General features: G+C 66.8%; 35 protein-coding genes and 1 pseudogene. 12 read left to right on the top strand and 24 right to left on the bottom strand.

Annotation, left to right across the window (positions count from 1 at the left end; translation table 11 throughout):
* Positions 1 to 224, top strand: a pseudogene (locus tag P3W85_RS26950) (ABC transporter); the annotation flags it as partial.
* A gap of 18 nt (positions 225 to 242) precedes the next feature.
* On the opposite strand, the gene pgi reads toward P3W85_RS26950, so the two are convergent.
* The 3 genes from pgi to P3W85_RS26935 all read right to left on the bottom strand — a co-directional run bounded on the left by pgi (position 243) and on the right by P3W85_RS26935 (position 5,438).
* Complete coding sequence (gene pgi / locus P3W85_RS26945) at positions 243 to 1,877, bottom strand: glucose-6-phosphate isomerase (protein WP_276266989.1); 1,635 nt, start codon at positions 1,875 to 1,877, stop codon at positions 243 to 245.
* A gap of 479 nt (positions 1,878 to 2,356) precedes the next feature.
* Positions 2,357 to 3,973: an NAD(P)H-hydrate dehydratase gene (locus tag P3W85_RS26940; RefSeq protein WP_430869627.1), complete on the bottom strand. Its 1,617-nt coding sequence runs from the start codon at positions 3,971 to 3,973 to the stop codon at positions 2,357 to 2,359.
* A 121-nt stretch (positions 3,974 to 4,094) separates the two neighbouring features.
* Positions 4,095 to 5,438, bottom strand: coding sequence for an amidase (locus P3W85_RS26935; protein WP_276266988.1), 1,344 nt, complete (start codon positions 5,436 to 5,438; stop codon positions 4,095 to 4,097).
* Positions 5,439 to 5,747: 309 nt separating this feature from the next.
* Here P3W85_RS26935 and P3W85_RS26930 point away from each other — a divergent pair, with 309 nt between their 5' ends.
* Both P3W85_RS26930 and purL read left to right on the top strand, forming a co-directional pair.
* A complete protein-coding gene (locus tag P3W85_RS26930; protein ID WP_017229522.1) occupies positions 5,748 to 6,347 on the top strand; it encodes a winged helix DNA-binding protein in 600 nt (199 codons plus the stop codon).
* A gap of 174 nt (positions 6,348 to 6,521) precedes the next feature.
* Positions 6,522 to 10,568, top strand: coding sequence for a phosphoribosylformylglycinamidine synthase (purL, locus tag P3W85_RS26925; RefSeq protein WP_276266987.1), 4,047 nt, complete (start codon positions 6,522 to 6,524; stop codon positions 10,566 to 10,568).
* 121 nt (positions 10,569 to 10,689) lie between these two features.
* Here the strand turns inward: purL and P3W85_RS26920 are convergent, their stop codons facing one another.
* The 4 genes from P3W85_RS26920 to P3W85_RS26905 all read right to left on the bottom strand — a co-directional run bounded on the left by P3W85_RS26920 (position 10,690) and on the right by P3W85_RS26905 (position 13,378).
* Positions 10,690 to 10,971, bottom strand: coding sequence for a hypothetical protein (locus P3W85_RS26920; protein ID WP_017229524.1), 282 nt, complete (start codon positions 10,969 to 10,971; stop codon positions 10,690 to 10,692).
* A gap of 245 nt (positions 10,972 to 11,216) precedes the next feature.
* On the bottom strand, positions 11,217 to 12,050 hold the full coding sequence (locus P3W85_RS26915) for a molybdopterin-dependent oxidoreductase (protein WP_276266986.1): 834 nt from the start codon (positions 12,048 to 12,050) through the stop codon (positions 11,217 to 11,219).
* Positions 12,047 to 12,685 (bottom strand): cytochrome b/b6 domain-containing protein, encoded by a 639-nt coding sequence (locus P3W85_RS26910; protein ID WP_276266985.1) that lies wholly within the window; start codon positions 12,683 to 12,685, stop codon positions 12,047 to 12,049. The genes P3W85_RS26915 and P3W85_RS26910 overlap by 4 nt, the downstream gene beginning before the upstream one ends.
* A gap of 63 nt (positions 12,686 to 12,748) precedes the next feature.
* The gene (locus P3W85_RS26905) at positions 12,749 to 13,378 is read right to left on the bottom strand and encodes a hypothetical protein (RefSeq protein WP_276266984.1); all 630 of its coding nucleotides are present in this window, start codon (positions 13,376 to 13,378) and stop codon (positions 12,749 to 12,751) included.
* Between the two features lie 148 nt (positions 13,379 to 13,526).
* On the opposite strand from P3W85_RS26905, the gene P3W85_RS26900 reads away from it, so the two are divergent.
* Together P3W85_RS26900 and P3W85_RS26895 are read left to right on the top strand one after the other, a co-directional pair.
* The gene (locus P3W85_RS26900; RefSeq protein ID WP_035815448.1) at positions 13,527 to 14,198 is read left to right on the top strand and encodes a heavy metal response regulator transcription factor; all 672 of its coding nucleotides are present in this window, start codon (positions 13,527 to 13,529) and stop codon (positions 14,196 to 14,198) included.
* The gene (locus P3W85_RS26895; protein ID WP_276266983.1) at positions 14,195 to 15,619 is read left to right on the top strand and encodes a heavy metal sensor histidine kinase; all 1,425 of its coding nucleotides are present in this window, start codon (positions 14,195 to 14,197) and stop codon (positions 15,617 to 15,619) included. The genes P3W85_RS26900 and P3W85_RS26895 overlap by 4 nt, the downstream gene beginning before the upstream one ends.
* 181 nt (positions 15,620 to 15,800) lie before the next feature.
* On the opposite strand, the gene P3W85_RS26890 is transcribed toward P3W85_RS26895, so the two are convergent.
* The gene (locus tag P3W85_RS26890; RefSeq protein WP_276266982.1) at positions 15,801 to 17,012 is read right to left on the bottom strand and encodes a globin domain-containing protein; all 1,212 of its coding nucleotides are present in this window, start codon (positions 17,010 to 17,012) and stop codon (positions 15,801 to 15,803) included.
* A 276-nt stretch (positions 17,013 to 17,288) separates the two neighbouring features.
* Between P3W85_RS26890 and P3W85_RS26885 the strand changes: the two genes are divergently transcribed.
* On the top strand, positions 17,289 to 17,813 hold the full coding sequence (locus tag P3W85_RS26885) for an RrF2 family transcriptional regulator (protein WP_017229531.1): 525 nt from the start codon (positions 17,289 to 17,291) through the stop codon (positions 17,811 to 17,813).
* A gap of 177 nt (positions 17,814 to 17,990) precedes the next feature.
* Here the strand turns inward: P3W85_RS26885 and P3W85_RS26880 are convergent, their stop codons facing one another.
* From P3W85_RS26880 to P3W85_RS26845, 8 genes are all read right to left on the bottom strand, one after another.
* A complete protein-coding gene (locus P3W85_RS26880) occupies positions 17,991 to 18,428 on the bottom strand; it encodes a carboxymuconolactone decarboxylase family protein (RefSeq protein WP_017229532.1) in 438 nt (145 codons plus the stop codon).
* Positions 18,429 to 18,567: 139 nt separating this feature from the next.
* The gene (locus P3W85_RS26875; RefSeq protein ID WP_276266981.1) at positions 18,568 to 19,995 is read right to left on the bottom strand and encodes a PLP-dependent aminotransferase family protein; all 1,428 of its coding nucleotides are present in this window, start codon (positions 19,993 to 19,995) and stop codon (positions 18,568 to 18,570) included.
* 118 nt (positions 19,996 to 20,113) lie between these two features.
* Positions 20,114 to 21,325, bottom strand: a complete 1,212-nt coding sequence (locus P3W85_RS26870; protein ID WP_276266980.1) for an NnrS family protein — start codon at positions 21,323 to 21,325, stop codon at positions 20,114 to 20,116.
* Positions 21,326 to 21,647: 322 nt separating this feature from the next.
* A complete protein-coding gene (locus P3W85_RS26865) occupies positions 21,648 to 23,207 on the bottom strand; it encodes a DHA2 family efflux MFS transporter permease subunit (protein ID WP_276266979.1) in 1,560 nt (519 codons plus the stop codon).
* An 84-nt stretch (positions 23,208 to 23,291) separates the two neighbouring features.
* Positions 23,292 to 24,536 carry an efflux RND transporter periplasmic adaptor subunit gene (locus tag P3W85_RS26860; protein ID WP_276266978.1) on the bottom strand — a complete coding sequence of 415 codons (1,245 nt, stop codon included), beginning with the start codon at positions 24,534 to 24,536 and terminating at the stop codon, positions 23,292 to 23,294.
* A 54-nt stretch (positions 24,537 to 24,590) separates the two neighbouring features.
* On the bottom strand, positions 24,591 to 26,114 hold the full coding sequence (locus P3W85_RS26855) for an efflux transporter outer membrane subunit (RefSeq protein WP_276266977.1): 1,524 nt from the start codon (positions 26,112 to 26,114) through the stop codon (positions 24,591 to 24,593).
* A 42-nt stretch (positions 26,115 to 26,156) separates the two neighbouring features.
* Positions 26,157 to 26,594 (bottom strand): MarR family winged helix-turn-helix transcriptional regulator, encoded by a 438-nt coding sequence (locus P3W85_RS26850; protein ID WP_017228313.1) that lies wholly within the window; start codon positions 26,592 to 26,594, stop codon positions 26,157 to 26,159.
* A 134-nt stretch (positions 26,595 to 26,728) separates the two neighbouring features.
* Positions 26,729 to 27,598, bottom strand: a complete 870-nt coding sequence (locus tag P3W85_RS26845; protein WP_276266976.1) for an AraC family transcriptional regulator — start codon at positions 27,596 to 27,598, stop codon at positions 26,729 to 26,731.
* A 105-nt stretch (positions 27,599 to 27,703) separates the two neighbouring features.
* Here P3W85_RS26845 and P3W85_RS26840 point away from each other — a divergent pair, with 105 nt between their 5' ends.
* Entirely contained in the window at positions 27,704 to 28,180 is a 477-nt protein-coding gene (locus tag P3W85_RS26840; RefSeq protein WP_017228315.1) for a hypothetical protein, read from the top strand.
* 37 nt (positions 28,181 to 28,217) lie between these two features.
* A complete protein-coding gene (locus tag P3W85_RS26835) occupies positions 28,218 to 29,468 on the top strand; it encodes an FAD-dependent oxidoreductase (protein ID WP_276266975.1) in 1,251 nt (416 codons plus the stop codon).
* 112 nt (positions 29,469 to 29,580) lie between these two features.
* Here P3W85_RS26835 and P3W85_RS26830 read toward each other — a convergent pair whose 3' ends face one another.
* Positions 29,581 to 29,886: a hypothetical protein gene (locus P3W85_RS26830; RefSeq protein WP_017228317.1), complete on the bottom strand. Its 306-nt coding sequence runs from the start codon at positions 29,884 to 29,886 to the stop codon at positions 29,581 to 29,583.
* 574 nt (positions 29,887 to 30,460) lie between these two features.
* Here P3W85_RS26830 and P3W85_RS26825 point away from each other — a divergent pair.
* Positions 30,461 to 30,907, top strand: a complete 447-nt coding sequence (locus P3W85_RS26825) for a hypothetical protein (RefSeq protein ID WP_017228318.1) — start codon at positions 30,461 to 30,463, stop codon at positions 30,905 to 30,907.
* Between the two features lie 321 nt (positions 30,908 to 31,228).
* Positions 31,229 to 31,795 carry a TetR/AcrR family transcriptional regulator gene (locus P3W85_RS26820; protein WP_017228320.1) on the top strand — a complete coding sequence of 189 codons (567 nt, stop codon included), beginning with the start codon at positions 31,229 to 31,231 and terminating at the stop codon, positions 31,793 to 31,795.
* A gap of 117 nt (positions 31,796 to 31,912) precedes the next feature.
* Here the strand turns inward: P3W85_RS26820 and P3W85_RS26815 are convergent, their stop codons facing one another.
* Together P3W85_RS26815 and fliD are read right to left on the bottom strand one after the other, a co-directional pair.
* Positions 31,913 to 33,637 (bottom strand): MBL fold metallo-hydrolase, encoded by a 1,725-nt coding sequence (locus P3W85_RS26815; protein ID WP_276266974.1) that lies wholly within the window; start codon positions 33,635 to 33,637, stop codon positions 31,913 to 31,915.
* A gap of 130 nt (positions 33,638 to 33,767) precedes the next feature.
* Positions 33,768 to 35,195 (bottom strand): flagellar filament capping protein FliD, encoded by a 1,428-nt coding sequence (fliD, locus tag P3W85_RS26810; protein ID WP_276266973.1) that lies wholly within the window; start codon positions 35,193 to 35,195, stop codon positions 33,768 to 33,770.
* Between the two features lie 545 nt (positions 35,196 to 35,740).
* Between fliD and P3W85_RS26805 the strand changes: the two genes are divergently transcribed.
* Positions 35,741 to 36,004, top strand: coding sequence for a hypothetical protein (locus P3W85_RS26805; protein ID WP_276266972.1), 264 nt, complete (start codon positions 35,741 to 35,743; stop codon positions 36,002 to 36,004).
* A gap of 58 nt (positions 36,005 to 36,062) precedes the next feature.
* On the opposite strand, the gene P3W85_RS26800 is transcribed toward P3W85_RS26805, so the two are convergent.
* The 4 genes from P3W85_RS26800 to P3W85_RS26785 all read right to left on the bottom strand — a co-directional run bounded on the left by P3W85_RS26800 (position 36,063) and on the right by P3W85_RS26785 (position 38,783).
* Positions 36,063 to 36,527, bottom strand: coding sequence for a DUF4126 domain-containing protein (locus P3W85_RS26800; protein WP_276266971.1), 465 nt, complete (start codon positions 36,525 to 36,527; stop codon positions 36,063 to 36,065).
* A gap of 208 nt (positions 36,528 to 36,735) precedes the next feature.
* A complete protein-coding gene (locus P3W85_RS26795) occupies positions 36,736 to 37,170 on the bottom strand; it encodes a rubredoxin (RefSeq protein ID WP_276266970.1) in 435 nt (144 codons plus the stop codon).
* Between the two features lie 90 nt (positions 37,171 to 37,260).
* Complete coding sequence (locus P3W85_RS26790) at positions 37,261 to 37,959, bottom strand: alpha/beta hydrolase (RefSeq protein ID WP_276266969.1); 699 nt, start codon at positions 37,957 to 37,959, stop codon at positions 37,261 to 37,263.
* Positions 37,956 to 38,783, bottom strand: coding sequence for a dioxygenase family protein (locus tag P3W85_RS26785; RefSeq protein ID WP_017226998.1), 828 nt, complete (start codon positions 38,781 to 38,783; stop codon positions 37,956 to 37,958). Before P3W85_RS26785 ends, P3W85_RS26790 begins: the two co-directional genes overlap by 4 nt.
* A 213-nt stretch (positions 38,784 to 38,996) precedes the next feature.
* Between P3W85_RS26785 and P3W85_RS26780 the strand changes: the two genes are divergently transcribed.
* The gene (locus tag P3W85_RS26780) at positions 38,997 to 39,953 is read left to right on the top strand and encodes a LysR family transcriptional regulator (protein WP_276266968.1); all 957 of its coding nucleotides are present in this window, start codon (positions 38,997 to 38,999) and stop codon (positions 39,951 to 39,953) included.
* On the opposite strand, the gene P3W85_RS26775 is transcribed toward P3W85_RS26780, so the two are convergent.
* Positions 39,950 to 40,417 carry a hypothetical protein gene (locus tag P3W85_RS26775; protein WP_017227000.1) on the bottom strand — a complete coding sequence of 156 codons (468 nt, stop codon included), beginning with the start codon at positions 40,415 to 40,417 and terminating at the stop codon, positions 39,950 to 39,952. The genes P3W85_RS26780 and P3W85_RS26775 overlap by 4 nt on opposite strands.
* Between the last annotated feature and the right edge of the window lie 65 nt (positions 40,418 to 40,482).

Raw genomic sequence — 40,482 nt, 5'->3', positions numbered from 1 at the left:
TTGTGGCCCGCCCCGATATCCTGTTCGCGGACGAGCCCACTGGCAGCCTGGATACCGCCACCGGCGAAGCCGTGATTGCGCTGATGTTCGAGCTGAATCGCGATGCGGGTTCGACGCTTGTGCTGGTCACCCATGATCGCTCGGTGGCGGCACGCTGCGGGCGCATCCTCACCATCGAAGCCGGCCGCGTAGCCAGCGATGAATGGATGACAGTCCCGGTATAGCGGTATGGGGCCAGCGCTTCAGGCGCCGCCCAGCGCTGCGCGCGCCCGCGCGATCAGCGCGCCGGTGGAGGCATCGTGCCCGCTTGCCGAAGCGGCCTGTCCGCCGGTGAGTTCGCCTTCGATCGGCTTGGCCAGGATCTTGCCCAGCTCCACGCCCCATTGATCGAAGGAATTGATATTCCAGACCACGCCTTGCACGAAGGTGCGGTGTTCATACAGGGCGATAAGCGCGCCCAGCGTATGCGGCGTGACGTCATCCATCAGCAGCGTATTGCTCGGACGGTTGCCTTCGAACACCATATGGGCGATACGGATCTCGTCGCTCAGGCCGGTGGCGCGCAGCTCCTCGGCGCTGCGGCCGCGCATCAGCGCCTCGGCCTGGGCAAAGCAATTGGCCAGCAGCTTGGCGTGATGCCCGGGCAGTTCGCGGGGCGGCCGCAGCGGCGCCACGAAATCCACCGGCACGATCTGCGAGCCCTGGTGGATCAGCTGGAAATAGGCATGCTGGCCGTTGGTGCCGGCCGAGCCCCAGACCACCGGCGCGGTATGGGCGCGCACGTGGCGGCCGTCGAGCTGGACCGACTTGCCGTTGCTCTCCATTTCCAGTTGCTGCAGGAAGGCGGGGAACAGTTCGAGCGAGGTCGAATAAGGCGCCATGCAGCTGGTCGGCATGCCGAAGAAATTGCGATACCAGATGCCGAGCATCCCCAGTATCACCGGCATATTCCGCGCCAGCGGCGCGCTGCCGAAATGCTCGTCCATGGCGCGGCCGCCGGCCAGCAGGTCGTCGAACGCATCGAAGCCGACCGCGAGGGCAATGGACAACCCGACCGACGACCATAGCGAGAAGCGCCCGCCGATCCAGTCCCAGAACTCGAACATATTGGCCGGGTCGATGCCGAAGGCGCGCACTGCTTCAAGGTTGGTCGACACCGCAGCGAAATGCCTGGCCAGCTGGTGCTCCGCCACGCCCCCGGCGAGGAACCACTGGCGCGCGCTATTGGCGTTGGCCATGGTCTCGAGCGTGGTGAAGGTCTTCGAGCAGACGATCACCAGGGTCTGTTCGGGGTCGAGCCGCTCCAGCGTTTCGGCCAGTTCGGTCCCGTCCACATTGGAGACGAAATGCATGCGCGGCCCGCCGCCGGCCAGGTGGGAAAGGGCGCGGCAAACCATGCGCGGGCCCAGGTCCGAGCCACCTATGCCGATATTGATGACGTCGGTGATGCGCTTGCCGGTGGCGCCGGTCCAGCCGCCGCCGCGCACGCGTTCCGAAAAGACCCGCATACGCGCAAGCACATCGTGGATGGCCGGCATCACCGGCTTGCCGTCCACCTTGAACGATGCGCCCGGCGCGGCGCGCAGCGCAATATGCAGCACAGCGCGATCCTCGGTGGCATTGATGTGGTCGCCGGCAAACATGGCATCGCGGCGCTTCGGCACGCCGGCCTCATCGGCCAGTTGCATCAGCAGGGCGAACGTCCGGGGCGTGATGCGGTTTTTCGAGAAATCGAGATACAGGCCCGCCGCTTCCAGGGAAAACTGCTCGACGCGCTGAGCCGCGTCGCCGGCAGCGAACCATTCGCGCATAGGCGTTTCGCGAATGGCCTCATGGTGTTGCAGGAGAGAGTGCCAGGCGTGGAGATCGGTGGGCATGCGTGTGGAATTCTCTGGGGATAGTGCGGAAATACCGTTTCAAGCGAAATTTCTGGGTTGCGGCCGGCACCGGCCGCATGTGGCCCGCTGTCATTGCCAGCCGAACGCGCCGCTTCGATCGTGCGCCGGAGCCGGCGATCGGAAGCGCTTCAAGTATAACGCCCCCGCAGCGGCCTATTTTAGGAGTTGGCTGCAATGCTGTGCATTGGCGCCATTTGTAGAAACAATAGCAGGGCGCACCTGGCCCGGCTGTCGGTGGCTCTCTGACATTACGCCGTCTGTCTGAACCGGCGGGCAGCTGCGCGCACGCCGGTTCTCCCCTCGCCACGCAGACGCCGCCGGCGCAGATCACCGCCACCTCAAGCCCGGTGATCCAGTCCGGCAACTGGCCGAACGCCAGATAGCCGATGGGGGTGGCCGACAGGATCTGCAGGTAGTGGAAGGGGCTGAGGCGTGGCTGCCGCCGCCGGTGGCGTTGCTCATGCGCCGCGCGGATCCCGCAGCAGGGCATTGAGCAGGCTGCGCACGGGTGGATAGAGCTCGCTCGCGGTGAGGCCGGCGGGCCCGATGCCTTGCGCCACCAGCTGGTCGGCGGCTCGCCCGTGCAGCCAGACCGCCGCCAGCGCCGCCTGCAGCGGCGGCATGCCCTGGGCGAGCAGCGCGCCGATCATGCCGGCCAGTACGTCTCCCGTGCCGGCGGTGGCCAGCGCGGCATTGCCGGTCGGGTTGACCGAGAGGGAAATGGCGGCGGCGCCATCCGATGGCGCGGCAATCACCGTGCCGGAACCCTTGAGCACGATGACCGCCCGCCATTGCGCCGCCAGCGCCCGTGCCGCCGCCAGCCGGTCGCGCTGGATCCCGGCCACGCCGATGCCAGTCAGGCGCGCGGCCTCGAGCGGGTGCGGCGTCATCACGCGCACCAGCGGACTGTCGGTCAGCATGGCGGCGAGCGCGGTGTCCGCGGCGAGCAGGTTCAGCGCATCGGCATCCAGGACCAGGGCAGGCGGCGCGCTGGCGGCGGCGCCACTCTGCAGCAGCTGGGCGAGCTGCATGCGTGCCGCGGTGCCGGTGCCCATGCCCGGGCCGATCACCAGTGCCGACATGGCGGACAGCTCGACCTCCCCGATCGGGTGCAGCATCAGCTCCGGGTGAACCGGATCGAGCAGCGGTGCGGGTTGCGCGAGGAAGCCGATATGCACGCGTCCCGCGCCAAGATGCTGGGCCGCGCGCGCGCCCAGCAGCGGCGCCCCGGTCATGCCGATGCTGCCGCCGATCACCGCGAGCGAGCCGAACGTGCCTTTGTTGGTGGCGTGGCGGCGCCTGGGCAGCGCCGCGGAGAAGGCCGCCGGCACATTGACCGTGGCGCAGGCCTGCTGGGCGGGCGGATAGATCAGGCCGAGCGGGGCGATGTCGACCTCGCCGGCGCAGTCGCGTCCATCCAGCGTCAGCAGGCCGGGCTTGGCGCCAATGAAGGTCAGCGTGCGGCAGGCGCGCACCGCCGGTGTGCCGGCGCCTGTATCGGCGAACAGCCCGCTCGGAATGTCGAGCGCGAACACAGGCAGTCCTGCATCGGCAAGCTGCGCGATCCATTGCGCCACGAAGCCATCGGCGGCACGGTTCAGGCCGATGCCGAGCAGGCCATCGACCACGGCGCAGGTGTCTGCGGGAAACGGTGGCAGGCCGTCATGGCAGGCGGATTCCGGCACGGCGTGCAGCGGCACGCCTGCCGTGCGCGCTTCGCGCCACGCCCGGGCGGCGTCGGCGGGCAGGCGATCGGGCTCGGCCGTCAGCCACACCTGGACCGGGCGCCCGGCCTGGTGCAGCCGGGTGGCGGCCACCAGCGCATCGCCGCCGTTGTTGCCGGGCCCGGCCAGCAGCAGCAGCGGGCCCGCCGGGGCATGGTGCGCAAGCCAGGCGGCCGCGGCGGCGCCCGCCCGTGTCATCAGTGCGAAAGCGGGCAGGCTGGCCATGGCGGTTGCCTCGATGGCGCGGATGGCGGCGACGTCGTAGAGCGGGATCGGGCTGGCGCTTGCCGCGTCCAGGGGCAACCACCCGTCGACGGGCAGCGAGGATGTGATCGGGGTAGAAGTTTGCATGATCAGCGGGGGCCCAGGCCGTAGCGGGCAGGGGTCAGGCCATCCAGCGCGATGCCGGGGCGATTGCCGGCGATCGGCTCGGCGGCAATGCGGCCGGAGCCGCATGTTCTTGCCCGGCGCTTCACGCGGCCGGCTTGACGATGGATTCCAGCGCAATTGCCGTGCCCAGCAGTTGCGCGTCGCGCATCGCACCGTGCGAGAGCATCAGGCCCACCGGCAGTTCGTCCGGCTGGTGGCAGGGTAGCGAGATCGAGCAGCCGTCGAGGAAGTTGAAGGCCGAGGTATTGCGCAGCAGCAGGGCGTTGGTGCGGAAGAAAAGGGTGTCGTCGGACACCAGCGGCGCAATCGCCGGCGCCACCATCGGCACGGTGGGGCAGGCCACGGCGTCGAAGCCTTCGATACGTGCCGTTACGCGGGCGATCCAGTCGGCGCGGGCGCGCATCAGGTCCACGTAGTCGGCCGCGCCCATGCTGGCGCCGCGCTCGATGCGGGACGCCACGCGCGGGTCGTATTGTTCGCGCCGGGTGGCCAGGACGTGGCGGTGGATGGCATAGGCTTCGGCGGCGCTGAAGCCGCCGGCCGCATTGATGGCGGGCAGCTCGGCCAGTTCCGGCAGGTCGATATGCTCGATCTGCACGCCGGCGGCGGACAGCCGGCCCAGGGCGCGGTCGAAGGCATGCGCCACGGTGGCGTCGAGGTCGTCCAGCAGGTACTGGCGCGGGATGGCCAGGCGGATGCCGGCCGCGGCCTTGATGGCCGGCAGCACCGCCTGGTCGGCGATCACGCCGTCCACCAGCACGCAGTCCTGCACTGTGCGCGCCATGGCGCACGCGGTGTCGAGCGTGTAGGACAGCGGGAAGGCACCATCCAGCGGCACTCGGCGGCTGGTCGGCTTGAACCCGGTCAGCCCGCACAAGGCTGCCGGAATGCGGATGGAACCGCCGGTATCGCTGCCCAGTCCGGCCACCGCCAGGCCAAGCGCCACCGAAACCGCGGCACCGGAGGACGAGCCGCCGGGAATGCGTGCCACCTGGGCATCGGCAGGGTTCGCCGGCGTGCCGAAATGCGGGTTGATGCCGACGCCGGAGAAGGCGAACTCGGTCATATTGGTGCGCCCGACCAGCGCCGCGCCGCAGTCGCGCAGGCGGCGCACCACGGTTGCATCGGCGGTGGCCGCCACGGCGTCGCTGCGTACCGGCGAGCCGGCGCGCGTGGTTTCGCCGGCCACGTCGAACAGGTCCTTGACCGATACCGGCAGGCCCGCCAGGGGATGCAGCATCTTGCCGGCCTGGCTGGCCGCGTCGGCGGCCCTGGCTACCTGCGCGGCCGAGTCGAAGGTGGTATGCAGGAACACGGCCTGCGCCGCCGGCTGCTGCGCCAGATGCGCCGCCTGGGCAATCGCGTCGGCGCGCGAGGCCGCGCCTTCGCGCAGTCTTGTCTGCAATGTATGGATATCGGTGGGCATTGGGCTCGCGATCGGTCGCGCTCAGGGAGGGATCGGATCGAGTCTATCCAGTGCGCCTGCGCTGCGCAACCGGCTTCCTGGCGGGTATCGCCCTGTCCTCGCGGCGGTGCGCCGGCCCGCTTGTCCGCCTCTTTTTCGTGCAGGATTCACGGCGATATTCCCGATGTTTTGCTTGGATTTATTTGCTGGTTATCCTCATGAATTGCAAATAAACTATCAAGCCAAATCTGGCGGCCACAGCCTCGGGGATATACCTGGTCCGCGTGGGCGCAGGCGCGCGCCGCAATCCATCAAGATAGGAGTGAAGACATGGCTCGCAAGCCAGCATCCGGGCAGGTCCTGGCCGAGGACGATCATGGCGCACCCGACGCATCGGCCAGGGCGGCCAGCGCGCTCGCGCGCCCGCCCGGACCCAATATCGTGTCGTCTTCGCACCTGGTGTCCGAACGCAGCCCCGAGCTGTCCGAGTTCGAGTTCGGCCTGAACACGGCCTATAACGCGTACAGCCGCTGGGTGGTGCGCTGCATGGGCGCCTCCGGCGTGCGCGACCTGACCTTCCTCGACGTGCTGGTGCTGCACCACGTCAACCACCGCGCGCGCCCCAAGCGGCTGGCCGATATCTGCTTCGTGCTCAACGTCGAGGACACCCACCTGGTGACCTATGCGCTCAAGAAGCTGCAGGGCCTGGCGCTGGTGGAGGGCGAGCGGGTCGGCAAGGAAGCCACCTACATCACGACGCCTGCCGGTAGCGAAGCCTGCGCCCGCTACCGCGAGATCCGCGAGCAATGCCTGACCAGCAATTTCTCGGCGGGCAGCACCGAGAACGTCGAGATCGGCGAACTGGCACGGCTGCTGCGCGTGCTTACCGGCTTGTACGAGCAGGCCGCGCGCTCGGCGACCTCGCTGTAATCGCTGCGGCGGCGGGGGAGGCGGTGCGGCGCGCTTCCACGGGATGCGCTCTGCTGCAACGCAGGAATCCCCCTGCAACAAGGTATAATGCCGGTTTCCCGCCAGCACGGCGCCCCAACCAGCGGCGCCGGCCGGTAGCAGCCCCTACCTCCTGCCTTCCCGACCGCTCAGACCATGGCGCATTTCTCGTGCTTCCCCGGTGCATTGGCGCTTTCCGCCTTTCGCCAGCAACGCCTGCTCACCGCCCTCAAGCAGATCGACGCCGACATCGAGTCGGTGCATGGCCAGTTCCTGCATTTCGTCGACACCGATGTGCCGCTGTCGCAAGACGACAGCGCCCGCATTGGCGCGCTGCTGACCTATGGTGCGCCTTTCGAGTCACAGGCTGAAGGTGACCGCTTCGTGGTGATCCCGCGCTTCGGCACCATTTCCCCGTGGGCCAGCAAGGCGACCGATATCGCCCATAACTGCGGTTTCGAGCATGTGCACCGCGTCGAGCGTGGCGTTGAAATCACCGTGGTCTGCAAGAAGGGCCTGCTCCGTGGCCGCAAGTCGCTGGACGCGGATACGCGTGCAGCGGTGGCGGCTCACCTGTTCGACCGCATGACCGAAAGCGTGGTGGCATCCCGCGAAGACGCCGCCGGCCTGTTCCAGGAACTGCCGGCCAAGCCGCTGCGCTTTATCGACATCTCCGGTGGCCGCGCCGCGCTGGCGCAGGCCAATACCGAGATGGGCCTGGCGCTGTCGGAAGACGAGATCGACTACCTGGTCGACGCCTACGCCAAGCTGGAGCGCAACCCGACCGACGTCGAGCTGATGATGTTCGCGCAGGCCAACAGCGAACACTGCCGCCACAAGATCTTCAACGCCACCTGGACCATCGACGGCGTGCAGCAGGACAAGTCCCTGTTCGCCATGATCCGCAATACCCACCAGCTCAATCCGCAAGGCTCGGTCGTGGCGTACTCGGACAACTCCGCCGTGATGGAAGGCGACGTGGCCGAGCGCTGGTTCCCGCGCGGCACCGGGCAGAAGTACGGCCGCCACGAGGCGCTGACCCACACGCTGATGAAGGTGGAAACGCACAACCACCCGACCGCCATCTCGCCGTTCCCCGGTGCTTCCACCGGCGCCGGCGGCGAAATCCGCGACGAGGGCGCCACTGGCCGTGGCGGCAAGCCCAAGGCTGGCCTGACTGGCTTCACGGTCTCCAACCTGATGCTGCCCGATGCCGTGGAAGGCTGGGAAAACGCGCGCGACGCCGCCCAGCCGGTGGCGCACCGCAACCCGGCCGACAAGGTGAGCGTAACCGGCAAGCCGGACCGCATCGCCTCGCCGCTGCAGATCATGATCGATGGCCCGCTCGGCGGTGCCGCGTTCAACAACGAATTCGGCCGTGCCATCCTGGGTGGCTACTTCCGCGTCTACGAGCAGAACGTGGGCGGCACCGTGCGCGGCTATCACAAGCCGATCATGATTGCCGGCGGCATTGGCAACATCGACGCCGGCCATACGCACAAGAACCCGCTGCCGGCCGGCTCGCTGCTGATCCAGCTGGGCGGCCCGGGCATGCGCATCGGCATGGGCGGCAGCGCTGCCAGCTCGATGGCCACCGGCACCAACACCGCCGACCTGGACTTCGATTCGGTCCAGCGCGGCAACCCGGAAATGGAGCGGCGCGCGCAGGAAGTGATCAACGCCTGCTGGCAGCTCGGCGACGATAACCCCATCCTGTCGATCCACGACGTGGGCGCTGGCGGCATTTCCAATGCCTTCCCCGAACTGGTCGACGGCGCCGGCCGCGGCGCGCGCTTCGACCTGCGCCAGGTGCACCTGGAAGAGTCCGGCATGAGCCCGGCCGAGATCTGGTGCAACGAGTCGCAGGAACGCTATGTGATGGCCGTGGCGCCGGCGTCCTTCCCGCTGTTCCAGGCCATGTGCCAGCGCGAGCGTTCGCCGTTCGCGGTGGTCGGCATCGCCACCGAGGAGAAGCAGCTGCAGCTGGTCGACGCGCATGTCGATGCCTCGCTGAAGGAACACTATGCGGTGAACATGCCGATGGAAGTGCTGCTCGGCAAGCCGCCGCGCATGCACCGCGACGTCCGGCATGTGGAGCAAAGCCTGCCGCCGGTGGATGTGACCGGCATCGTGCTGGAGCAAGCCGTGCGCGACGTGCTGCGCCATCCGACCGTGGCCAGCAAGTCCTTCCTGATCACCATCGGCGACCGCACCGTGGGCGGCATGAACGCACGCGACCAGATGGTGGGTCCCTGGCAGGTGCCGGTAGCCGATGTTGCCGTGACCACGCTCGACTACAAGGGCCGTGCCGGTGAAGCCATGACCATGGGCGAGCGCACGCCGCTGGCCGTGATCAACGCGCCGGCATCGGGCCGCATGGCCATCGGCGAAGCGCTGACCAACCTGGCCGCCGCGCCGGTCAAGGACCTGGGCAAGGTCAAGCTGTCGGCCAACTGGATGGCGGCTTGTGGCGTGGACGGCGAAGACGCCAAACTGTACGACACCGTGCATGCGGTCGGCATGGAACTGTGCCCGGCGCTCGGCATCAGCATCCCGGTGGGCAAGGATTCGCTGTCCATGCGCACCAAGTGGCAGGACAACGGCGTCGACAAGGAAGTGGTCGCACCGGTCTCGCTGATCATCTCGGCATTTGCCGCCGTGGACGACGTCAACCGTACCCTGACCCCGCAACTGCGCACCGATGCGGGCGACAGCGTGCTGATCGCCATCGACCTCGGCCGCGGCAAGAACCGGATGGGCGGCAGCATCCTGGCCCAGGTGACGCAGCAGGTGGGCGACGCCGCGCCGGACGTGGACAGCGCCGAAGACCTGAAGAACCTCTTCAACGTGATCCAGCGCCTGAACCGCGAAGGCAAGCTGCTGGCTTACCACGACCGTTCCGACGGCGGCTTCATGGCTGCCCTGGCGGAAATGGCCTTTGCCGGCCATTGCGGCCTGTCGCTCAACGTCGACATGCTGGCGCTGGACCCGCAGCAGGAGCAGGACTTCGGCGACGCCAAGAACTGGGCCCAGCAGATCTCCGAGCGCCGCAACGACCAGACCCTGCGCGCGCTGTTCTCCGAAGAACTCGGCGCGGTCATCCAGGTCCGCCTGGAAGAGCGCGATGCCGTGTTCGGCGTGCTGCGCGAAGTCGGCCTGTCGGCCTGCAGCCATGTGGTGGGCAAGCCCAACACCACTGACCAGATCGAGATCTACCGCGACGCCAAGAAGGTGTTCGGCGCGGCGCGCAGCGAACTGCAGCGCACCTGGAGCGAAGTCAGCTGGCGCATTGCGCGCCTGCGCGACAACCCGGCCTGCGCCGACAGCGAATACGACAGCCTGCTCGACGCGGCCGACCCTGGCATCTCGCCGGTGCTGAGCTTCGACCCGGCCGAGGATATCGCCGCGCCGTTCGTTGCCACCGGTGCGCGTCCGCGCGTGGCGATCCTGCGCGAGCAGGGCGTCAACTCGCAGATCGAGATGGCCTACAGCATGGACCGCGCGGGCTTCGACACGCACGATGTCCATATGAGCGACCTGATCGCCGGCCGCGCCAGCCTGGCCGACTTCGCCGGCTTTGTCGCCTGTGGCGGCTTCAGCTACGGCGACGTGCTGGGCGCTGGCGAAGGCTGGGCCAAGACCATCCTGTTCAACGCGCAGATGGCCGAGCAGTTTGCCGCCTTCTTCAACCGCAAGGACACTTTCGCGCTGGGCGTGTGCAACGGCTGCCAGATGATGAGCAACCTTGCCCCGATCATCCCGGGCGCGGGCGCATGGCCCAAGTTCACGCGCAACCAGTCGGAGCAGTACGAAGCACGCTACGTCACCGTGGAAGTGCAATCCTCGCCGTCGATCTTCTTCGCCGGCATGGAAGGCAGCCGCATCCCCATCGTGGTGGCGCACGGCGAAGGCTTTGCCGACTTCTCGCAGCAAGGCGACAAGAGCCAGGCCCAGGTGGCGCTGCGCTTCGTGGACAACCGCGGCGCAGCGACGCAGACCTATCCGCTGAACCCGAACGGTTCGCCCGATGGCATTACCTCGGTGACGACGGTCGATGGCCGCTTCACCGTGCTGATGCCGCACCCGGAGCGCGTGTTCCGCACCGCTACCATGAGCTGGGCGCCGGATGCCTGGAAGCAGGTGGCCGACGGCGGCAGTCCGTGGATGCGCATGTTCCGCAATGCGCGCAAGTGGGTGGGGTGATTTAGCCCGCTTGCTGTTGCCATCAAGAAAAAGCCCGCGATCGCGGGCTTTTTCTGTTCCGGGGCGGGCAAGCGTGGCGGGCACGGAAAGGCGCAGGCTTTCCGCACGCCATCCATCCGCCTCAAGCCATCAACTGCGTGCTCCAGGGCTGGTACACGTAGTACAACGGCCGCTGCGGATCCGATTGCTTCGCGGATTCCGGCGCCGCGCCGCGCAGCTGCATGGTGACCAGGATCATGCGTGCCGCCTTGACCGGCGAGTAGCGGTCGCGCAACGGCAGCATCGGCAGCAACTCGCGCCACTCCGGCGGCAGGCCATCGTGGCTGAAGGTGCCTAGCGCGCAGTAGCCCCAGCCCTCGGAGGTGAGGTGCCAGAGTTGCCGGTAGGCACCGCCTGTTGCCATGGCCTCGCTCCTTCCTGCTGGCTGCGCGCTACGGTGGGGGGGCTGCGCGGATGCCCACGATCTTACTCACGTGTGGCCGTGGAGGGAATGCCCCGTCGCCCGCAGCAGGTGTCAGCAGCACTTGCGGGACCTTGCGAGTGCTTTGCACGTTCCTGGCTCGGTATCCTCTGCCTTCTCCCGGTGCGCTGGCATGCATAAATCGCGAGCGCGTGCGCTTGCCGTGGCAAACGGCGCCCACGTCGGGCCTAGAGCCCGCTGAACCAGTTGTATCCCTGGTCTTCCCAGTAGCCGCCCGGATTCTGGTTGGTGACGAAGAGCGCCGCGATGTGCTTGGGATTCTTGAAGCCAAGCTTGGTCGGCACGCGCAGCTTGAGCGGGTAGCCGTATCGGGCGGGCAGCGGCTCGCTGCCGAAATCCAGCGCCAGCATGGTCTGCGGGTGCAGCGCCGTAGCCATGTCGAGGCTCGAATAGTAGCGGTCCGCGCATTTGAAGCCGACATAGCGTGCGGTGGTGTCGGCGCCGATGCGTTCCAGGAAGATCCGCAGCGGTACGCCGCGCCACTCCCCGATCGCGCTCCAGCCCTCGATGCAGATGTGGCGCGTGATCTGCCCTGCCTGCGGCAGCGCGCGCAATTGCGCCAGGTTCCATGTGCGCTTGTCGGCGACGAGCCCGGAGACCTCGAGGCGGTAGTCGGTGCCATCGACCTCGGGCACATCGTATTCCGGGTAGAAGGCGTTGAAGGGAAAGGGCTGCGTGATCTGGCTGCGCGCATAGATGGGCGCCAGCCGGTTGCGGTTGAACAGCCAGCCCTGCACGCGATCGTTCCAGCGCGACATCGACCACAGCACCTTGTCGACGGTATCGCCATCCTGCAAGGTGCAGCCCGCCAGCATGGACAGGGCGCCGAGTGACAGCGAGGAGCGCAGGAACAGGCGCCGCTGGAGCCGGGCGAGCTGCAGTCCGATGTCTGCCGCGCTGATGCGTTGCGGGGCAGGCGCGGCTGGGGTGACGAGAGGGCTTTCGCCACGCACCTCGTCCTCGATGCGGACGATCCGCGTTGCATCGTCGGGCGTTCTCATGCTTTGGCGTCTCCATGAGCGGCGCGTCCGGTGAGCATCGGCAGCAAGGTCGACGGTACCAGGATGACCAGCGCAAGATGGACCAATACGAAGCCGACGATGCCAGCCATGGCGAAGAAATGCACGTGGCGCGCGGTATCGAAGCCGCCGAGCAGCGATGCCAGCCAGCCAAGTTGCACGGGCTTCCAGATAGCCAGGCCCGACGCCACCACCAGCACGCCAAGCGACAGGACCATCACGTACATCAGCCGTTGCACGGCGTTGTAGGCGCCTGGCCGGTGCGGCAGCCGGAGCCGGACCGCCAGAGACGCGTCGCGCAGCACGCCGCGGGCGCTCAGCGGCAGGAAACGGCGCTGAAAGTGCCGGGTGGCCATGCCATAGCCGAGATAAAGCAGGCCGTTCGCGCATAGCAGCCACATGGCCGCAAGATGCCAGGCGATCGAGCCGCCGAGCCAGCCACCCACGGTGGCCCATGCCGGAAACCTGAAAGGGAACAGCGGCGACGCGTTGTAGATCGCCCAGCCGCTCATCGCCATGCAGGCCATGGCGAAGGCATTGACCCAGTGCGTCGCGCGTATGGCCAGCGGATGCACGATGGCGCGCCGCACGGGTTCGGATAGGGTTGGCTTCTGCATGGCGGGAAAGGGCATCGGGCGGGCGAGGTGGAGCGGGAAAGCCATCCCGGCCGGGATGCGCGCTTACATCGGCGGCACTACGCCGTGCTTGCCTGCCGAGATAAAGCGCGCGCTCAACGCTCCGTCGGCGGCCTTGCTGGCAAACAGCACGACGTGCACGCCCGGCGCCAGCAGGGAGCGGTCGCCCGGCTCCAGGTTGACGATGGGCACGTCGTCGGGAATCACGATGCGCTTCTCGCCGTCCGGATACTTCACGGTGATGGTGCGGCCATTGCTGACCACCACATTGCCCACCGTGCCGTTGGTCATGCTGCTGTTCTTGCCGAGATCCCATGCGCGGTGGCCTTCGCCGCTGCCACGCATGCTGGGCGGGAACACATGCACCTCGAGCGCCTTCAGCGAGCCGTCCGCCTGCGGCACGGCAGCCGAGCCGATATAGCTGCCGGCCTTGATCTCGTCGACCTTGGCCAGCGTCACGGCGCGCACCGCGGTATCCTTGGTCAGGCTCACGTCAATCTCCTGTCCCGTACGCGTGCGGACCTTCAGGCTGTCGCCGGCGACTGCAGTCACGGTGCCGCGCACGCCGATGGGCGCGGGCTGCGCCATCGCGGCCGGGGCGGCGGCAAGCAAGGCGGCGGCAAGCAGGGCGGGCGCCACCAGGGTGCGCGTCAATCGGCTCGAAACGATCTTCATCGTGGAACTCCTCGGGAGGGGAAAGTGATTCGCAGCATAGGGCGCGGGCAAGGTCGTCCGGGTGACTTTTTAATGACAAAAATGTCATAACTCCGGCGCCGGCCCGCCGCTAGAATGGCAGCACACTCGTCGAACCGCTTTGCGCATCATGAGCATCCTCGTCATCGAAGACGATCCCAAGACCGGTGACTATCTCAGGAAAGGCCTGCGCGAAAGCGGCTATGCCGTCGATCTCGCCCGCACCGGCACCGACGGCCTGCACATGGCGCTGGAGCATCCCTACGACCTCGTCGTGCTCGATGTCATGCTGCCGGGCATCGACGGCTGGGAGATCATGCGTACGCTGCGCGCGCGGCGCGACCTGCCGGTGATCTTCCTGACCGCGCGCGACCACGTGAACGATCGCATCCATGGCCTCCAGCTGGGCGCCGACGACTATCTGGTCAAGCCGTTCTCCTTTGTCGAACTGGTGCTGCGCATCCGCACGCTGTTGCGGCGGGGCGTGGTGCGCGAGGCAGAGCTGTTCGAGTTCGCCGATCTCAAGCTCGATGTCCTGCGCCGCAAGGTGACGCGCCAGGGCGTGGACATCCCGCTGACCAACAAGGAATTCCTGCTGCTGCACCTGCTGGTCAGGCGCCAGGGCGAGGCGCTGTCGCGCACGCTGATCGCCGCCGAGGTGTGGGATATGAACTTCGACAGCGACACCAACGTCGTCGATGTCGCCATCAAGCGCCTGCGGGCCAAGGTCGACCAGCCCTTCGACAGGAAGTTGATCCATACCGTGCGCAGCATCGGCTATACCTTCGGCGAGGGCGTGTGAAACCTTGGGCCTCACGCTCCCTCACGGCACGCACCACGCTGCTGTTCGCCCTGATCGCCTGCGTGGTGATCGGCACCCTGGGCGCCTATTTCTACCAGTCCGTGAAGACGTCGATGGCAGCGCGTGCCGATCTGCAACTGATCGGGAGGGTAGTGCATTTCCGCCGGCTGGCGAGCGACGTGTACACCGTGGGCGAGCTCAAGGACCGGCCCTTGCTGTTCGAATCCATGCTGGGCGCCGAGCGCGATGTTCTGATCTTCCGCAAACCTGGCGAGACGCCGTTTATTCACGTGAATCCCGATCATTTGCCTGTGCCGGCGGAGCTCGCGCTTTCCGTGCCGCCGAATGGCGCAGCATCGGTGACGGCAGGCATACTGCGCACCCGGCGCGACAACGGCGTGCCGGTGTATTGGGCCGCGGCGGTGGCGCGGTCCAGCGAGGACGGCAGCGTGGTCGAGGTCATCGCCGCGCATCCGATGGACAATGAAGTGCGAATGCTCGCGGCCTACCGCAACCGGGTGGTGCTGGCCACGCTGGTCGGCATGCTAGCGGCTACCGCGCTGGCATTCTTCGCCATCCGGCGAGGGCTGCGGCCGGTCGGCGGCATTGCGGCGCGTGCCGCCGAGATCAGCCCGGCCAGCCTCGCAGTCCGCCTTGACGAGCAGGGCGCACCCGCAGAGTTGCGCAGCCTGGTCGTCGCCTTCAATGCCATGCTGGATCGCCTGGCCGATGGCTACGAGCGCCTTACCCAGTTCTCCGCGGACCTGGCCCATGAGATCCGCACGCCCGTGGGCGCCCTGATCGGCCAGACCCAGGTGACGCTCAGCCAGCTGCGCCAGCCCGAGGAATACCAGGAGGTGCTCGAATCGAATCTGGAGGAACTCAACCGGCTGGGCCATATCGCCGAGAATATCCTGTTCCTGGCGCAGGCGGACCACGCGGGCCTGGTCATCGAACGCGCGCGGGTGTCGCTGCCCGGCGAACTCGGCAAGATTGCGGAGTATTTCGAAGGGCTGGCGGACGAAAGGGAGATGAAGTTCGAAGTGGAGGCGGAAGGGGTGCTGACGGCCAACCCGCTGCTCTGCCGCCGCGCGGTCAACAATCTCGTTGTCAATGCCGTGCGCTACGGTGCTCCGGGGAGCGTGGTGCGTCTCTGCGGGATCGAGCGGGCCGACGGTGTCGCCATCTCGGTCGAGAACCACGGCGAGCCGATTCCGGCAGCCCAGCTCGACCGGCTCTTCGACCGTTTCTATCGGGGCGACGCCGCGCGTAGCCGGCTCACCGAATCCAGCGGGCTGGGGCTCGCCATCGTGAAGGCCATCATGGTACTGCACGGCGGTGGCGTGCAGGCCAGTTGCCCGGCACCCGGGCGGGTGCGGTTCGTGCTGCATTTTCCGCCGCCCGGCGGCACGGCGTCCTGATCGGCTCGCACGAGCCGGCGCTTCGGCTGCATTCCTGTGGCTGAACCTGTCATGCAGCGCCCGGGACCTGGCCGGGGGCTTTCGGGCACCTGAGCGGCAAAGCGGCACGCAGCGGTACCGGCAGCCTTGCGCCAGGCCTCTGCGACGAAGCGCAGGCAGGCCTGGTTGAAGCTTCAGATCCTCAAAGCAGCGTGTCCAGCAAATCCGGCCCAAACACCTCGCGATGCACCCGCTCGGCCTTCACGCCGCGTGCCTGCAGCGCAGCGCGTTGTGCCTGCATGAACGGCAGCGGGCCGCACAGGTAGAAGTCGGCGTCGGCGAGATCGCCGTCGGCCAGGATGACGTCGATGTCCATGCGGCCGGGGAGGGCCGGCTGGGCCAGGAATTCCGCCGGTTCGCCGGACTCCAGGAAGAAGTGGGTGCGCAGCCCGGATAGCTGGCGGGCGGCGCGCTTGATGTCTTTCAGGTGCGGTACATGGGACACCATGCGTGCGGCATGGCCGAACACGACCTGGCGCGACGGATTGCGGTGTGCGACGGCATTCAGGGCGGAGATCATCGGGGTGATGCCCACGCCGGCGGAGAGCAGCACGATGGGTGTGGCGGGCTCGATGCCAGGTGTGAAATCCCCAAAGGGCTGGCTGACCATCAGTACGTCGCCTTCGCGGGCGTTGTCGTGCAGCCAGTTCGACACGGCGCCGGCGGGCAGGGTGGCGCCGTCGCCGCGGTCGCGCTTGACCGAGATGCGCCAGGTGTGGCCATTCGGCGCGTCCGAGAGGCTGTATTGCCGTTGCTGGAAGGCGCCGGGCGCCAGTTCCACGACGACCGAGATGTACTGGCCAGGCAGGAAATCCGCCAACGTGGTGCCGCCGACAGCTTCGAGCGTGAAGGCGGTAATGTCGGCGCTCTGTTCTTCGCGGGCCAGGATGCGCACGGGCTGGCGGTGGTCGGGGCCGGTCTGCGCGCGTTCGTAGAGACGGCTCTCCGCGGCGATCAGCTCGGCGGCCAGCAGCCAGTATGCCTCGTCCCAAGCGGCCACCAGTTCCGGCGTGGCGGCATCGCCCAGGACTTCGCCGATGGCGCCCAGCAGGTGTCGTGCCACGATGGCGTAGTGGCTGGGCTTGATACCGACCGAGACGTGCTTGTGGACGATGCGGCTGACGACCGGGGCCAGTGCGCTGTTGTCGCCATAGTTGGCGGCATAGGCGAACACGGCGGAGGCGAGCGATTGCTGCTGCGAACCGTTGGCCTGATTGCCCATGTTGAACAGATTGGTCAGCTCGGGCCGGTCGGCGAACATGTTGCGATAGAAGGTCTGGGTAATGGTCAGGCCATGTTCACGCAGTACCGGCACGCTCGCGTCGATCAGGGGTCTCGATTTTTCAGACAGCACGACAATCTCCAAAGATATACAGAAAATGCAACATAATGGACCAAAGCGTCCGCAGTGTTGTGCGGTGGTGGCGTGCGATCTCGTTGCGACGCCCTGAAGGCCATTTTATTAAACATGCATTTTATATGCAACATAAAATTCGCGGCAGTGCAGAAAGATGTATCCGGGGGCCATGTTAGACTGCGATGGCCTTCACGATAAGGATAAGGCGCAATCCGTGCCGGAAGTTCATCCCGGCTGCCACGCACATCATGTCCGCCAGCCGGACTCCTATCCATGAGACTGACCGACTACACCGACTACAGTCTGCGGACCCTGATCTACGTTGCGGTCCATCCGGGCGAGCTGGTCACGATACAGCGTGTCGCGGATGCATTCGGCATTCCCAAGAACCACCTGATCAAGATCGTGCAGAAGCTTGGCCAGGCCGGCTTCCTGCACACCGTGCGCGGCCGCGCGGGCGGCATCGAGCTTGGCAGGCCTGCGGCCGGGATCAATGTGGGGGAGGTGATCCGGACCATGGAGTCGGATTTCCACCTGGTGGAATGCTTCCAGGGCGATGACAACCACTGCATCATCACCCGGGTGTGCGGCTTGCGCGGGGTGTTGTCGGCTGCGCTGCGGGCCTACTTCGAGGTGCTGGATGCCTATACCCTGCAAGACCTGGTGGAGAAGCCCGCGGCGCTGAACCGTGCGCTTGGGCAGGGTGAAGCAGCCTCCCTGGCAGGCATCCCCGTCAAGGGCATGGTTCGCAAGGCGCATCCTTCCCGGAAGACAGCCGGCGAGACCGGCTCACAGTAACGACGGCCAACCGGCCCGGCACCGGATCGCTGGTTCGCCTCGACAGGCGCCGGTCGCTGCGATCGATAGCCCGATAGCCTTGACCGCTTCGGTATCGCGTTCCGCCGCCCTCCGGGCTAGCCCGCCCGAAAGGGGATGGGCAGTATCGATCGGCTCATGACCGATGTCTCCCCGGGGTCAGGCCGGCGTCTTGCGGAACGAGATAGCGAAGCGGTTCCAGCTATTGATCGCCGAGATCAGCAGCGTCAGGTCGACCAGCTCGGCGTCGCTGAAGTGCGGGCGAACGGCCTCCCAGGCAGCATCGGGCACATGGTCCCGGGCCACCAGCGTGACGGCTTCCGTCCAGGCCAGCGCGGCTTGCTCGCGCGCCGAGAAGAAAGGTGTTTCGCGCCAGACCGCCAGGGTTGCCAGGCGGCGGTCGTCCTCGCCGCCCTTGCGCGCGTCGGTGGAATGCAGGTCGATGCAATAGGCGCAGCCATTGATCTGCGAGGCGCGCAGACGGACCAGTTCCACCAGCGGCTGCTCCAGGCCGCTCTTGGCGATCCGCTCTTCCAGGCCAATCAGGGCCTTGATGGCGGCGGGACTGGCTTTGTAGTAATCGAGGCGTGGTTCCATGAATTGCTCCGGTTTTGTGCCGCCGGGGTGGCGACGTGACAGGAGCAAGGTTAGGACGGCAACTGGTTATATAAAAGAGCCATTTTCCAGTAATTTCAGGTAACCAGTGGCCACGCGTGGCGAAGTCCGGACGGGGCGGCTATGGGCGTGCTGCTGCCATCGCATTGGCCAGCTTTGCCATGCCGGCATGGATATCGGCCACGCCGATGCCGCCGTAGCCGAACAGTATCCCGGGCACCGGCGCTTGCCCACCGTACATGCCCGCGATGCCATAGAGGCCGATCGATGCGGTGGCAGCGCGCGCGATCACCGCCCCTTCGTCCTGCGCTCTGTTCAGGTGGGCAACGAGGTGGATGCCCGCAGCCGGCGCGTTGGGCGCGAACCACGGCGCCAGCGGGCCGTCCAGGTGATCGAGCAAGGCCGCCCGGCGCGCGGCGTACTCCTTGTGCATGCGTCGCAGGTGCTTGGCGAAATAGCCGTCGAGCATGAACTTGGCCAGCGCCGTCTGCGTCAGGGTGCAGCTGTGCCAGTCACCGACCTGCTTGGCGCGGCGCATGGCATTGCCGAGGGGTGGCGGCGGGATGATGTAGCCGATGCGCAGTTCCGGAAAGATCGTCTTGGAAAAGGTGCCGACGTACGCCACCACGCCAGCGTTGTCCAGGCTCTTGAGCGAATCCATCGGGCGGCCCGCGAAACGGAACTCGCCGTCGTAGTCGTCTTCCAGCACCAGCGCGCCACGGCGTTGCGCCCATTCGAGCAGTGCGACGCGGCGCTCCAGGCTCATGGCCATGCCCAGCGGAAACTGGTGGGAAGGCGTGACGTAGACAAGGCGCGCGTTGTCCGGCAGCGCGTCCACCACCAGCCCCTGTGCATCCACCGGGACACAGGCGAGTTGCGCGCCGAGCGCCGAGAAGGCGATGCGCGCGGGCGGATAGCCGGGATCTTCCACCGCCACCACGTCGCCGGGACGAATCACCACGCGCGCCATCAGGTCGATCGCCTGCTGCGCACCCTGCGTGACGATAACGTCTTGCCAGTTGCTGACCACGGCGCGGCTGAACGCCAGATAGCGCGACACCGCGAGCCGCAGATCCGGCTCCCCGGCAGGGTCCCGGTAGGCGCCTTGCCCGCGCGCTTGCAGGCGCAAGGCGTGGCCGACGCAGCTGCGCCATTTGTCGAAGGGGAACAAGGTCTTGTCGGTGACGCCACTCACGAAGTCGAATGCCGGCCTGGCATCCGGCGCCGTCCTGGGCAAGACATCGGGCAACGTTTCCCAGATCGGGCCGGAACCGGGACCCGGCGGCATCGGCTGCGGCGCCAGACGGGCCAGTTCGTGCGAGACAAAGGTGCCGTCCCCGGCGCGCGCGCGCAGGTAGCCCTCTGCGATCAGCCGCTCGAACGCTTCCAGCGTGGTCTTGCGCGATACGCCCAGCTTCGTTGCAAGGTCCCGGGTCGAGGGAAGCCGCTCGCCCGGCGCCAGCCGTCCGTCGACGATACCCGCCCGCAACTGGCGGTAAAGCTGGCCGGCCAGGCCCTGCCGGCCGTGGATACTCAGATGGACGTCCATTTGCTGGTTACCTGGAACGGTAGGAATTAGGGCGATTCTACGTGCCAGTCTGGACTGTTTCCAGTCGCGTCATCGCGCCATCGCGCGCCGTTGCCCGTGCGCCATGCGTCGTGGCCGACTAGCCCTCCCGTGCGTCGGCGCGTGGCCTGGCCAGGTAGGGCGTGTACTTCGCCAGATACAGCAGGAAGGCGGCCATCCACAGCACCGCGGCTCCGGCAATCCAGAACGGCTTGTCCTGCGGCATGGCGAGCGGCCCCAGGACGCGGAAGAGGGTGGCCAGGGCGATGCATAGGTATGCCGCCTTCTCCATCGTGCCGGCCTCCAGCTTGCGGCCGGTATGGCCCAGTGCGGTGCGGGTGATCATGCCCATGATGGCGCAGCCGATCGCGCCCACGGTGAGCGCGTGCAAAGCGGTCGAACGGTCACCCTGGCCAAGCGCGGCAGCCGCCAGCAACAGCAGGCCCAGCGGCAGGCAGCCATAGGCCAGGTGCAGGATGGCGACAAGCGGCTTGCGCAAGGCATGACGCGAGCCCCAGCCGGCCAGGCGGAGCGCTTGCACCAGGGCCGCCAGCAGCGCGAGCGCGGCGGTTGCCACGCCCAGCGGCGCCACGATACTGGCGGTCATCGCGGCCAGCGTCAGCACGACGACGCTGCTCTCGATGGGCTTCGAGCGCCGGATGCGTACCCCGGCGACGGCATTGGCGGTGAACATCGGGATCACGCGGCCCCCGATCACGGTGATGAAGACCACGATCAGCCCGATCCCGGCATCGGCACTTTGCAAGGCCAGCGGCGCAGCGCCATTGGCCAGCGCAGCATGGAACAGTGCATTCAGCGCCCACAGCAGGAACAGGGCAGCGGCAAGCCCGTAATTGCGCTTGCTGCCGGCGCGAACCAGCACGCGCAGGAAGCTCGCCGCGCAGAGCAGGAGGAAAGCAAGATCCAGCACGGTAGCCGCCAACACCGGTCCGGTCCACATCAGCACGCGCGCGGCGAGCCACACGGCGGCGAGGCCGGCCAGCGGCGCGCCTTGCGGTGTCTGCAGGCCGGTCCAGTTCTTGCCGGCGGTGAACAAGAAGCCAACCACGACCGCCGCGGCGAAGCCGAACACCATCTCATGGGCATGCCACAGCATGCCGCCCATGGCCGGCTGGGTGCCGGCTTGGGGCCACCAGCCGAGATAGATGGCCGCCCAGACGCCGATGGCCACGACGGCGAAGGCCGCCGCAAGCAGGTAGAAAGGCCGGAATGCGAGCGCAAGGGCGGGGTGGCCGCGATAGCCCGTAGGGGCATGGCCGGTCGGTGGCGGGGTCTGGAGCAGCGGCAGCATGGCGCCTCGCAAATGGTGGGTTGGGACTGGTGAGGAGACATTCGCCTGCGGCCAGCCACCCGTCTCCCTGGCGCCCGTGGTGGTCGGGTACCGCTTGGTTCCCGTTTGTCGTTCCTCGGTGCGGTTGCCAACGCGATATCTGGTTTCGACGCGTTGCGTGGCAACAACCTGCAATGATTCTATTAAACAAGCATTTTTAATGCAACATAAAATACGGCCCGTGATACGGGTGGTCCCGGGCATGCCGGCGTGATGGTTGCGCGAAACGGCCTGCAGCCTGGGCGATGGCGTGAGCCGCCGGCAAGGCGGCCTGGTCCTTTCTCTAGTGCGCGGCGGCAGCGGCGGCGGCATTGCCGCCCCTGGCCGGCCTGGTGAGCCAGATCAGCGGGATGATGACGATAAAGATCACGCCCGAGATCCAGAAGATGTCATTGAGCCCGAGCATCGCGGCCTGCGCGGTGATGCTGCGCTCGAAGAACGCCATCGCCTGATCGTGGCTGAAGCCGGCCGTCGATTGCAGGGCTTCCACCGAGCGCACGAAGATCGGGTTGTGCGGGCTGGCCTGTTCGGCGAGTTGCGAGTGATGCAGGATATTGCGGTCGTTCCAGGCGGTGCTGGCGAGCGACGTGCCTACCGCTCCGGTGAACACACGCGCGAAATTCGACAAGCCGGCCGCGGCGGGGATCTTGTCCGGCGATAGCCCGGACAGGATGATGGCGGTCAGCGGTACGAAGAACAGCGCGGTGGGGATCCCCTGCAGCAGCGTGGGCAGCACCAGGGTCCAGGTATCCACGGTGGTGGTGTAGCCCGAGCGCATGAAGAACACCACCGCGAAGCCGGCGAAGGCCAGGGTGGCCAGCACCCGCGCATCGGAGCGCGGCATGATCTTGCCCAGCACCGGCGCCAGGATCACGGCGAAGATGCCCAGCGGCGCCGTCACCAGCCCGGCATTCACGGCGGGGTAGCCGAGATACTGCTGCATCCATTGCGGCAACAGGACGAGGTTGGCGAAGAACACGCCATAGGCCACCGAGATCGCCACCGTGCCGCCGAGGAAGTTGCGGCCGGCAAAGAGCCGCAGATCGATGATCGGATGCGCCTCGGTCAATTCCCAGATCACGAAGAAGGCAAAGCTGATCAGCGCCACCACGCCGAGGCCGACGATCAGCGACGAGTGGAACCAGTCGAGGTCCTTGCCCTTGTCGAGCATGATCTGCAGCGAAGCCACCCAGGTGATCAGCGCGGCCAGTCCGATGGTGTCGATCGGCAGCGCGCGGGTGGGCGTCTCACGCGAGCGGTAGATGATCCAGGTCACGGCGGCGGCAAACAGGCCCACCGGGATGTTGATGTAGAAGATCCAGGACCAGGAATAGCGGTCGGTCATCCAGCCGCCCAGCGCCGGGCCGGCGATCGGGCCCACCGTTGCCGTCATGGCCCACAGCGCCAGCGCGGTGGCGCTGCGTTGCTTGGGATAGGAGCCGAGCAGGATAGCCTGCGACAGCGGAATCAGGGGGCCGGCGACGGCGCCCTGCAGCACGCGCGCGGCCAGCAGGACCGGCAGGGTGGGGGCGACGCCGCACAGCCACGAGGACAGCACGAACAGCAGGATGGCACCGACGAACAGGCGGATCTGGCCGATGCGCTGGGTCAACCAGCCCGTAAGCGGGATCGATACCGCGTTGGCCGCGGCGAACAGCGTGATGACCCAGGTGCCTTCGTCGACCGAGACGCCGAGGTTGCCTGAGATGGTGGGAATGGCCACGTTGGCGATCGACGAGTCGAGCACGTTCATGAAGGTGGCGAGCGCCACCGCGAAGGTGGCGAGCACCAGCTTGCCGCCAGTGAGCGGCTGGGGCTGTTCGGTTGTGTTGGCGTTTTCCATGGCGGACGCGACGGGTCTCGGTTTGGTTGCGGTATGAATTTCTGATGTGACAGATAAATGGCGCAGAAAAATCGCGTCGAGGCACTACAGGGCAGCGCGCTTTTCAGCGGGTTCCGCCTGCTTCGCGGCAATGGCCGTCGATTGCGTGCCCGGGCCGGCGGTGCTGTTCAGCGCGATGATGCGAGCGATTTCCGCATCGGCCTGTTCGCCGTAGCCGCTGTAGACGCTGGTGCTGTAAGTCGTCTTCTTCACCGCGCCGAGCTGCGCGCCGCTGCGATTCCTGGTATCCACGCCGACCTGCATGGACAGGCCGATCTGCAGCGGGTGCGCGCGCAGTTCCGCCGGGTCCAGCTCGATGCGGGCGGGCAGGCGCTGCACCACCTTGATCCAGTTGCCGGTGGCGTTCTGCGCGGGTAGCGCCGAGAACGCACTGCCGGTGCCGGCCGAGAAGCCCACGACCCGGCCGTGGTAGCGCACGCTGCTGCCATACACGTCGGCGCGCAGCTCGACCGGCTGGCCGATGCGCATATGCTGGAGCTGCACTTCCTTGAAGTTCGCATCCACCCACACGCCATCGAGCGGCACGATGGCCATCAGCGGAGCGCCAGGCGCCACGCGCTGGCCGACCTGTACGGAGCGGCGCGCGACGTAGCCCGTCACCGGCGCCGGCAGCGTGTTGCGCGCGAAGGCGAGATGCGCATCGCGCAGCTTTGCCGCGGCGGCCTGTACGGCGGGGTGATCGGCAACCGTGGTCTGGTCGGTCATGGTGCGGTTGGCGGCGAGTTGCTGGCGGGCGGCTTCGAGCGCGGCTTCGGCGGTCTTGACCGCATCGCGGGCATGCGCCACGTCTTCGGCGGACACGGCGCCGCTCTCGGTGACCTGGCTGCGGCGTTGCAGGTCGTCGCGGGCTTTTGCCAGGTCGGCCTGGCGTTGCTGGATCGCGGCCTGGTAGACGTTGTTGTTGACGTACAGGGCGCTGACCTGGCGTACCGTCTGCGCCAGCTGGGCCTGGGCGTTGCCAAGCGCAACCCGGGCATCGGCGGGGTCGAGGTCGACCACGGTTTCGCCGGCCTTGACGATCTGCGTGTCGTCGGCGTTCACGCTGATCACGGTGCCGCTGACCTGCGGGGTGAGCTGGACCAGGTTGCCATTGACGTAGGCGTCGTCGGTATCTTCGTGATACGCGGCGTAGCGGAAGTAGTAGGCTGCGTAGCCGCCGGCGGCCAGCAGCGAGGCCAGGCCCAGCGCGGCGAGCATGCGCTTGCGGGTGGCCATCTTGCCGGCACGGGCGTGGTTGTCGACGGATTCGGTTTGGGTAGCTTCGGTCATTTCAACACCTCGGTATCGGTAGGGGGCGGCAAGATCTGGGAACTGGGTTGCCGGTCACTGCGGTTGTCCGGCGGCGGCGGGCGGCACCGGGGCCCGCATGGCCACGTCGGCGGGCGCTACGCGGGCGCTATCGGTGTAGCCGCCGCCGAGCGAGGCAGCCAGCGCGATCTGGCGGTCGCGCCGCGTCATGCGCAACTGGGCCACGGCCTGAGCGCGGGCCAGCGTGCTGGTCTCGGCGTTCAGCACCGTGAGCTGGGTCGTCAGGCCCTGGCGATATTGGGCGAGGGCGAGGTCGCGGGCACGGCGGCTGTTCTGCTCGGCGTGAACCGCGTCGACCAACTGTGCATCGATGGCGCGGATCTGGGCAAGCTGCGTGGCGACCTCGGTCAGGGCGCTGATCAGCGTCTGGTTGTAGTTGGCCACCGCCATATCGAACTCCGCATAGCGGCCCTTGAGCTGCGCACGCAGGGCGCCGGCGTCGAAGATCGGCAGGTGGATGGCCGGGCCCGCGTTGGCGATGCGGCTGGCGGCAGTGAGAAAACGGCCAAAGCCGAAGGCATCGAGGCCGATGGCCGCGCTCAGGTTGATGTCGGGATAGAAGCCGGCTTTCGCCACCTTGATGTCGTGCGTGCTGGCGTCCACGCGCCACCGCGCGGCGACGATGTCGGGGCGGCGCGAGACCAGGTCGGCCGGCAGGTTGCCGGGCAGGCGGACTTCATCGCCAGGGCCCATGGCGGGACGTGCGATGGCCAGGCCGCGGTCGGGGCCGCGGCCAAGCAGGGCGCCCAGTTGGTAGCGGGTGGCGAGGAGGGCGCCGTCGAGCGCTTTCAACGCGGCCTGGCTGGCATCGAGGTCACCTTCGGCGGTGCGCTGCTCCACTTCGGTGTCGAGGCCGGAGGCGGCGCGCGCATGGGTGAGTCGGGCCAGCGCGGTGCGCTGCGCGACTTCGTCCTGGGCAATGTCGCGCAGGGTGTACAGGCGGGCCAGCTCGTTATAGGCGCGGGCCACCGCCGAGCTGACGCTCAGCCTGACCTGTTCCGATTCCGCTTCGGCCGCCCGGCGTGCCGAGACCGACGAGGCCAGGGCCTCGCGGTTCTTGCCCCACAGGTCGAGTTCGTAGGTGGCGCTGATAAGGCCACGGTTTTCGGTCTGCCAGGAGCTGGCGTAGGGTGGCGGCACCAGGGCGCCGCCGGAATATTGCTGGCGGGTCCAGGCGTAACTGGCATCGACGCGCGGCAAGGTGTTGGCGTTGGCGCCTTCGCTGAAGGCGGCAGCGGCGGCAAGGCGCGCCTTGGCCATGTCGATCGACGGGCTGCCGTCGATCGCTTCGGCGATCAGCGCGCGCAACTGCGCGTCGCCGAATTGCGCCGCCCAATCGGGGGCGGGCCAGCGGCCTTGCTCGGCGGGCAGGCTGGCAGCGGTCTGCAGGGCCGTGGCGTCGGTGACCTGCCTGTCGCTGGAGATGCCGGCGTAGCTGGCGCAACCGGCCAGCCAGACGCTCAGCAGCAGGGGCAGCGCCTTGCCGGCACGCAAGGTACGTCCGGTGCGTCCGGCCTTGGATAATTTCTGCGTTTGCATTTTCTGATTTGTCAGATAAATGGTTAAAAAAAAGAGGCGCGCTCAGGCGGCCGAGAATTTGTCGAGCAGGCGGAGCAGTTCGTCGAACTCACGCTTGCTGAAATCCTTGAGGCGCGCGTTCAGCACCTCCGGCGCGATCTCGGGAATCCGCTCGGCGACGCCGTTGCCCTTGGCGGTCAGTTCCAGGTTCACCACGCGGCGGTCGTCCACGCTGCGCGAGCGGGTCAGCAGGCCCTTGTGCTCCAGCTTGTCCAGCATGCGGGTCATCAGGCCGGTATCGATGACCAGCAGCTTGCTCAGTTCGAACGGGGTGTTGGCCGCGCCGCGTGCCAGCGACAGGATGATGCCCATTTGCTGGGAGGTGATGTCCAGTTCCTCCAGGGCAGCGTCCATTTCCATCAGCACGAGATTGCGGGCCTTGTTGAGGAAGAACCCGACGCTCTGCGTGAGGTGGAAGTTCTCTTTGGTGTAGTGCTTCAAGGCCCTCTCCTGTTTGCCGACTGCTGACGGGATATTATTTGATAAGTCAGATAGATTCAAGGTCAGAATCTACAATTTTACGAACACGCCAGGGATGGGTTTGGAAGGTGCCGCGGGGGCCGCTTCTGGCGCGGCTACGCCCCCAATCCCCGGCTGGCGAAATAGTGGGCCGGGGAGTCGCCGAAGGCACGGCGGAACATGGCAATGAAGTTGCTCGGCGTGGCGTAGCCCAGCGCCTCCGCCACCTCGGCTACGGCTTCGCCGCGCGCCAGCCGCTCGAGCGCGTGGGTGAGCCGGGCCTGTTGCCGCCAGTGCGCGAAGCTGAGGCCGGTCTCGCTCAGGAACAGGCGCGAAAGCGTGCGCGGCGACAGGCCTGCCCACGTTGCCCACGCCACCAGGCTGCGGTGATCTTCGGGGTGCTTCAGGATGGCGCTGCTGATCCGGCGGGCCCGCCGGTCGGACGGCAATGGCAGGTGCAGGGGCTCTAGCGGCGCCTGCCGGATCTCGTCCAGCAGTACCGCGGCAATGCGCTGCTGGGCTGCGTCCAGTTCGAACGGCGCGGGCCAGGAAGCGGCACGGCCGACCAGGGCGCGCATGACTTCGCTGATTCCCACCACGCAGGGCAGGCTTGGCAGATCCTGCGCGGCCGAAGGCGCAATCCATACGTTCCAGCCACTGAGCACGCCGCTGATGGTGACGCGGTGCATTTCGCCCGGCGGAATCCAGCCCGCGCGCTGGGCCGGCAGCAGCCAGGAGCCATGGCGGGTGCGGACGTGGACCAGCCCGTTGTCGATGCAGAACAACTGGCCGCGCAGGTGGCGGTGCCAGCCCAGTTCACGGGTGCCGAGCCGGAACTCGTTGCCGGCCTTGTCTGCGCCGCGCATGGCGATCAGGGCGGGCCCGTCCGGCTGCTCGCTGGTGTCGGCAAAGACAGCCAGCAAGGCCGCGGTCTCGGATTCCGGCGATGTGTCCTGGCGCGCGGCATCGGGAGAGGAGGATCGCATGGCTCAGATTCATTGTTTTTAGGCAGGATAACGTTATCGAGTCTACCCGCTTCGCCGGGATACTGCTGGCGAGGCGCAGGCATCCCGCGCCGCAAGGAGAGCGATATGCAAGGACAGACTTCCCGGATTTCACAAATTTCCACTTTCCATGTTTCCAGCTTCCATCTCTATGACGTATCGGCATTTCCCCTCGTGACCAGCCGTAGCGAAGCCATGCCGCCCGGTTATGCAAGCCGGTGGTGCGACGAGATGACGAGCCTGGTCGGGCAGGACCGGCCCTTTGTCCTGATCCACGGTCCGCATGCCGCCGAAGAAACGCACGAGGACCGCAAGCGGCGGGCTATATGGCTCAAGCAGCACAAGACGCTGCTTGGGCAGCTGTGCAGAACACTGATCCATATCGAGCCCGATCCGGACAGACGGGCGGCGATGCAGGCGCAGGCCGCGATGGCGGTCAAGGCGTTCGGCGTGCCGGTGGCGATGGCAGCCACCATGGCCGAAGCGCTGGTGCTGGGTAATGCAGCCCTGAGCGCGGTGCGCGCGCATGACGATGCGGGGGCGCAAGATGACGCCGCGCGCTGAATACCGGAATGGCGCTGTCCTGCCGGCACCGTCCGCGATGCCGGCAGCACCTCTGCATATCTCCATCGTCGGCGCTGGCCTGGGCGGGCTGTGCCTGGCGCAAGCCCTGAACCGGCGCGGCATTGCCTTCGATGTCTATGAGCGGGACGCGGCGCCGGCGAGCCGTACCCAGGGCTATCGCATCCGCATCGACCATATGGGGCAGCAGGCACTGGAGGCTTGCCTGCCAGCCGAGCTGTTTTCCTTGTTCAAGGCAACCAGTGCGCTACCCGTGCAGGGCGTCAACCTGGTGGATACCCAGCTTGAAGCCGTGAGAGGAAAGTGGGTGGATGCATGGCGGCGGGCCAGCGGCGAGGCGGGATCGTGCGAAGCGGACGACCTGAGCGTGAACCGCCAGACCCTGCGCGAAATCCTGCTGGAGGGCATCGGGGACCGCGTGCATTTCGGCAAGGCCTATGTGCGCTATCGCGAAGGCGACGATGGCCGTGTCCTTACCAGCTTCTCGGATGCTTTATCCTCGGTATCGGACCTGCTCGTGGCGGCGGACGGCGTGAATTCGATGGTGCGCAGGCGCCGCCTTCCGGCCGCCATGCCGGCCGACACGGGCTTTGTCTGCGTTTACGGCAAGACCTACCCGGCCCCCACCGTGCTGGAGCGGATCTCGGATCTGCTGCCGTCCCGGACATCCATCGTCTTCGGCGACGGCCTTGCGGTCATCATCGATCCGATGCGGTTCCGGCCGCAGCCGGCCGGCTATCGGCTGAGCAAGCCCGAGGACTATATTTACTGGGCCGTTGTCGGCGCGCGTGAAAAGCTTGGCATCGGCTGGGAAGGTGGGGATGCCTTGAGCCAGGACGAGCTCGCTGCCCGCCTGGAACGCACGACGAAGGAATGGCACGCCGGGCTGCGCGCGCTTTTCCAGGAGGGGGATCGTTCCGCGCTGGCGATGCAGCCCGTCAGGACCGCCGACGTGCCTTCCGCCTGGCCAGGCAATGCCATCACCATGCTGGGCGATGCCATCCATAGCATGAGTCCGGCGGGTGGCCTGGGGGCAAACACGGCGCTGCACGATGCGCACCTGCTGGCGCGGCAACTGGGCGAGGCCGCCGCAGGCCGCTTGCCGCTGCGGGCGGCGATTGGCAGCTATGAAGCCGCCATGCGCGGACACGGCGCCCGCGCGATCCTGGCGTCGCAGCGTGCGACCGAGGTCCTGCTGGGTTCGCGGGACAGCCGTCATGGACGGCCCGAGCCGGTCCTGGCCGGCCAGGCGCCGCGCGCGTTGCGATGAAAGGGGCAGGGAGGGGAACGAGGAACCAGAAACCAGGAATGGGGACTGAACCGGCATTGCCGTGCCGCGATGGCCTCCACCGCGGCACGGCAATGGAATGCGGCTCGGGTCATTATTTCGACTTCGCGCCGTCGGTGTACGGATCAGGCTTGCCGGTCTTGGCGCCATCCGTGTAGACGTCTCGCTTGCTCTTGTCGGCCCCGTCGGTGTAGGGATCGGCCTTGGTCTGCGTGGCGTTCAGGTTCATCTGCGTGGACTGCTTGGCTCCATCGGTGTAGGGGTCGAACTTGCCGGACTTGGCCCCGTCCGTATAGGGATCGGTCTTGCCCACCTTGGCGCCGTCAGTGTATGGGTCTGCCTGCTTCTGCTGGCCGTAGCTCAAGCCCGCCGCCGTCGCCGCGGCAACAAGTAACGTCATTGTGAGTACTCTGCGCATCGTTTGCTCCGGTAATGAAGAGGTGTGCCGTTGCCGACTCAGGAAGGAACGATCGGGCCGGGGCGGGCGGTTGCCAGCCGTGGCACGCGAGGCGGCCGGGACAGACACCTCGGAAGGGCCGACGGGGCGCGCAAATGCCTCCATACGGTGTGCCAATGCTGCGCCCCGCACAGTTCATCCTAGGAGTGAATTTCAGGAGGCCGAAGCAAAAGCTTGTAAATCCTTGTTGCATCTGCACTTCCTGCACAGGGCCGCCTGCTGTCGGCTCTGGCGCACTTTTTCCAGGGGGCGCAGGGGCCGGTAACCGGGGCAATAAAAACACCTTGACTATCTATCTATCAGTAGATAATATTCAGCGCATGGAAGCCACTGCTCCGCCCAGGCAAGAAAAGCTGAAGCAGGAAAGAGGATCCAACGCAGTGCCCCGGGAAATTCCCGTTTTTTTTGGCTTTCGCATCTATCTACTAGTAGATAACGGTCAAATGAACAGAAGATGCCGGCGCGTACAGATTCGATTCCGCCCCAGCGCGGATCCTCAATGTGAATGGAGAACATCATGAGCACGAACGTTTTGGCCAAGAGCCTGATCACCGCCGTTACCCTCGCCGCTGCTTTTGCCGCTGGCCAGGCGCAGGCTTCGGGCCCGAAGGACAGCAGCTTCGCCGGCGACCGCTACGGTTATGAATTCCGTACCAATACCAATACCCGCAGCGCTTTCACCGACGGTGCCCGTACCGGCAAGTTCGATCCGTACACGGACGGTGCGCGCATCGTGGCAGGTCTGGACCGCATCGGCGTATCGGCCGCGCCGGCGCGCAGTGTCGACCAGTTCACCGATGGCGCGCGTGCCGGCAAGTTCGATCCGTACACGGATGGCGCGCGCATCGTGGCAGGTCTGGACCGCACGGGTGTTTCGGCTTCCCCGGCTCGCAGCACCGACCCCTACACGGATGGCGCGCGTACCGGCAAGTTTGACGTGTTCACCGAAGGCGCCAACGTCTGAGCGCTGGTGCCCATCGGGATGGTCGTGATTGGCGGGGCCGGGCCAGACCGGTTCCGTCGCTGAAAGCCGGGTCGGCAAAGACATAAAGACATCGCATCGAAATCGAGTTGGAGTCCATCATGAATCTACGCGACAGCTTCCTGATCCTGGCCGGCTGGGTGGTGCTCTGCGTTGCCAGTGGCTCTCTGGCCACGGTGGTCGCGCAAGTGCTGCCGGCTTGACCCGGCGTGCATGTGCATTGTCGGGCTTTTTGCGGCCACACATTGCGGTTACACTTGAAATTGGCTTGAGGATCTATCGATAGATAGATAAGATCGCGCTATGAAAACGCAATCCGTACGCGAACAACTGCTCGAACACACGCTGGTGCTGATCCGCCGCCGCGGCTTCAATGGTTTCAGCTATCGCGATCTGGCCGAGCTGGTCGGGGTCAAGACCTCGAGCATCCACTATTACTTCCCCGCCAAGGACGATCTGGTGCTGGAGGCCGTGAAGGAATACAGCGCCCGCATCTCGGCGCGGCTGCGCAGCGTGGATACCTCGCTTTCGCCACGCGCGCAGGCGGAGGGGTACCTCGAATCCCTGCGCACAGCGGCCTGTAGCGACCAGATATGCCTGGCCGGGATGCTCTCCACCGAAACCCTGTGCCTGCCGGAATCGGTGCATGCCGAACTCAAGGCGTTCTACCGCATGAACGAGGCCTGGCTGATGGGGCTGATCGAGCGGGCGCAAAAGGACTATGGCAAAGTCTTTCCAGTGACGGCCAAGGCGATGGCGCAGGTGATTTACGGTGCCTTGCAGAATGGCCTGATCGTCGCGCGGCTGTTCGGGGCTCCCGAGCGGCTCGAGGCAGCAGCCGATCTGCTGCTGGCTTCCGTCTCCGAGTAAGCGGGGACGCGTGGCGCGGATCCACATCCCGGTACGGCAGAGTTGTGAATTGTGAAAGAGCCGGCCCTTCGCGGGCCGGCTCTTTATTGCGGCGAAGCGGCTGCCCGGACCCTCGGGCTAGCCTGCCGGGTTCTCTGCCGCCAGCTGCCACTTCTGACCGGACTCCACCGCGCGTCCGTCCAGCGCGAGCTTGTGCAGGTGCGCCAGCAGGGATCGCTGCGCCACCGGATGCATCCGTTCGGGAACATCGTCGTAGACGCGCAGGAGCAGGGCGTCGAGGCAGGATTCGCCCAGCTCGCGCAGTGCATTGAGCACCTTGGCTTCGCGTTGCATGCGATGGCGGATCAGGGTGCGGATGGCGTCCCCGGGCCTGGCCATCAGGAAGCCGTGGCCGGGTGCGAGCCATTCGAGGTCTTCCTGCTGGAGGGCGGCCAGCGAGGCCAGGTAAGCCTGCATGTCGCCATCCGGCGGATTGATGACGACGGTGGAGCCCTGCATTACGTGGTCGCCGGTGAACAGGGTCTTTTCTTCCTCGAGCAGGAAGCACAGATGATTGGACGCATGCCCGGGGGTATGGACGACGCGCAGCGTGCTGCCACTGCCTAGCACCAGGCGCTCGCCATGCGCCAGGATGCGGTCGGGTTGGAACGTCTGGTCTTGCCGCGACGCAGGCGGCGCCGCCCGGCCCAGCACCGGCGCGCCGGTAGCCGCCTTGAGCCGCGGCGTGGCCGGCGAGTGGTCGAGATGGGTATGAGTGGCAAGGATCCAGCGGATCGGTCCCGGCGCGGCTGCCAGTACCGCGGCCACATGGGTTTCGTCATCGGGGCCCGGGTCGATCACTGCCCATTCGTTGCGCGCCGGATCTCCGACGAAATACGTATTCGTGCCCGGCCCGGTCATCACGCTGCCGTTGTTCGCGGTCACGCGCCAGATGCGATCGGACAGGCGCACCGGGACACCGGCTGCCAGCTCGTAGCGCGCATGGCCCTCGCCATGCGGGTCGATGCGCTCGATTTCAGGATAGGCAGGCTCGCTCGGCAGCACGGGACGCGGGCCGCCACTGCCCAGGGCCAGGCGGGGCATGATGCGGACGATATCGCGAAGCTGCGCGGCGTGGTCGAAACAGGCTTGCGCGCTGTCGAAGCGGGCAATCGACGCGAGCGTGCGCCGTGTGACAGGCACCAGCTTGAGCCCGCGCGCCGCATCGATGGCATCGGCCGGGCGCACCCAGAGATGCTCCACGGCTTCGTCGCCATCGTGCGCGGCGGTCTGGCCGGCTGGCGCCACGGCCACGAAGAAGCGCGTGTCGAAGCGCTTGGGCAAGCCGGGCGGCGTCAGCCAGTGGCTGTGGTACGCCAGGCGATCCACGGCCAGCCGCACATGCAGGCGTTCGCAGAGCTGCGCCATGCCCGGGCCGCCGCGCCGGGCGGATTGCCGGTACCAGTCGTGCTGCTGCGCGTCGAGCTGGTCCAGGGCGATCAGCCGGCTGCCGGCATCGCTGGCGAAAAGCAGGCCGGCCTCCTCGAAGCACTCGCGCACGGCAGCGAGGTAGAAATCCAGCCCGCCGTCCGGCAGCCCCAGGCGCTGGCTTGCCAAGGCATCGTCCAGGCCGGTACAGAGAGCGTGCAGGGTCTTGTCTTGCGGATCGAGCGTGCCGCCTGGAAAGACGAAGGCGCCGCTGCTGCGGTCGTCGTTGCGCTCGGCGCGCCGGACCAGCAGGACTTCCATGCCGGCCGCGCCATCGCGTACTACCAGGATGCTGGCGGCGTGCCGCAGCGAGGTTGACCGCGAAGTTGACCGCAATGGGGGGGTGGCGTTGCCGCTCTGTTCTTGTTCGCTCATGTCCGGCGGATTCCTGGTGGGCCAAGCTGGATTCAGGCGATAGTGTAGCGGTATCGCCCGGTTATGCCACCGGGGCAAAGCGAGACAGGCGATGGGGCCGCCCGGGCAGGCAGGGCGGCGCCGGTGCTTGCTACTTGTTCGACGAGTTGTTCATCGCATTGAACTGCTGCGTGAGGTAGGTCTTGGTGGCGTTCATCTTGGTCATGATCGAGTCGAGCTGCTGGAACTGCGCGCGGTAGCGCGCCATCGTAGCGTCGATGCTGGCCGACGTTTTCGTGTAGGTGGTCTTGAGGTTCTTGATGTTGGAGTTGACCCCTTCGGTGGCGGTGGTCAGCAAGCCCTTCGTATCGGAGAACGATTTGGCCATATTGGACAGCTGGTTGCCATAGCCGGATTTGCCGTCGACGCCGCTGAAGAGCTGGGCCACGCCGGTGCGGTTCTCGGTGAGCGCCTTGTTCAGCTTGCTCGTATCGAGCGCCATGGTGCCGTCTTTATTGAATTTGATGCCAACCTGGGTCAGGTTGACCAGGCTCTTGTCGTTGCTGGCGGTCTGCGGCGTGTTGAAGATGGAGCGCAGCTGGTTCTGGATCGCGCGCAGGGTGCCGTCGCCCGTCAGGATGCTGCCGCTCTTGCTGGTCTGGTCGACGGAGGTGAGCTTGGCGGCCGTGGTCTGCAGCCCGTTGTAGGCGGTGACGAAGTTCTGGACCGCGGTGGCCATCGCGCCGGTGTCGGTGGTCACGGTGACGGTGCTGGTGTTCTTGCTGACCAGGTTGAGGGTAAGGCCCTGGGCGGCGCCCTGCACGGTGTTGGTCGGGCTGGTCACGGCAATGCCGTTGATGGTCAGCTTGGCATCGGCAGCCGCGATGTTTTCCTTCATCGCCTTGGTGCCGGCGGGGTCGTACGCCAGCAGGCCGCTGATCGTGCTGGGGTCGCCGCTGCCGTTGCTGTCGACCGAGACGCGCATGCTGGACGCCGCGCCGGTGGTGTTGGAGGTCAGCACAAGGCGGTAGGGCGTGCTGCCGCCGTCATTGACGATGCTGGCGGTCACGCCCGAGTTGGACGCGTTGATGGCGTCGCGGATGCCGCTCAGCGTGTTGTTGGTGCCGTTGATGTTGATTGAAGCGGCCTTCGCGGTGCCGGGCGTGAACGTGGTGCCGTCGGTCGTACCGAATTCAATCGTGATCTTGGCGTTGCCCAGCGCCATGCCGGTGCCGTCGACGACGCCCTTGGATACCAGCGTCTGCGATTGTGCCAGTTGCGTTACGTCGATCGCATAGCTGCCCGCGACGGCGGTCTTGTCGGCCGATACGGTCAACGTGCCGGTATTGCTGGACGTGGTGGTGGTGCTGTTGTACAGGCTTGCCATGCCCAGTGCCGAGGCGGCGTTCTGGAAAGTCGCCAGCGACGCTTGCAGCAGGCCATAGGCGGACAGCTTGTTGGTATGTGTGGTTTGCTTTGCGGTGAGGTCGGTAAGCTTCTTCTCTTCCGCTTTCTGCAAATTGTCCAGCAGGGTGGCCAGATCTAAGTTGGATCCGACACCGATTGAAGAAATAGCCATGATTGCAGCCTCTGAATGGTGTGTTGGAGGGAGATCGGCCCGCCAGGGCGGTCCGGCTAATCAGGAAGTCCGAAAGCTGGCAGGTGATACGGCTGCCATGCCGGATTTCCTCGGGCGAAGTACTGATCGATGGCGTCGCCCCAGGCGTCCGCTGTATTGCAACGAGCCGCTGGCTTCGGGCAGAAACTCCGGTGCCGTTCGCCTGGCTGCCGCATCGCCCGTGATCCTGTCGAGACGAGGTTCGATCCGGGTAAGCGAGGGCAGCCGTTGGACGGCACTGCCCCTTAAGATGCTGATATCGTTCCGACCCGGCTGCGGCGAACTGCATGCCAAGTGTGATCCGAGCCGTTTGCATCACTTTTTACAGTCAAGATCGTAGCGGTGCGTCTTCCGCGCCAATTGGCGGAATAGCGGGTGGAAAGCGGCGCTTATCGCGCTCAAGTAATGGCATCCCCGCACTGGCAAGGCCCGGCGCGGCAAAGTGTGTCCCTGGCTCGTTACGCAGTCACGGACCCGGGCCTGGCCAACTACATACGGGAGCGGAAATGAACCGAAAGGGTTTGCTCGATGCGGCTGCGGTATTGGAGGACCTGGCGGCGGGCCGCCAGCCGGATCGCGACCGGCTGGCCGCAGGCGCGCTTGCGCTGGAGGCCATGCACGCGGATCACCCGTCGTGGCGCGATATGACCGATGCGGCGTTCGGCCTGCATGCGCTAGCCGGGGGCGACGCGCTGGGCCTGGACGAGAGGGGGCGCGCACGCGCCGCGCGCCTGGCGGAAGTGGTCCGCAGCCTGGTCGATTCGCTGTAGATCCGGGCTGCTGCCCGCCGCGGTGCCGGACCTCGGGGCTGCTTACCGATGGCGGTGCTTATGCCAGCGAGAGCACGATCAGCGCGGCGCCGAAGACGGCGACGATATCCTCGACCAATGCTGCCGGACGGTCCTTGCCAAACGACGCGACAAGGCGCGCCCGGCCCCCCGCGCCGCCCAGCGTCCCGATGACAGCGCCGGCGACGCCAAGGATCGCCCCGCCAACCAGCATGCCGCCCGCCGCGCCGATGGTGGCGCCGGAGAGCCCGCCCGACAGGAGCCGCGCGCCGAACTGCGGCGGTGTCTTGCGGCTCGGTGTGCCGGGCAGCTTGTCGGTGACCAGTTCGGCCACGGCGAGCAGGCTGAAGAGCCATGGTGTGAACCGGTAGCCCATGAAAGCCAGCCAACTGCCGGAAATATCCAGCAAGCCAGCGTCGATCGCCCAGCTGACAGCGGCAGGCGCTGTCATCGCGCGCAGGCCAGCCACGATGCCGATCAGAAGCGAGAGCAGGTAAAGCATCATGGAGGCTCTCCTTGAGGCTGGCGCGCAGGGGACGCATTGCCCGCATCAGCTTAAACCCCGGCGCGGCCCGGCCATGTACGCTACCCCACGCAACGGGCATGCTATCGGCCGGCGCCATTGCCCTTCCTGGCGAGGCAAGGTTGCCGGCCGGCGGGCGGCATGGCAGCCACATGCATATGGGCTCGCTCCCGGAAGACCCGTGAGCCGCTCAGAATTCCACCATCGCAAAGTCTTCCTTGCCCACATCGCACAGCGGGCAGCGCCAGTCGGCGGGAACGTCTTCCCAACGCGTGCCGGGCGGGATGCCGTCTTCCGGAAGGCCCGCGGCCTCGTCATAGACCCAGCCGCAGATGATGCACACCCACTGCTTGAATTCGTCGCTGGCGCAGGAAGCGGGCACATCGGCTTTTGCCGGCGCGGGCGCGTTGCCGCGTTCGCCTGTCGCTGCCTGCGCCGGCTCATCCAGGCTGAACACGAGCGGCGCGGGCGTGCCTTGCTCGCCCACGGCCAGCCGCGCCTGCAGCAGGGAAAGCAGCTGCCGTGCCTCTTCGGTGGTCAGGTCGATCCAGTATGGATCGCCCGCGCCGTCGTTCAGCCGCTCAGGGGAAAACTGGATCTCTACTGCGGTGCCTTTTTTGTACATGCGGTTGGAAATGGAGTTTTGCCAGCGGTTTCCGTGCGGTTCCGCTGGCGGGGGAGGCTGAATGCTAAAGCAAATCCGCCAGGCTTGCCGTCACGCCAGACGCAGCACGCCGGCGAGCCATTGCCTGAAATCGGCCACGACATCGGCGTTCAGTTCATGGCCGATCGGGTAACGCCGGGTCAGGTGCGCGACGCCCAGCGCGTCCAGCCACTGGTCGGCGCGCTCGGCCCACGCAACCGGCAGCTTGTTGTCGAGATTGCCGTGCGCGATAAAGGCCGACAGGTTCCCGAGCGCTGGACGTGGCGCGATATGGGGCTCGATTTCCGGCAGGATCCGCCCGCTCAGCACCGCGAAGCCCGCAACGTCGGCGGGCGCGCTCAGGCCGACGCTGGCGCTGAGGATGCCGCCCTGGCTGAAGCCGGCAATCACCGTGCGCGCTGGCCGGGGGCCATCCTGGGCGTGCAGCGCGCGTATCAGGGCAATCAGTTGCTGACGGCTGCGCTCCGCCTGGGCAGCGTCGATGGCAGGCGCACCACCCTGGAAGCGCACCTCGAAAAACCCATGCTGGCCGGGCCCGAAGACGAGCGGGCCTTGCACCAGTACCACTTGCACACGCGGATCGATCAGCGCGGCTACCATCGCCAGGCTGTTCTCGTTGCTGCCCACGCCGTGCAATAGTAGCAGCCGTGCTGCCGGGGGCGAGCCGTGGGCCGCGTCGCGCAGCCGATAGCGCAGGCCCGTCGTGGGGTCTTCGATCAGCGGGCCGATGCCGATGCTGGTGGGGGTCATAGGATCTCCGGGGTGCGCTGCGCCGGCCGGGACTGGCCGATCGCGTAGGACTCCATCGACAGTACGCCATAGGTAATGCCGCCGTCGATGACTTGCAGAGGTTCTCCCGCCTTGGCCGCGCCGATGGCCGCCAGCAGCGGCAGGAAGTGCTCGTCGCTGGGGTGCGCGCGCGCGGCGTGCGGTGCCAGCCGGCGGTAATCGATCAACTGCTGGATGTCGCCGTTCCGCATGACGGTGCGCACCGCCTCGCGCACCCAGCCCGTGAACTCGGCCACATAGGGGGCATCGCTGCCATGGCCGCGAAACTCGTAGAGGTTGTGCGTCATGCTGCCCGAGCCCATGATCAGCACGCCTTGCTCGCGCAGCGGTGCCAGGGCGCGGCCGAGCGCCAGGGCGCCGGCAGGATCCAGTGGCTGGGGCAGGGAAACCTGGAATACCGGCACCCTGGCCTCGGGATACAGGTGCATCATCGGCACCCATGCGCCGTGATCGAGCCCGCGCCGTTCATCGAGGCGGGCGTGGTACCCGGCCGCGCCGAGCAGGGCGGCTGCGCGCGCGGCCAGCGCCGGGTGTCCGGGCGCGGGGTAGCGCAACGCGTACAAGGCCGGCGGGAAGCCGCCGAAATCGTGGATGGTATCGGGCTGCGCGCTGGCCGCGACACGCACCTCGCCCTGCGTCATCCAGTGCGGTGAAATCACCAACACCGCATCGACAGGCGGCAGGGCGCGGCCCAGCCGGGTTAGCTGCGGGCCCGCCAGGCCTGGCTCGACGGCGAAGGTGGGGGCGCCGTGGGAAACAAACAGCACGGGCAGTGCGGTTAACATGAGGGTCCTCCGGATGCCCCGGTCCTGGCCGTGGCTTGCAGCAACAAAGCAACGGGCCCCGCCTGCCGGCGCCGTTGCGCACCAGCGGGTCGTGCCCATTTCGACATTTCCATGGCCCAAAGTCTATTGGCTCGCTAACCGAAGATAAACGGGGGGCGATGTGATATATAGTCCCGATAATCGAGACAATAGGACGCAAACCGAGGCCAATTCATGGACCGAGCCCTGGAAATGACGGTATTTACTGCCGTGGTCGACGCCGGCAGCTTCGTGGGCGCGGTAGACGGCCTGCGCATGTCCAAGGCCGCGGTGTCGCGGCATGTGGATGCGCTGGAGCAGCGCCTGGGTGTGCGCCTGCTGCAGCGCACCACCCGCCGCCTCTCCCTCACCGAGGAGGGGCGGATCTTCTACCAGCGCGCCAGGGAGGTGCTGGCCGCGCTCGACGACGCCGAATCCGAGATCACCTCGCGCACGCTGGAGCCGAGCGGCCTGGTTCGCATCAATGTGCCGCTGACGTTCGGCATCCTGCATCTCGCGCCCCTGTGGAGCGCTTTTATGGCCGCGCATCCGCAGGTCGAGCTGGATATCACCCTCAACGACCGCGTGGTGGACCTGGTCGATGAAGGCTACGACCTGGCGGTGCGCATCGGCGACCTGTCCAGCTCGGCGCTGATCAGCCGCAAGCTGGCCACCACGCGCATGGTGCTGTGCGCGTCGCCCACCTATCTGGCGCGGCACGGCGCGCCGGCCCACCCGCATGATCTGGCGCAGCACCGCGTGCTTGCCTATACGAACTGGTCAGGCCGCGACGAATGGCATTTCGACGGTCCGGACGGCAGGGTGAGCGTGGGCACGCGCGCCCGCGTTCATACCAACAACGGCGATACCTGCCGCGCCATTGCCCTGGCGCACGGCGGCATCATGCTGCAGCCGTGCTTCATGCTCCAGGACGACCTGCGCCGCGGGGCACTGGTGGAGCTGATGCCCGAATTCCGCGCGAGCGAAATCGGTGTCTATGCCGTGTACCCCACGCGCAAGCAGCTCCCGCTCAAGGTGCGCCGGCTGGTGGATTTCCTGGTAGAGGCGTTTCGGGAGGTATCCTGGGGCGCGGCGGACACGGCAGGCATGGGTAGCAACCCGCCGGCTGCGGAGCGCCCCCCCTGGACCTAGAGTTTCTGCGTGGCCGCCAGGCTGAATATCTTTGCCCAGCGTTGGGCTTCCTTGCGATCTTTCATCGGGAAATGCCAGTCGCCTTGCGCATGGTGCGCCAGATGCAGGCCCAGCGCCCATTTCCCGTCCTTGGCCAGTGGCTCTGCGCTTTCGATATCCGCGAAGATAAACCGCGCCTGCGCGCCGCCGACGTCCAGCGCACCGCGCTTTTGCTCGGCATCGATGCGGATCGAGCCCCAGGGGCGCGCTAGCGAAAGTATCCGCTCCCCCTTGACCGTGACGCCGTGGATCGCGCGATAGCGACGAACCATGCCGGCCATCAGCCCGCCGAGTACCGCTGCGCAGAACAGGACCGCCGCAGCGCCCGCGAACGCGCCGAGCGCCGCGGACACCGTCATGTAGAGCTGGATCGCGCCATAGATGAGCGCCCCGATCAGTGCGAGTCCGGCGATGATGAATGGCACGTTTTTTCCTGGGTGGGGTGGGGTCGGGCTGGGCGGCGACGCAGCGGTGCCGCCAGTATAGCGGC

Source organism: Cupriavidus basilensis, assembly GCF_029335485.1.
GTDB classification, from domain to species: Bacteria; Pseudomonadota; Gammaproteobacteria; order Burkholderiales; family Burkholderiaceae; genus Cupriavidus; species Cupriavidus basilensis_E.
Note: the sequence above shows the minus strand (reverse complement) of the source record. Positions and strands in the feature narration are given on the sequence as shown.

Bases quoted from the DNA above. Each gene is read 5' to 3' on its own strand.
- P3W85_RS26825 (WP_017228318.1), top strand. From the start codon at position 30,461: ATGAGCACGAACGTTTTGGCCAAGAGCCTGATCACCGCCGTTACCCTC.
- purL (WP_276266987.1), top strand. From the start codon at position 6,522: ATGGCGCATTTCTCGTGCTTCCCCGGTGCATTGGCGCTTTCCGCCTTT.
- P3W85_RS26865 (WP_276266979.1), bottom strand. From the start codon at position 23,207: ATGGAAAACGCCAACACAACCGAACAGCCCCAGCCGCTCACTGGCGGC.
- P3W85_RS26795 (WP_276266970.1), bottom strand. From the start codon at position 37,170: ATGTACAAAAAAGGCACCGCAGTAGAGATCCAGTTTTCCCCTGAGCGG.
- P3W85_RS26885 (WP_017229531.1), top strand. From the start codon at position 17,289: ATGAGACTGACCGACTACACCGACTACAGTCTGCGGACCCTGATCTAC.
- P3W85_RS26790 (WP_276266969.1), bottom strand. From the start codon at position 37,959: ATGACCCCCACCAGCATCGGCATCGGCCCGCTGATCGAAGACCCCACG.
- P3W85_RS26880 (WP_017229532.1), bottom strand. From the start codon at position 18,428: ATGGAACCACGCCTCGATTACTACAAAGCCAGTCCCGCCGCCATCAAG.
- fliD (WP_276266973.1), bottom strand. From the start codon at position 35,195: ATGGCTATTTCTTCAATCGGTGTCGGATCCAACTTAGATCTGGCCACC.
- P3W85_RS26855 (WP_276266977.1), bottom strand. From the start codon at position 26,114: ATGCAAACGCAGAAATTATCCAAGGCCGGACGCACCGGACGTACCTTG.
- P3W85_RS26935 (WP_276266988.1), bottom strand. From the start codon at position 5,438: ATGCCCACCGATATCCATACATTGCAGACAAGACTGCGCGAAGGCGCG.
- P3W85_RS26835 (WP_276266975.1), top strand. From the start codon at position 28,218: ATGCCGGCAGCACCTCTGCATATCTCCATCGTCGGCGCTGGCCTGGGC.
- P3W85_RS26840 (WP_017228315.1), top strand. From the start codon at position 27,704: ATGCAAGGACAGACTTCCCGGATTTCACAAATTTCCACTTTCCATGTT.
- P3W85_RS26860 (WP_276266978.1), bottom strand. From the start codon at position 24,536: ATGACCGAAGCTACCCAAACCGAATCCGTCGACAACCACGCCCGTGCC.
- P3W85_RS26820 (WP_017228320.1), top strand. From the start codon at position 31,229: ATGAAAACGCAATCCGTACGCGAACAACTGCTCGAACACACGCTGGTG.
- P3W85_RS26815 (WP_276266974.1), bottom strand. From the start codon at position 33,637: ATGAGCGAACAAGAACAGAGCGGCAACGCCACCCCCCCATTGCGGTCA.
- P3W85_RS26915 (WP_276266986.1), bottom strand. From the start codon at position 12,050: ATGAGAACGCCCGACGATGCAACGCGGATCGTCCGCATCGAGGACGAG.
- P3W85_RS26830 (WP_017228317.1), bottom strand. From the start codon at position 29,886: ATGACGTTACTTGTTGCCGCGGCGACGGCGGCGGGCTTGAGCTACGGC.
- P3W85_RS26920 (WP_017229524.1), bottom strand. From the start codon at position 10,971: ATGGCAACAGGCGGTGCCTACCGGCAACTCTGGCACCTCACCTCCGAG.
- P3W85_RS26845 (WP_276266976.1), bottom strand. From the start codon at position 27,598: ATGCGATCCTCCTCTCCCGATGCCGCGCGCCAGGACACATCGCCGGAA.
- P3W85_RS26940 (WP_430869627.1), bottom strand. From the start codon at position 3,973: ATGCAAACTTCTACCCCGATCACATCCTCGCTGCCCGTCGACGGGTGG.
- P3W85_RS26785 (WP_017226998.1), bottom strand. From the start codon at position 38,783: ATGTTAACCGCACTGCCCGTGCTGTTTGTTTCCCACGGCGCCCCCACC.
- P3W85_RS26800 (WP_276266971.1), bottom strand. From the start codon at position 36,527: ATGATGCTTTACCTGCTCTCGCTTCTGATCGGCATCGTGGCTGGCCTG.
- P3W85_RS26900 (WP_035815448.1), top strand. From the start codon at position 13,527: ATGAGCATCCTCGTCATCGAAGACGATCCCAAGACCGGTGACTATCTC.
- P3W85_RS26930 (WP_017229522.1), top strand. From the start codon at position 5,748: ATGGCTCGCAAGCCAGCATCCGGGCAGGTCCTGGCCGAGGACGATCAT.
- P3W85_RS26910 (WP_276266985.1), bottom strand. From the start codon at position 12,685: ATGCAGAAGCCAACCCTATCCGAACCCGTGCGGCGCGCCATCGTGCAT.
- P3W85_RS26870 (WP_276266980.1), bottom strand. From the start codon at position 21,325: ATGCTGCCGCTGCTCCAGACCCCGCCACCGACCGGCCATGCCCCTACG.
- P3W85_RS26805 (WP_276266972.1), top strand. From the start codon at position 35,741: ATGAACCGAAAGGGTTTGCTCGATGCGGCTGCGGTATTGGAGGACCTG.
- P3W85_RS26780 (WP_276266968.1), top strand. From the start codon at position 38,997: ATGGACCGAGCCCTGGAAATGACGGTATTTACTGCCGTGGTCGACGCC.
- P3W85_RS26875 (WP_276266981.1), bottom strand. From the start codon at position 19,995: ATGGACGTCCATCTGAGTATCCACGGCCGGCAGGGCCTGGCCGGCCAG.
- pgi (WP_276266989.1), bottom strand. From the start codon at position 1,877: ATGCCCACCGATCTCCACGCCTGGCACTCTCTCCTGCAACACCATGAG.
- P3W85_RS26905 (WP_276266984.1), bottom strand. From the start codon at position 13,378: ATGAAGATCGTTTCGAGCCGATTGACGCGCACCCTGGTGGCGCCCGCC.